Raw genomic sequence first — 56706 nt, 5'->3', positions numbered from 1 at the left:
GCCCGTTCGGCGGCCGGCCGCCGCGTGGCGCCCTGCCGCCGCCGGGGCCGGGGGTGCTGCTGCCGGACATGACCGTCCCGGGTGGCCGGGTGCGCGACCTCGCCCGGCAGGGGTTTCTGCTGCTCACGACCCCCGGGGTGACCGCCGAGGGAGCCCGGTCGGTTGAGGTCCCGGTGGGCGGGGCGCTCGGTGCGCGTCCGGGCGAAGCCTGGCTGGTCCGCCCGGACGCGTACGTCGCCGCGGTGTTACGGGTAGCTGACCAGCGGGCTCACCTGGTGCCCGGTGTTCGCGGCGTCACCCGAGTCGTTGATGACGTGCGCGATCGTGCCGACACCACCGAGTGACACGGAAACGAGGTTGTGGAACCGGACCCCGCCGTTGTTCGGCACCTCGAAGGAGTGACTGGCCACAATGGACGGGTTGGTGTTGAAGAAGCAGTAGCTGCCCAGGCCCCACCCTTCGTGGCTGGTCACCGAGTCGGCCACCTTGTACGCGGCCCAGCCCTGCCGGCCGCCGCCGCTGGACCAGGACCCCTGGTCCGGCGGGTCGTACGGCATTTCGTTCTGGAAGAAGTACGTCCGGCCGCCGTTGCCGTTCCAGAGCACCTCGTACTGCTGGTAGTGCTCGACGAACAGGCCGTACATCGTCACGTTCGCGCCGTTGACGACCAGGCCGTTCGCCGCGGTGTTGACGTTCCAGCCGACGCCGTTCGAGTGGTCGCCGCGCCAGAGCCACATGTGGTCGCCGATGACGTTGTTCGAGTTGACCACCAGCGTCTGCGTGGCCTTCCCGACGGCCGCGCCGCCGATCCGGAAGAACACGTCGTGCAGCGACGTCGGGTCGGCCGTGTGGTTGGCGTTCGACCCCGGCTGGCCGACCTGCACCAGCACCGGCGAGTTCACCGCGCCGGCGTCGATCAGCAGCCCGGCGATCTTCACCCCGTCCACATCGGACGTCGTAATCGCCGCGGTGCCGTTGGTCGGCTGCAGCGTCGCGAGACCGAGGCCGAGCACCACGGTGTCCGGGCGCGTGACGTTCAGCGCCTGGTCGAGGTGGTACACACCCGGCGTGACGAGCAGGTTCTTGCCCGCCGCCAGCGCCGCGTTGATCGTCGCCGCCGAGTCCGACGGGTGCGCGACGTAGAACTCGCTCAGCGAGATCGACTGACCCGCCGGGGCGCCGTGGCCCCAGCTCGTGCCGGACGAGTTCTGCCGCAGCGCCGGCACGAACACGTTGTAGCTGCCCGAGCCGTCGACGTAGAGGAACGGCTTCTCGCGGATCACCGGCGTCTGCCCGACGACGGTCTCCGGCGGGTTCGGGAACGACGCCGGCGGGGTGCCCGTCGAGCCGACGAACACCATGTTCCAGACGCCGCCCTGCCAGCCGCCGAGCTCGCTGTTGCGGGTCAGGAACTGCTGCTGCGAACCGGAAACGGCGACCCCGTCGATCTTGCTGTCGGCGATCAGGCCGCCACTGGCCCAGCCGTCCCCGCCGTTCCACAGCTGGATCTGGCTGCCCTTGAGGTGCATCCGGCGGTACGGCGCGGCCTGCGCGACGGCCCAGCGCTCGACCTGCCCGGCGGGCAGCGTCACCGAAAGGTTTTCCGCGGAGCGCCAGAAGTTCTGCGTCGCGTTGCCCTTGTTGGCCGGGTTGTCACCCTGCTGCAGCCAGTCCGCTTCGACACGGACGTGGCCGTTGAGGTTGACGTCGTCGGGGGAGAGGCCGAGGCCCGCCACCTGCTCGTAGAAGCCGAGGTTGACGTCGGCGTTGTAGTTCCCGGGCTTGAACAGCACGGCGTAACGCTCGTTGCCGAACTGGTTCGTGTGCTGCTGGTTCGCGATCTGCGTCAGCCGGTTCTGGATGGTCGACGCCGGCGTCGAGGGATCGAACACCGACACGTTCGGCCCGAGGTCCGGGTTGCGCGGGTCGGTCGGCGGGATGGTCGTCCCGCCGCCGGTGCCGTGCACCGCGACTTCCCACAGCGAGTAGCCGTAGCCGGTGGCCCGCTGGGTGCCGTTGACCCGGAGGTAGCGGGCGGTGCCGGAGAGGGCGACGGTCTGCGTGCCGCCGGTGCCGGTGGTGGTCGAGTACGCGGTCGTCCAGGTGGTCGCGTCCGAGGACAGCTGCACGGAGAACGCTTTCGCGTACGCGGCTTCCCAGGTGAGCGCCACGTCGCAGAGCTGCTGCGCGGAGCCGAGGTCGACCTGGAGCCACTGCGGGTCGCTGAACGCGCTGGACCAGCGGGTGCCGGTGTTGCCGTCGACCGCGGCGGACGCGGGTGTCCCGCCGTTCTCGGTCGAGGACGCGGTCGCGGTGCGGCCCTGCGCGAGGTTGGTGCTCCCGCACGCGGCGGCTTGCGCCGGCGCGGAGCCGACGACCACCGCCGTGGTGAGTGCGGTGACGAGGGTGGTGGTGAGGACGAGTAGACGGTGTGCCGGGGAGAACGTCGTTGATCTCATCTGCCTGCCTGCTGCTCGAGGGGAAGACGTGCGAACGGGACCGGGTGAGCCCCACAGCTCGTGCCGGTGTCGGGTGGTGCGGCGGGTTCGCCCCGGCGCCCACCGGCGCCGTGAGCCGGAAGAGCGGTGCCGGAGTGGGTGCGACGGCGCGAACCGGTCAGCCCGAGGGTGTGCGTGGCGCGGGGAACCGACCCGGGTGGCGGTCACGGAACCGGTTCCAGCGGGTCGAAGTTAACAGCGCGGGGTTCGACGGAGTCAAGGATCCGGCGCGGATTCGTTCTCCCGGACCAGTCCGCGGTGTGGTCCGCGACCGTCCGGCGCAGGGACATTGACATTTTACGGCTCTTTATTTATATCCTGAACTAAGAGCGTGCCGCCGACCGGTCCCCACACCGCGCCGACGACGACGTGAGCCGATCCGCGCCGGGGCAAGGCCGCCCCGGCGCCGGTTCGCCGTGGAGGTGCCCCATGCAACGCCGCATGCCGAGAACCCGGGTTCTCGCCGTCCTCGCCCTGACCCTGGCCGCCCTGTTCACCGCGCCGGTCGCCCAGGCCGCCCCCGTCCTGCTCTCCCAAGGCCGTCCGGTGACGGCGTCTTCGTCCGAATCCGCCGCGTTCCCGGCGTCCGCCGCCGTGGACGGTGACGGGGGCACCCGCTGGTCGAGTGCCTTCAGCGACCCGCAGTGGCTGCAGGTCGACCTCGGCTCCACCCAGCAGCTGTCGCAGGTCGTGCTGAACTGGGAAGCCGCCTACGCCAAGGCCTTCACGCTCCAGGCGTCTGCCGACGGCGCCACCTGGAGCACCCTGTACTCGACCACCACCGCGACCGGCGGCAACCAGACGCTGAACGTGACCGGCAGCGGCCGGTACGTCCGGCTCACCGGCACCCAGCGCGCCACGCAGTACGGCTACTCGCTGTGGGAGTTCCAGGTCTACGGTGGGGGCGGCACGACCCAGCCCGGTGACGTGCTGCTGTCCTACGGCAAGTCCGGCACGGCATCGTCCTACCAGGACGACGGCGCCTGCCCGGGCTGCCTCCCGGCGAAGGCGTTCGACCACGACCCGGCCACGCGCTGGGCGACCAGCGCCACCACCGGCTGGGTCGACCCCGGCTGGATCACCGTCGACCTCGGCGCGACCGCGGCCGTGCACCAGGTCGTCCTGCAGTGGGACCCGGCCTACGCGGTCGCGTACCAGATCCAGGTGTCGAACGACAACGCGAACTGGACGTCGCTCTACTCGACGACCACCGGCAAGGGCTTCAAGGAGACGCTGACCGTCAACGGTTCCGGCCGGTACGTCCGGATGTACGGCACGGCCCGCTCGAACGGCTACGGCTACTCGCTGTGGGGCTTCGACGTCTACGGCACCGGCGGCAACCCGACGACCCCGCCGCCCGCGCCGCCGGCCCCGCACTTCCCGGGCACCCTGGTCTGGAGCGACGAGTTCAACGGCGCGTCGGGCGCGGGCCCGGACGCGAGCAAGTGGACCGCCGAGACCGGCCCCGGCGTCAACAACGAGCTCGAGTACTACACGAACAACAACAACGCGAAGCAGGACGGCCGCGGCAACCTCGTCATCCAGCTCCGCCGCGAGGCGACGCCGGGGAGTGCCTGCCCGGTCGACCCGATCAGCGGCAGCGGCACCTGCCAGTACACCTCGGGCCGGATCAACACCGCGGGCAAGTTCAGCTTCACCTACGGCCACGTCGAGGCGAACATCAAGGTGTCCGGCACACAGGGCCTCTGGCCGGCGTTCTGGCTGCTGGGCGCCAACTTCTTCAGCGGCACGCCGTGGCCGAACTGCGGTGAGATCGACATCATGGAGCACGTCGGGAAGTCGCCGAACCTGGCCTACTCGACCATCCACGCGCCCGCGTACAACGGCGCCGGCGGCATCGGCGCGCCCTTGGACCTCGGCCAGGACGTCGCCGCGGGCTTCCACAAGTTCGGGCTCGACTGGGACGCGAACCACATGACGTTCTCCGTCGACGGCAACGCGTTCGAGACGATCAACCGCGCCACCGTCGAGAGCACACGCGGGCCGTGGGTCTACGACCACCCGTTCTTCCTGATCCTCAACAACGCCATCGGCGGCGATTTCCCCGGCCCGCCGGGAGCCGGGACCGTGCTGCCGCAGGACATGGTGATCGACTACGTGCGGGTCTACCAGTGAGGCGGCTCGCCCTGGGTGCGGCGGTGGTGGTGGGACTGCTCGCGGCCCCGCCGCTCACCGCCCAGGCGGCCCCGGCCCTGCTCTCCCAAGGGCACGCCGTGACCGCGTCCTCTACCGAGAACGCCGGTTTCCCGGCGAGCGCGGCCGTCGACGGCGACCCGGGCACGCGCTGGTCCAGCCTGGCGGCCGACCCGCAGACGCTGCAGGTCGACCTCGGTTCGTCGCACAGCCTCAGCCAGGTCGTCCTCCAGTGGGAGGCGGCGTACGCCACGGCGTTCACGATCCAGGCTTCGGCCGACGGCGGCCAGTGGTCCACCGTGTACTCGACCACGACCGGCACCGGCGGCACGCAGACGCTGCCGGTGTCCGGGAGCGGCCGGTACGTCCGGCTGACCACCACCCACCGCGCCACCCAGTGGGGGGTCTCGCTGTGGGAGTTCCAGGTCTTCGGCGACGGCTCGGCCCAGGCGTGCGGCAGCGCGAACGCGGGCCTGCGGCAACCCGTGACCGCGTCGAGCGTGCAGTCGGACGCGTTCCCGGCGAGCGCGGCGGTCGACGGCGACGGCGGCACCCGCTGGTCGAGCCTGGCCGCGGACCCGCAGTGGATCCAGGTCGACCTCGGCAGCTCGCGGCCGGTCTGCGGCGTCGACCTGACGTGGGAGGCGGCCTACGCGAGCGCGTACACGATCCAGCTGTCGACCAACGGGACTTCGTGGACCACCGCGGCCACTGTGGCCGGTACGGGCGGCACCGAACACCCCGCGGTGTCCGGCACGGCCCGCTACGTGCGGATGAACGCGACCGCGCGGGCCACGCAATGGGGTGTCTCGCTGTGGGAGTTCGCGGTGCACACGACCGACAGCACGACGCCACCCCCGACGGGCTGTCCGTGGGTCGGTTCGACGGCGCCGGTCGCCGACCGCGTAACCCAGCTGATGGCGGCGATGACCGCGCAGCAGAAGATCAAGGTGCTGCACGGCAACGGCGCGACCGGGCCGTACATCGGCAACACCGACGCGGTGCCGGAGCTGTGCATCCCGGCGCTCGGGCTGCAGGACGGGCCGGCCGGGGTCGGGGACGGCCTCGACGGTGTCACGCAGTTCCCGGCGCCCGTGACGGCCGCCGCGACCTGGGACACCGGGCTGATGAACCGCTACGGCAGCGCGATGGGCGCGGAGTTCGCCGGGAAGGGTGTCGACATCGCCCTCGGCCCGACGATCAACCTGGTCCGAGACCCGCGGTGGGGTCGCAACTTCGAGACCTACGCCGAGGACCCGTACCTCGCCGGGGCGGCCGGGACCGCGACGATCCAGGGCATCCAGAGCCAGGGCGTGATGGCGCAGGCCAAGCACGCGGCCGCCTACAACGTCGAGGCCGGGGCGTCACGCGGGACGCCGTCGGACAACGTCATCATCGACGACCGGACCCTGCACGAGCTGTACCTGCCGGCGTTCCAGCAGGTCGCGAGCCAGGGCCAGGTCGCGTCGATGATGTGCGCCTACAACCAGATCAACGGCGTCCCCGCCTGCCAGAACAGCGGGGTGCTCACGACCGCGATCAAGCAGGACGCCAACTGGGGCGGCTTTGTCGGCTCCGACTGGGGCTCGGCGACCGGCGGCCCGCGGCAGCTGGCCAACGGCGGCCTCGACATGGAGATGCCCGGCGGCGCGTTCTTCGGCCAGGGCCTGCTCGACGCCGTCTCGCGCGGCGAGGTCACGCAGGCGCGGGTCGACGACATGGTCCGGCGGGTGCTGACGCAGATGTTCCGGTTCGGCGTGTTCGACCGCGCCCGGCGGGGGACACCCCAGTCGGTCGTGACGAACGCGGCGAACGTGACGACCGCCCGCGACGTCGCGGCGGCCGGGTCGGTGCTGCTGAAGAACAACGGCGTCCTGCCGCTGACCGCTTCGACAAAATCGATCGCGCTCTCCGGCGGCGACGGGATCGACCCGCAGAACATCGGCGGCGGCAGCGCCAAGGTCAACCCGTCCCCGGCGTCGGTGAACCCGATCAACGGCATCAAGGCCCGGGCCGGTTCCGGCGTCACCGTGTCCTATGTGGACGGCGCCGGTGAGCACGTGCAGACGCCGAACATCCCGGGTGCGGTGGCGGCGGCCCGGGCGGCCGACGTCGCGGTCGTGTTCGCCAGCTACGGCGAGTCCGAAACGCAGGACCTCGACACGATCGACCTGCAGCACCAGCAGAACGACCTGATCGACGCGGTCGCCTCGGCCAACCCGCGAACGATCGTCGTGCTCAACACCGGTTCGGCGGTGACGATGCCGTGGCTGTCGAAGGCCGCCGCGGTCATCGAGGGCTGGTACCCGGGGCAGGAGAACGGCAACGCGATCGCGTCGCTGCTCTACGGCGACGTCAACCCGTCGGGCAAGCTGCCGGTCAGCTTCCCGAAGCAGCTCGCCGACCTGCCGACGGCGAACGTCCAGCAGTTCCCCGGTGCGAACGACCGGATCGAGTATTCCGAAGGCCTCAACGTCGGGTACCGCTGGTACGACAGCCGGAACATCGAGCCGCTGTTCCCGTTCGGCTTCGGCCTGTCGTACACGACGTTCGGGTTCTCGAACCTGACCGTCACGCCGCAGGGCACGAACGGCACGGCGACCGTGACGGCGACGGTCACCAACACCGGCACTCGCGCGGGCGCCGACGTCGTCCAGCTCTACCTCGGGCAGCCGTCCGGCAACGGTGAGCCACCGAAACAACTGAAGGGGTTCAAGAAGGTGCAGCTCAACCCCGGGCAGAGCCAGCAGGTGTCGTTCCCGGTCACCCCGCGGGACCTCGCGCACTGGACGGGGTCGTGGACGACCAACGCGGGCCAGTACCGCGTCTACGTCGGCGACTCCTCGCGCAACGTCCCCCTGTCGGCGGCATTGACCGTTTCGTGAGTCGACTCCCGCACGACGAGGGTCGTCGGGACGATCAGGGGCTCATCCGGAGGCGGCGCCCCGGCCAGCTGCTCGAGCAGCTGCCGGGCCGCCGTCTCGCCCATTTCGCGCAGCGGCTGGCGGATCGTGGTCAACGGCGGCTGGGTGTGCGCGGCGAGCGGGATGTCGTCGAAGCCGACCACGGCGACGTCGCCGGGCACCGCCCGCCCGGCCTTGCGCAGCCCGGACAGCACGCCCGCCGCGGTGAGGTCGTTGTGCGCGAAGACGGCGTCGAACTCCGGGCCGGTTTCGAGGAGCTGGAGGATCGCCGCTTCGCCGCTCTCGCTGGTGAAGTCGCCTTCGATGATCAGGCTCGGGTCGAGCCGCAGCCCGGCTGCGCGGACGGCGTTGTTGAACCCGTTGAGCCGGTCGGTGGTACAGCCGAAGTCACGCGGCCCGGTCACGGTGGCGAGCCGGGTGCGGCCGCCCTCGACGAGGTGGCGGGCCGCGGCCGCGCCGCCCTGCCGGTTGTCCGTTCCCACCGACGGGAACGCGGGACGGCGGCCGCGGTCGTCGATCACCACCACCGGCAGCCCCGAGTCGTGCAGGATCCGCAGGTGCCGCACCGCGTCCGGCGGTTCGACGAGCAGCAGCCCGTCGAACGCCTTGGCCGACACCTGCCGGGAGAACTCTTCGAGGGAGTCGGCGCCGCGGTTGGCGGTCGAGAGCAGCAGGCCGTACCCCTTCGACTCCACGACGTCGGCGACGCCCTGCAGCACTTCGCCCATCCACGGCCAGGTCAGCCCCGGCACCAGCATCCCGACCGTGCGGGTGACACCCCGGGCCAGCCCGACCGCGCCGGCGCTGGGGATGTACCCGGTCGCGGCGATCACCTCGCGCACCCGGATCGCGGTCGCCGCGTCCACGTCGGCCTTGTTGTTGAGCACCCTCGACACGGTCGTCTTGCTCACCCGCGCGCGGCGGGCGACCTCGGCGATCGTGACACGCATCCGACCTCCCGGGCAGGGGTGACCTGTGGTGCCAAGGTACTCGCCCCCGGGCCCGGCGCCAGGGGTGCGAGATCGATCAAGTTCGGACGGAAATCCGCACGAGGCTCGCGTCGCCGGACCGCCAGCCCGTCCGGACCGCCAGGTACCGGGCCGGGCCGCTGTCCGCCGCCCGGTAGGTGCGGCCGTCGGTGCTGGTTTCGACGCTCGCCGCGGGGCGGCGGCCGGGCGTCCAGGCCAGTTCGACCGCGGAAACCGCCGTCACCGTCCCGAGATCGACGACCATCCGGCCGCCGGGTCCGGGCCGCCACGCCGTCGCCGGGTCGTCGTCCACGGCCGCCGCCGGGCTCGACATGCCGGGTGGCAGCGGTTCGGCGGGGAACGTGGTCCGGCCGAGCGCGGCGTCGGCCAGTGGGTACGGCCGGATGTCGCCGAACACCACCGGCACGCTCCGGCGCGGCGGCAGCACCACCGGCCGCGGGCGGCCGCCGTCCGGCGTCACCGTGACGAGCACCGGGAGGAACCCGGACGGCAGCGTGAGGTCGACCCGGCTCGCGTCGCGCACGACCGCCTTCAGCCCGGCCGGGCCCCGCACGGTGAACCGCGGGGGTTCAATGCGGCCTTCCGCCGCGGCCAGCGTGTAGGAGACTTCGGTGCCGGTCCGGGTGACGGTCTGTTCGCCGCGGTAGAGCCGGTACGCGTCGCCGTCCTTCGGGAGGGTCGCCGTGCCGGTCGCCGGGGCGCCGGAAAGGTTGAGCAGCACGAGGAAGCCGTCGCTGGCGGTCACGCGGACCGCCGGTGTGCTGGAGGCAGCGCGGGCGGCCGGCTTGCGGGGCGCCGGGTACAGCTCGGCGAGCAGGGGCGCGGCGGGCCCGTCGGAGAGGGTGACGCGGTCACCGGTGACGGTGATCGGGTTCGGGCCGTCGACGAGGATCCCGGCCCGGCCGTCGATGTCCAGCCAGCCCTTCGTGCTGCTCAGCGCGGGCACGGGGTAGCTCGCCACCGGCGTCCAGGTGACGCCGTCCGGTGACGTCTCGACGCGGTACTTGCGCCCGGCGGCCGCTTCCCAGCTCAGCCGGACGCGGTCGATCGTCTGCTCGGTGCCCAGGTCGATCGCGAGCCAGCTGTCGGCGCGTGGCCGGTCCGATGTGGACACTGCCCAGCGGGTAGCCGCGTCGCCGTCGTTGGCGTACTCGGCTTCCTTGCCCGAGCTCACCGAAGAGGCCGACGCCGTTCCGGCTCGCGCGAGGTCCGGGCCGTCGCCGTCGCGGACCTCGAAGGCCCAGAGCGAATAGCCGTACGTCGGGTCCGGCTGGACGCCGAGCATCCGGACGTGGCGGGCGGTGACCGGGGCGAACGTCAGGTCGTCGGTCCGGGCGCCGGTGGGCGCGGCCGTGGCTTTGAGCGTGACCTTGCCTTCGGCGGCGGTGTAGGTGCGATCGCCGTCGAGGCCGGGGACGCCCGGCATGGTGAGGTTGTAGACGTTCAGGACGCCTTCGCTCGCGGCGACGCCGGTGCTGGCGTACACCGCCGCGCCGGTGGGGAGGGTGGCGAGCGCGGCGTACCCGGCGTCGAAGCGCAGGACGCCGACAGTGCCGTCGAAGCCGTCGCGGACCTTGGTGTAGGTGGTGGCATGGCGCTCCTTGACGGCGATGTTCGTGGCCGGCAGCAGCATCGGGTTGGCGCCGCCGAGCACGAAGAGCCAGTCGTCGTGGTGCGGCTGCCAGGCGAACTTCACGAAGCCGGGCTTGGTCACGGTCGCGGCCCAGGCGGCGAGGGAGCGGTGGGCGAGCAGGCCCGGCCCGGCGCCGAAGTCGGCGACGCCGGCGGCGTGCGTGTCGAAGTCGGCGGCGGTCGCGGGGGTCACCGGGCCGCCGTGCTTCGCGCGCCATTCGTGGAGCAGGTAGCTGATGGCGACTTCGGCGCGGGCCTCCGGCTCGTACTTCGGCTCACCGGAGAACTTGGTGATCCGGTCGACGGGCGCGTAGGCCTGGTACGGCTCGAGGCGCGCGGCGAGGTCGGCTTCGGCGCGGGCGGCGTACCGGTCGCCGAGCACCTGGGCGCGGAAGGCGAGCGGGATGACGTCGCGGCCGTAGAGGTGCTCGCGGTCGGCGACCATCGGCATCAGCGGCTCACCGGCGTCGCTGGTCATCACCAGCATGGTGCGCCAGAGCAGCTCGCCGTTCGGCTGCGCGGTGAGCACTTCGGGCAGCGGGGCGCCGGCGGCGAGGAAGTGCATCGAGTTGCGGCCGGACGTGCGCCAGAGCTCTTCCTGGTAGTGCGGGCCGAACGAGCCGTGGTTCTCGACGAGGAAGGTGTCGTAGAGGTTGGTGGCGGTGTTGGCGCTGACCGGAACGCCGTCGACGAGCCGCGGGTTGGCCAGGTCCGCGGCGGGCAGCCCGCCTTCGTTGCGGCTCCACGTGCCGAAGGCGTCACGCCAGGCTTTCGCGCGGGGATCGTTCGGCGCCCAGGCGAGGGCGGGGGCGAGCGACTGGGCGTAGACGCCCATCTCCTCGAGCTTCGTGTCCCCGACGTAGCCGCCTTTCAGGCCGTTCGGCGTCCAGTCGCCTGAGGTGGGGTCGTCCTGGGTGCCGAGGGCGGTCGTGTAGGCGGCTTGTTCGGTGGTGATGCGCTCGACGTTCGCTCGGGTCGCCGGGTCCAGCTCTGTCCACAAGAGACGGGCGGCGAGCAGGAAGTACGACTGGAAAGTGGTGTCGAAGAACAGCTTCCGGCCCCACTCGGCGCCGCCGGTCAGCAGGTTCGACGCGGCGAAGTGCCGGATGGTGGCGAGGGTGTGCTCCCGGAGCAGGTCTTTTTCGATCCCGGCCACGGCGGCGTCGTAGCCGTCGCGGGTGAGGAGGAGGGCGTTGCCGAGGACCACGGCGAAGGTGAAGTCCCGGGCCGGGTAGATCCCGGCGACCGGGTCGAACTGCTGCTCGGCCCAGCGGGTGTGGCGCAGGAGGACCCGCAGGTAGGTGGCGGCGACGGGATCGGGCGGGCCCGAGGGAGCACCGGCCGCTGCGCCGTTCGCTGCCGCCCCGGCCACCCCCGGAAGCAGCCCGGAGGCCAGTGCGGCGGCGATCCCGCCCGCGCCCAGCAGCGCCCGCCGCCGGTTCAGCTCACCCATGGTCCGGCCTCCACTCGCTGACAACCTTGTCATCCGCGGCGATTCTGGGACGCCGGAAGGCAGCGGGGCAACCCCGGCGGCGGATCCAGTCCGGTTTCGGACAAGTCCTGGGTAATTCGTATAACGCCCTATACCGCGGGGCGGTGGACTCGGGTTGCGGCCGGTCCGAGGACGCCATGAATGAGTCACTCACTGCGTCAGACGCGATGAATGGGTCATCCATGGCGTCGGGCCGGTGGGACCAAGCCCACCGTGGCCCGAACCCACCGCCATGCTGAGATGACAACGTGATCACGGACCCCGGCGTTTTCCTCCTGCTCGTCCTCGCCGGTGTCGGCGCCGGACTGACCGGCGCGGTCGCCGGGCTCGCCTCGCTCGTCTCCTATCCCGCCCTGCTCGCCGCCGGGCTGCCACCGGTCGTCGCGAACGTCACCAACACCGTCGCGATGCTCGGGACCACCGCCGGCGCGGCCGCCGGGGCGCGGCCCGAGCTCGCCGGGCAGCGGCGCAAGCTCGTCCCGCTCTGCCTGCTCACCACCGTCGGCGGCGCGTGCGGCGGCGCCGTGCTGCTGCTGACGCCGTCCGGCGCGTTCACCGTCGTCGTCCCGTGGCTGATCGGCGGCGCCTCGCTCGTGCTCATGGCGGGCCCGCGGCTGCGCCGGCTGGCCGAAGGCGCCGAACACCACGGCCTGAGCCCGGCCACCGCCGTCGCCGCGTTCTGCATCGGGATCTACGGCGGGTACTTCGGCGCCGCCGCCGGGGTGCTCATGCTCGCGCTGCTCGTGTCCGTCTGGAGCCAGCCGCTCGCCCGGACGAACGCGGCGAAGAACCTGGTCACCGGTTCGGCGAACCTCCTCGCCGCGATCGTCTTTTCGGTCACCGGCAAGGTCGTCTGGCCGGCCGCGCTCGCCGTCTGCCTCGGGTCGCTCGGCGGCTCCTGGCTGGGGGCGACCCTCGTGCGCCACCTGCCGGCGACGCCGTTGCGCATCGGGATCGGTGTTGCCGGGCTCGCACTCGCCGTCGTGCTGGGCCGGCAGGCGTTCGCCGGATGACGCCGGCCCGCCGGACAGGGCATGATCGGGCGGGTAACGGCGAGCAGGAGACCAGATGAGCATTGTCGGGACCAGGGTGGTCCGCCAAGAGGACGAGAACCTGATCACCGCGGGCGGCACCTATGTGGACGATCTGCGGGAGGAAGCGCTTTCCGGCGCCGCACACGCGGTGTTCGTCCGGAGTCCGGTCGCGCACGCGCGGATCGGCGGCATCAACGTGACCGAGGCGAAGGCGGCGCCCGGGGTGGTCGGCGTGTTCACCGCCGCCGACCTCGGGCTCGACCCGCACGCGGCGGGACCGGTCAAGGAACCGTGGCTGGCCGACGGAGTTGTCCGGTATGTCGGCGAACCCGTCGCGCTCGTCCTCACCGAAGAGCGTTACCAGCTGGCCGACGCGGCCGAGCTGGTCGACATCGACTACGACCCGCTCGACGCCGTCGCGAGCATCGACGCCGCGCTCGCGGGGGAAACGCTGCTGCACCCGGAGACGGGCAGCAACGTCATGCAGGTCAACGGCGCGGAGACCTTCGACGACGAGATCTTCGCCGACTGCGACGTGGTCGTGTCGCGGACCATCGTCAACCAGCGGGTCGCGCCCGCGCCGCTCGAAGTCCGCGGCGGGTCGTGCGTCTGGGGCGAAGACGGCAGGCTGACCGTCTGGCTTTCCACGCAGAACGCCCAGATCGCCCGCTCGCAGCTGGCCGGGAGCCTCGGTGTCGGCGAAGACCGCGTCCGCGTCATCGCCCCGGACGTCGGCGGCGGCTTCGGCGCGAAGATCGGCGCCGACCCCGAAGCGACCGTGCTGGCCTGGGCGGCGAAGGAAACCGGCCGCGCGGTCCGCTGGGTCGAGTCCCGCAGCGAGAACCTCACGGCGATGACCCACGGCCGCGCGCAGCGCAACACCGTGACCCTCGGCGGCAAGCGCGACGGCACCGTCCTCGCGTACCGCCTCGACGTCATCCAGGACGCGGGCGCCTACCCCCGGACGCTGTTCCTGCCGACGCTGACCGAGCTCATGGCCGTCGGCGTCTACCGGTTCCCGAAGGTGGAGACGCGCAGCCGCGCGGTCGTCACGAACACCACGCCGATCGCGGCCTACCGCGGCGCGGGCCGGCCGGAGGCGACCGCCGTGCTCGAGCGGGCGATGGACGTCTTCGCCGCCACGCTGGAGCTCGACCCCGCCGAGGTCCGCCGGGTCAACTTCATCCGGCCCGAGGAGTTCCCGTACACCACGCCGACCGGCGCGTCCTACGACACGGGCGAGTACGCGGCGGCGCTGGACAAGGCGCTCGAAGCCGCCGGGTACGCCGAACTGCGCGCCGAGCAGCAGCGGCGGCGGGACGAGGGCGACCCGGTCGAGCTGGGTCTCGGCATCGCCGCGTACGTCGAGATCACCGGCGGCGACGCCGGCGGCGAGAGCGGCCGCGTCGACATCCACCCGGACGGCTCGGTCGTCGCCTGGACCGGCAGCTCGCCGCACGGGCAGGGGCTCGGCACGTCGCTGGCGATGCTGCTGTCCGACCAGCTCGGGGTGCCGCTCGGCAAGATCACCGTCCGGCACGGTGACACCGACGAGGTGCCGAAGGCCGTCGGCACCTTCGGGTCGCGGTCGCTGCAGCTGGGCGGATCGGCGATCCGGCAGGCGGCCGACGAGGTGATCGCGCAGGCGCGCGAACTGGCGGCCGAGCTCCTGGAAGCGTCCGCGGACGACCTCGAGCTGGACGCCGAACGCGGTGTCTGGCAGGTCAAGGGTGCGCCGTCGAGCACGGTGCTCAGCTGGGCGCAGGTCGCCGAAACCGCCGGTGAGGGCAAGCTTTCCGCCGACGTCTGGTTCGGCGGCGGCAAGCCGACGTTCCCGTTCGGCGCGCACCTCGCCGTCGTCGAGGTCGACACCGAGACCGGCAAGGTCGAGCTGCGGCGGATCGTCGCCGTCGACGACGCCGGCCCGATCGTCAACCCGCTGACCTTCCGCGGCCAGCGCCACGGCGGTCTCGGGCAGGGCGCGGCGCAGGCGCTGCTGGAGGTCGTCACCTACGACGACGACGGCAACCCGACCACCGCGAGCCTGGCGGAGTACTCGTTCGTCACCGCGGTCGAGCTGCCGGACTTCGAGCTGGTCGACATGGCCACGCCGACCGACCGGAACCTGCTCGGGGTCAAGGGGATCGGCGAGGCGGCGACGATCGGCTCGACGCCGGCGGTGCACAACGCCGTGGTCGACGCGCTGCGTGCCCGCGGTGTCGACCACCTGGACATGCCCACGACTCCCATCCGGGTCTGGGCCGCACTGGAAGAAGCTCGGAAGGGAAGCGCGCGGTGAAGGTTTCGATCGAGGTCAACGGGCGGCCGGTGGCCGAGGAGGTGCCGGACCGGACGCTGCTGGTGCACTTCCTGCGCGACACCGCCGGCTTCACCGGCACGAACATCGGCTGCGACACGACGTCGTGCGGCGCCTGCACGGTCCTGCTCGACGGCGAGTCCGTCAAGTCGTGCACGGTGCTGGCCGCGCAGGCCGACGGCCACGCCGTCACCACCGTCGAGGGACTGTCCTCTTCGGACGGTTCGCTGCACCCCGTGCAGCGGGCGTTCCGCGAGCAGCACGGCCTGCAGTGCGGGTTCTGCACACCCGGCATGATCATGGCGTCGGTGTCGCTGCTGGCCGACAACCCGAAGCCCTCGCGCGACGAGGTGCGCGCCGGGCTCGAGGGGAACCTGTGCCGCTGCACGGGGTACCACAACATCGTGAGCGCCGTGATCGACGCGTCCGGGCAGGAGGTGGACCGGTGATCCCCGCCGAGTTCCGCTACGAGCGGGTGTCCACTGTGGACGAGGCGGTGGCCCGGCTGGCCGCCCTCGGCGACGAGGCGAAGGTGCTGGCTGGCGGGCATTCCCTGCTGCCGCTGATGAAGCTGCGGCTCGCGGCGCCGGAGTACCTGGTCGACATCGGGCCGCTCGACGAGCTCCGCCACGTCCGCCTCGACGGCGACGACGTCGTGATCGGGGCGCTGTCGCGCTACAGCGACCTCGAGCGCGACCCGGTGCTGCTGGAGCACGCCCCGCTGCTGGCCCACGCGTCCGGCGTGGTCGGCGACCGGCAGGTCCGCCACCGCGGCACGATCGGCGGGTCGCTGGTGCACGCGGACTCCGCGGCCGACCTGCCGGCGGCGGTGCTGGCCTCGGACGCGGTGCTGGTCGTGCGCGGCCCGGCGGGGGAGCGGCGGATCCCGGCGTCGGAGTTCTTCCTCGGCCCGTTCACGACGCCGCTGGAGCCGGACGAGCTGCTGACGGAGATCCGCCTGCCGTCGCAGGCCGGTCAGGGCTGGGGCTTCGAGAAGTTCACCCGCCGCGCGACCGACTGGGCGATGGTCGGGGTGGCCGTCGTCGGCGGCCGGGTCGGCCTGGTGAACATGAGCGGGGTGCCGCTGCGGGCGCCGGCCACGGAGGCCGCGCTGGCTTCGGGGGCGTCCGTCGCGGAGGCGGCCGAGCTGGCGGCGGAGGGAACGAACCCGCCGGACGAGCCCCACGCGACGGCGGAGTACCGCCGCCACCTGGCCCGGGTGCTGACCCGCCGGGCGCTCACCACGGCTCGCTGAACCACGTCGCGATCACCGGTGCTCCCGCCGGTGATCGCGACGGCCGATTCCCGCCAGCAAGGGTGTCCGGGGGACGGCACACTCGATGTCGTGAAGACGGAATCCCTTGCGCACACGGCCATCGAGCCCGGAATCCTCTATTTCGGCACCCCGGTGGTGCTCATTTCCAGCACCAACGAAGACGGCTCGCCCAACCTGGCGCCGATGTCGTCGGCGTTCTGGCTCGGCTGGCGGGCGATGCTCGGGCTCGGGGCGCGGTCCAAGACCGCCCAGAACCTCCTGCGCACCCGGGAGTGCGTGCTCAACCTGCCTTCGGACGCTCTCGCCGGGGCGGTCGACCGGCTCGCGCTGACCACCGGGTCCGATCCGGTGCCCGCCGGCAAGCAGGAGCGGGGATACTTCCACGTCGCCGACAAGTTCTCGCGGGCCGGGCTGACCCCGGTGCCTTCCGAGACCGTTGCCCCGCCTCGGGTCGCCGAGTGTCCGGTTGTGATGGAGGCCGTGGTCGAGGCCGTGCATCCCGTGGCCGACGACGATCCTCGGCAGAAGGGCGGCATCGTCGCCATCGAAGTCCGGGTCCAGCGGGTGGTCGTGCACGACTCGGTCAGGCTGGACGGGCACGCCGACCGCATCGACCCGGACGCCTGGCGGCCGCTCATCATGAGCTTCCAGAAGCTTTACGGGCTGGGGCCCCAGGTGCACCCGTCGACGCTGGCCCGGATTCCCGAGCGGATGTACCGGGGGCCGGACATCGAGCGGGCCCGGGCCGTTTAGTCACGCCGCGGTCAGCTGGGAAAGCACCGGCCCCAGCGTCTTGATCCCCGCCGTCACCGCGGCTCGCCCCTTGGCCGAGCTCACCAACGGCTGCTGGGTCAGCAACACCACGACGAACCGCCCGCCCACCACACCGGTCGTGTTCAGCACCAGTGCGTTGCGCAGGATCATCCACCCCTGCTTGATCTGCCACGACGTCCCCGGCAGGCCGTCCGGAATCCCGAAGTACTGGTCCCAGCCGTCGTCCGCGGGGTTCCGGGCGTCGGCCAACGCCGCCAGCAGCGGGGAAGCCACCTCGTCGGGCACCACGTCCTCGAGGTACGAGTACACCGCCACCACGTCCGACGCGGTCGTCTTCGCCATTCCCCACTGCGTCGGATCCGTGGGCGGTGTGGTGTCCGACAGGCCGATCAGCGCCGCCGTGCGGGTGACGATCTCGGTGCCGCCGTTCTGCTCCCAGAACGCGGAGGCGATCGCGTCGTCGCTGCCCGCGAGCATGTCCGTCAGGTCCTCGACGTCGTCGGCGTCCGGGAGGGCCCACGCGCCCGTCTCGTCGTCGTGGACCTCGTCGATCGCGATCAGGAGCTTGACCACCGACGCCGTGTAGTACGGCTCGTCGGCGTCCTGGGACGCCAGCACCTTGCCGGACCGGCGGTCGTACAGCACGAACCCCATGGTCGTGCCGCGTGACGCCGCCGTCACCGCGTCCGAGACGTCGGACGCCACCGAGGAAAGGTCCGGGTAGGGAGCGGCGGACGAGGTCGGCGGGGGAGAGGTGACCAGCGTGGGCGAAGGAGTGGGCGACGCCGTGGCGGCCGCCGGGGTGACCTCACGCCCGCCGGCCGCCACCAGGAGCCCCGCCGTCAGTGCCGCCACCGTGAGGCCGGTGCCCGCGAGCACCCAGCCGATCCGTCTTCCCATGCCTGGTCAACGCCCCGCCGGTGCCCGGCGGCAGCCGGAACCACCTGTCCGTTTGCTGTGTCTTGCTGTGGGGACGCTGTGGTCGCGTACCTTCGCGTCGTGAGCGACTTGCGGATCCTGGTGGTGGGCGCCGGTGCGACCGGCGGGTACTTCGGCGGACGGCTGCTGCGGGCGGGCCGGGACGTCACGTTCCTGGTGCGACCGGCGCGGGCGAAACTGCTGCGGGAACGCGGCCTGCGGATCACCGGCCTCGGGGAAGACACCGTGCTGGAACCGGCCCTCGTCGAAACCGGCTCGCTGGACGAGACCTACGACCTCGTTCTCCTTACTGTCAAAGCAACCGGCCTGACCTCTGCCATCGACGATTTCGCCCCCGCGGTCGGCCCGGAGACGCTGATCCTGCCGTTCCTCAACGGACTCGCGCACCTCGACGTCCTCGACGCGCGGTTCGGGAAGGCCGCCGTGCTCGGCGGGGTCGCCAAGGTGCAGACCACGCTCGACGACGACGGCGCCATCCGGCGGCTCGGGCCGCTGCAGAACCTGGCCTACGGCGCCCGGACCGAACCCGCGCCGGCCCGGCTCGCCGACGTCGACGCCGCGCTGCGCGACGCCGGCTTCCCGGCTTCGCTCGACGAGCGGATCACCGGGTCGATGTGGGCGAAATGGGTGTTCATCGCGGCGATCGGCGCCGTGAACAGCCTGCTGCGGGGCACCACCGGGGACGTCGTCGCCGTGCCCGGCGGCCGGGAGTTCGCCGAGGCCGTCGTGGCCGAAGCGGCCGCGGTCGCCGAAGCCGCCGGGTACCCCGTGCCCGCCGCGGAGCTCGAGGCCACGCGCCGGATCGTCACCGATCCCGGGACGGGTGGTTCTTCGTTGTACCGCGACCTGCTGGGCGGTCACCCGGTCGAGGGAGAGCAGATCTTCGGCGACCTCACCGCGCGTGCCCGTGAGCGGGACGTCGCGGTGCCCTTGGTGGACCTGGTCACCCTGCAGCTGCGGGTGTACCAGCACCGCATCGGGTGAGCTGGTCACCGAGGGCGCTTTGCCCGCACAGTCCCGGGGATCGTGGTCTTTCGGGCACCCGGGTGGCGGTGCCGACGCGCGGACATGCGGCACTGCTAATCTTCGTCAAGAGAGTTGCTTGAGGGTTTGACCGCTTGGGTTCGCACAAGAAGCAGCGAGGGGAAATGGCGGACAGGTTCGAGTTCGTCCTCGGGGTCGTCGAAGCCCTCGTCGTCGGTCGGGCGACCGGCGGCGACGTCCGGCGGTACCCGTTGCGCGCCGGGAACCTCCCGGCCGACCCGGTGCGGTTCGTCGGGGTCGCGCGTCAGGTCTACGACGCGCTCGAGGAGCGCCGGCTTTCGGTTTCGGGCGAGCTGCACCCGGGGGTGCGGACGGCGTTCGAGCTGCTCGCCGAGCCCCGTGTTTCGGTTGCCGTGAGCGGGATCGACGGCCTCGGCGCCGACGTCGCCGTCCTCGTGGTCACCGACGGCGCCCAGGCGCTCGGCGTCACCCAGGCCCCGGACACCGACGACCTGCTGTTCTCGCTCTTCGCGGACGAGGAGCTGGTCGAGGTGGTCACCGGCGTCCTGCCGCCGGCCCCGGCCGCGACCACCGGCAAGCACGTCGTGCACCGCGCCGCCGGGCGCGAGGTCTCGGCGATGACGGCCAAGCGGATCGCGGACGCGGAGTTCGACGAAGAAGAGACCGACGCCTTCGGCATGATCGAGGTCAAGGCCGTCGTCCGGCCGGGCCGACGTCCGCCGGCGCCCAAGCAGTCCGACGTCGCGGTGCTGGAGCGGGTGCTCGCCGAGCCGCGGCTGGGCGGCGGCCACATCGCCGTCACCGCGCAGGGCCGGCACGGGGAGCGGGTCGCGGGTGAGCCGCTGAGCTGGCTCGACACCGCCGACGGCCGCTACCTCGTGCACACCACCACCGGCGAAGCCGGGGAACTGACGGCGGAGTACACGCCGGCGGGGCGGGCCGACCTCGCCCGCGCCATCCGCCGCGCGATCGCCGCGGTCTACTGACCGGGAAGGAACAGCCCTGATGACGGAAGAGACCGAGGCGACCGCCCAGGCTCTCCAAGCGACGATGCAGCTGCAGTCCGCGACGACGCCCGAGACGAAGGCGCTGGCCGCGGTCCGGATCGGTCTCGCCGGTGCGCAGCTGAAGCGGCTCGCCCAGAGCGGCGGCTTCGCCATCGACGACACCACGGGCAACAAGCTGATCGAGGCCCTCGAGGGCGTGCTGGAGTCGCTCGAGCAGCGCTGGGCCAACCTGCAGCGCCTGCACGACGCGCCGGCGATGAGCCGCACCGCGACCGGGCAGTGGGTCTCCGCGCACATGGTCAGCACCGCCGCCGACGAGAACGGCCTGGTCACGCAGCTGCAGGCCGCCCGGCAGGAGTTCCCGACCTACATCGAAGCCATCAAGCTGGCCAAGCAGAACTACAAGTCGCGGGAAGAGGACACGCAGGCGAAGATCGTCGCGCTCCCGACCGCCGACCAGAGCTGAGGGAGACCGTGGCAGCCACCGCCGAGTCCGTGTCGGACCCCTCGTCCCCGGACTACAACCCGCGCAGCCCGCTCTACGACGTGACGGCAGATTCGTCGTCGAAGTACTACGTCGGGCCGCTGACCACGGACAAGTCGCCCTCGGGTGACGAGATCCGCGAGATGGCGACCAAGCAGATCGACGACGAGATCCGGGCCGGCTGGCTCGGCCCGGCCGTCGACCCGGTGCTGCGCGACAAGAAGATCCAGGAGCTGTACCAGCAGCACCTGGACGACGCGAAGCACGGCCTCGACGAGGGCCTCACCATGCGCGAGAACGGTGGCGCGCCGAAGACCCTGTGGGCCAACGCCAGCCACGAGCAGATGAACGAGGCCATCACGCGGGACGCCAACCCGGCGACCGTCGCGGAGACCTCGGAGGAGTGGGTGCGCGTCGGCAACGACCTGGGCACGCACCAGAAGAACCTCGGTGACGCGATCAACGCGAGCACCAGCAACTGGCAGGGTGACGCCGGCGACGCCGTCCGCGAGCACCTCGCCGGGGTCGGCAAGTGGCTGGGCGCGACCGCGCAGGGCGCGACGCTGGCCGGGCGCCAGCAGGAGATCCACTCGCAGACGCTCAACGAGACCCAGCGGCAGATGGCGGCCAACCCGCCGGTGCAGTTCGACCTGCAGAGCACCAACCAGCGCCTGATGTCGATGACCGACCCGGTGCAGTACGCGGCGGCGGCCGGCGAGGCCATGCAGACCTACCGGGCGCAGACAGCCGCGCGTGACCACGCGGCGCAGATCATGACGCAGTACGACGAGACCATCGGCGGCGCGGTCGCGACCCCGCGGTTCCCGGCCCCGCCGAAGCTGCCCTCCGCCACCGCGACCAACCGCGACAGCATGGCCCGGGGCTCGGGCGGGGCGGGCTCCGGCGGCGCCGAGCCGCTGACCGCGCGCACCGCCATGGACCGGGCTTCGGGCGCGACCGACGGGTCCGTGGCCGGGTTCGACGGGGTCAACGGCCCCGGCGGCGCGGGCTCGGGTGCGGGCGGCCCCGGTTCGGGCATTCCCGGCGGCGGGCCGGGAGCCGGCGGCTCCGGCTTCTCCGGCAGCGGCATCCCCGGCGACGGCTCGGGCGGTCCCGGTGCAGGCGGCTCCGGCCCGGGCGGTTCCGGGTTCTCGGGCGCGGGCATCCCCGCCGCCTCGGGCGGGGGTGGCGCGGGTGGCTCGGGCGCCGGTGGTGGGGGCTTCAACCCGCCGAACTTCGACATGCCGAACACGCCCGGCGGCGGCAGCTTCTCCGGCGCCGGCATCCCCGGCTCGTCGATCCCGCACCCCAGCGACACGACGACGACGTCCGGCTTCTCGCCCTCGGGCATCCCGAGCGGCGGCGGGCCCGGCGGCAGCGGGTACACCCCGCCGAACATCCCCATCCCGGACATCCCGGGCGGCGGCCCCGGCGGCATCCGCGGCGGCAGCCCGATCCCGGGCTTCACGCCGCCGGGCATCGACCCGATCACCGGGCTGCCCACCGGTCCCGGCGGGATCGGCGGCACGGGCGGGATCGGCGGCGGCAAGCTGCCGACCATCGGCCGCGGCGGCGGGATCAACGGCGAGAGCATCGCGAGCCGGCTCGGCGGGATCGGCGGTGGCGGCGCGGGCGGCGGCGGTTCCCTCGGGGGGATCGGCGGTGGCGGCGCGGGCGGCGGCGGTTCCCTCGGGGGGATCGGCGGCGGCACCGGAGGCGCCGGGGCCGGCGGGGCGAGCGGGCGCGGCGTCGGCAACCTCAGCGGTGGTGCCGCGTCCGGCGCGGCCGCGGAGGCCGAAGCGGCGGCGGCGCGCAACGCGGTGTCCGGCCGCGGCGCGGCCGGCGCGGCGGGCCAGCCCGGCATGGGCGGCATGGGCGCCGGCGCCAAGGGCGGTAAGAAGGAAGACGACAAGGAACACAAGGCAGCCGCCTACCTCGAGAGCGACGACCCGAACTTCTTCGCGGGCGAAGAGGCGGTGGCGCCCCCGGTGATCGGCGACTGGAAGAACCAGGATTGGAAGTGAGCGCATGACGGCGGGCGGCTTCGAAGTCGAGCCGGACGACCTGGTTGCGCACGCGAGTCACGTGGACAGCCTGATCGACCGGCTGAACACGGCGGTTTCGGCGGCGGACACGGCGATGTCGGACCACGCGTACGGGCTGCTGTGCGCGTTCCTCCCGCCGATCATCCGGCCGACGGGGGAGCAGGCGAAGGACACCCTGAACGCGTCGATCGAAGGTGTGCAGGGGCTGTCGGACAACGTCCGCACGGCCGCGCAGTCCTATCGCGACGGTGAAGAAGGCAACGCGCAGCCGTTCGAGCGTCAGCTCTCGGCTTCGCCGCGCACGGCGGAAGAAAAGGTGAAGGCATGACAGGCCCGGGTACCAACGGCCTGGGGGATCTGATGCGGGATCCGGACGAGACGATTCGCCGGATGGACGACTGGGCGGCCGGGTTCGCGGCGAAGGCCGAGCGCTATCAGGCCGCGCAGGAGCAGACCGAACGGCTGCGGCTCACCGCGTCCAGCTCCGACGGCGCGGTCAGTGTCACCGTCGGCGCCGACGGCACCGTCACCGACCTCACCTTCAGCAACAAGGTCAAGTCGTTCCCGCTCGAGGAGCTGTCCCGGCAGATCCTGACCACGATGCGGCGGGCGCAGTCCGGCATCGCCGAGCGGGTCGCCGGCGTGATGAGCGAACAGCTCGGCGACGAGGACCGCGAGACGCGCTCGGCGCTGCTGGACTCGCTGCGCGGCCGGTTCCCCGACCCGGACGAGCCGGACGAGCCGCAGCCGCCCGCCGAGCCGGGGCCCGTTCCGCCCGCCCCGGCCGGGGGCGCGGCGGTTCCGCCGGCGCCGTCGGCCCCGCAGGCTTCGCCGCCGCCGCGGCGCCCCGCCGCGGCGGACGACGAAGACAACAACCCGTGGTGATTCGGTTCGCCCCGTACGTCAGGAAGGCCGTTTAGTGGCGAACCCGCTGGTCGCGGAGACGAAAGATTCGACGAAGGCGTACTCGGGCGTTTCGCTGCTGGAGACGGCGTTCGACCTGAAGTCCGCGATCGAAAGCGGTGACTGGGCCGCCGTCGCGATGGGGGCCGTCGGGACCGCACTCGACGCCCTCTCCATGGCGATGGACCCGTTCGGCGCGGTCCTCGCGGCCGGTGTCGGCTGGCTGATGGAGCACGTCGGGCCGCTCAAGGAGGCCCTGAACGGGCTGACCGGCAACGCCGACGAGATCGCCGCGCAGGCCGAGACCTGGAAGAACGTCGCGGCCGAGCTGGGCAGCATCGGCGAGGACCTGACCGGCATGGTCAAGGCCGACACCGCGTCCTGGACGGGCAACGCCGGCGACACCTACCGCCAGCGCGCCCAGGACACCGTCACGCTGCTGGAAACGGCGCAAAAGGGCTGCGAAGGCGCTTCCAGCGGGGTGAAGACGGCCGGTGAGGTCGTCGCCGCGGTCCGCGCGCTGGTCCGCGACATCATCGCGGAGCTGATCGGGCACCTGATCAGCTGGGCGCTGCAGGTGGTGTTCACCCTCGGCATCGGGCTCACCTGGGTGGTGCCGCAGGTGATCGGCGCGGTCGCGAAGACCGCGTCGAAGATCGCCGATCTGGTGAAGCGGCTGGTCACGGCGCTGAAGGCGCTGATCCCGCTGCTCAAGCGCGCCGGCGACCTGTTCACCGACGCCGCCAAGGCGCTGCGGAAGATCAAGCCCGGCAAGGGCGCGCCGCCGCCGAAGCACGCCGACATCAACGGCAACCCGAAGGGCCTGGACGGGCCCAAGGGCAAGGGCGGCCCGGACGCCCCGCCGGCCAAGACGGACCCGCCGCCGGCCTCGAAGGGCCCGGACGACAGCACCCACTCCTCGGGCGCCAAGGGCGACCCGCCGCCGAAGACCGACCCGCCGCCCGCGTCGAAGGGCCCGGACGACACCCCCAAGAGCCCGGACCCGACGCCGGACGGCGGGGGCACCGGCCCCTCGGGCGCCGGCAAGGGCGGGGGCGGCAAGAGCCCCGACAGCACCAGCCCGTCGTCGAACAAGCCGGACAACCCGCGTGACCGCGGGGTCGGCGGCGACGACCGCGTCTGCAAGTCCGACCCGATCGACGTCGCGACCGGCGAGATGGTGCTCGCCCAGGCCGACGTCGACTTCCCGGGCCCGCTCGCGCTCGTGCTGGAGCGCACCCACGTCTCCTCCTACCGCGCGGGCCGGCTGTTCGGCGCGTCCTGGGCGTCCACAGTGGACCAGCGGCTGGAGCTCGACGACGAGCACGCCTGCTACTTCTCGCCGGACGGCATGATCCTCGTCTACCCGCTGCCGGTGCGCGGCGGTGATCCGGTGTTCGCGCTCGAAGGACCGCGCTGGACGCTGGCGATCGACGACGAGACCGGCGAGTACGTGCTCGACGACCCGGCGCAGCGGCGGTCGCTGGCCTTCGCCGCGCCGTCCGGCCCCGCCCCGGCGCGCGGCGTGCGCGTCCTCCCGGTGACCCGGGTCGAAGGCGGCGACGGGCGCACGATCGAGGTCACCCACGACGAGGCCGGGCAGCCGCTGTCCTGGCTGCACTCCGACGGCTACCGCGTCGACCTGCGCATCGAGGGCGGCCGGCTGCGCGAGCTGACCGTCGTCGACGTCGAAGGCACGCTGGCCGTGCCGGTCACCTCCTACGGCTACGACGACCGCGGCCGGCTCGCCACCGTGGTGAACTCCTCCGGCCGGCCGATGAAGTACGACTACGACGTCGAGGGCCGGATCACCGGCTGGCAGGACCGCAACGGCGCCTGGTACCGGTACGTCTACGACCAGGCGGGCCGGTGCGTCCGCACCGTCGGCGACCAGGGGTTCCTCGACGGCGGCTTCAGCTACGAGCCGGGTGTCACCCGGCACACCGACTCGCTGGGCCACACCTGGACGTTCGAGCTGAACGCGCTGAACCAGGTGGTGCGCGAGACCGACCCGCTCGGCGCGGTCACCGAGCTCGTCCACGACCGCCACGACCGCCTGCTCGCGCGCACCGACGCGCTGGGCCGCACGACGTCGTTCACCTACGACGCGCTGGGCCGCCCGACCGCGGCGATCCGGCCCGACGGGTCGGTCGTCGAGCTGAACGTGGACCCGGCGCAGCCGTTGTTCGCGACCGTGACCGACGGCCCGCGGACGTGGGTGCGCGAGTACTCCGGCGAGCTCGGCGAGGAAGTGCCGGACCTGGCGACCCAGCAGGTCGGCGTGGCCTACGAGTTCGACTACCAGCGGCTCGAGCCGCTCGAAAGCGGCGGCGAGGAGCACCGAGACTTGTTCGGCCGCCCGCGGGTGCGCCGCGACGTCTTCGGCGGCCAGGTCCGGTTCGAATGGACCGTGGAGGGCCTGCGCGCGGCGCGGACCGGGCGGACCGGCGAACGCGAGCAGTGGCGCTACGACGCCGAGGGCAACGAGATCGAGCACGTCGACGCCGTGGGGGCGGTGGACCGCGCCGAGTACGGCCCGTTCGGCCTGCGCACCGCGAGCGTCGACGCCGCCGGCGCAAGGACGGTGTACGGCTACGACACCGAGCTGAGGCTCACGTCGGTGACCAACCCGCTCGGCCTGACCTGGCACTACCGGTACGACCCGGTCGGCAGGCTGGTCGAGGAACGCGACTTCGACAGCCGCGTGCTGCGCTACCACTATGACGCGGCCGGCCAGCTGACGCGCTCGGTCAACGGCCTGGGCGAGGCGGTCGACTACACCCACGACCCGCTCGGCAACGTGGTCCGGCGCCAGACCCCGACCGGCATCACCGGGTTCGCCTACGACCCGCTGGGCCGGCTGGTGCGGGCCGTCGAGGGTGACGTCGTCCTCGAGTTCGAGCGCGACGAGCAGGGCCGGGTGCTGCGCGAGACGGTCGACGGCCGCAGCGTCCAGCTGACCTACGCCGACAACGGGTCCGTCGTCGCGCGCCGGACGCCCTCGGGCGCGGACAGCCGGTGGACGCTCGACGCGGCGGGGAACCCGGCCGCGCTGGCCTTCGCCGGCCACGACGTCCGGTTCGAGCACGACCCGGCCGGGCGCGAGGTGCGGCGGACGGTCGACGGCGCGTTCGAGCTGGCCCAGACCTTCGACGCGGGCGACCGGCTGACCGGGCAGCTCGTCTCCACCCCGAACGGCACCTTGCAGCGGCGCCGGTTCGACTACCGCCCCGACGGCTCGCTGACCGCGGTCACCGACGCGGCCGGCGTCACCCAGTACCGCTACGACGCGGCGGGCCGCGTGGTCGAGGTCGCCGCCGTCGACCACCGCGAGAACTACCGCTACGACGCCGCCGGTTCGGTCGTCGAGACCACCGTCGACGGCGCGTGGCCGGTCGACGCGGAGACGGGTCCCCGCCACTTCGCGGCCAACGCGCTGACGGCCGCGGGCGCGGTCGGGTACGTCCAGGACGCGCAGGGCCGGCTCGTCGCCCGGCACGTCCAGAGCCCCGGCGGGGTCCTGACCTGGACCTACCAGTGGGACGCGGTCGACCGGCTGATCGGCGTCCGCACGCCGGACGGCACGCAGTGGCGCTACCGCTACGACCCGATCGGCCGCCGCATCGCCAAGCTGCGGCTCGCGGCCGACGGCAGCGTCGCCGAGCGGGTCGACTTCGCCTGGGCCGACACCCAGCTCGTCGAGCAGGCCCACAGCGACGCCACCGGCCGTTCCCAGGTGCTGACCTGGGAACGGCACCCCGGCGACGACCGCCCGGTCGCGCAGGCCGAGCGCACGGCGGACGGCTGGCGGCTGCAGGCCGTCGTCACCGACCAGATCGGCTCGCCGGCGGAGCTGGCGGAGCCGGGTGGCGGCCTGTCCTGGCGGGCCCGGTCAGGCCTGTGGGGCAAGGTCGTCACGGCCGGCGGCACGCCGCTGCGCTTCCCCGGCCAGTACGCCGACCCGGAGAGCGGCCTGCACTACAACGTCTTCCGCTACTACGACCCGGGCACCGGCCGGTACCTCAGCCAGGACCCGCTCGGGCTGCGCCCGGCGCCGAACCCGGCCGCCTACGTCCCGAATCCGCTGGCCGCGGTCGACCCGCTGGGCCTGATGCTGACGTCGCCGTGCGGGAAGCCGATCACCGGCACGCCCGGCGCCGGCGGCTCGCGGCCGCCGAAGCGGCCGGGCAGCGACCTCGGTCCCGGGTCGACCGGGCGGCCGGCGAAGAAGCAGAACGTGCCCACGTCCGCGACCGGCCGCACCGAGAAGCAGGGCGGCGGCACCGAGGGCGGCCGCTGGGACGACTCGCCGGGCAAGAAGAAGTACGGCAAGGGCGACTCCAACAACGACCGGAACCCCCCGGGCGACGGCGAGCTCACCGACGTCGAGGACCTCAACAAGGCCAAGGACACCAGCGGGCTGTCGCCGGAGCTGCAGAAGCACCTGGACGACAACAACATCAACCCGAAGGCGAAGTGGGTCAAGGGGCACCTCGAGAACGACAACATCGGCGGCCCCGGCGAGTCGCACAACATGACGCCGCTGACCACCAAGGCCAACAGCGCGCACAAGAACGGCATCGAGAGCAGCGTCAAGGAGCTGATCGGGCGCACCAACAGCGAGGCGTGGCAGAAGGCGGGCATCGACAACGTCGGGATCAAGTACCACGTCAAGGTCTCCGACGAGTTCAAGTTCCCGAACTCCTCCAACCCGTTCGAGCGCTCGATCCGCGACCACCTGGTGATCAAGGCCGAGTACACGGGCATCGACCAGAACGTGCTGGACACGATGCGCCGGAACGGGATGAACAAGCTGCCGGAGCTGCCGCCCGTGGGCACCAAGATGGACACCATCACCGGCGTGTACACCACGCCGTCGGGGGAGATCTGGAAGAAGGGCACCAAGGGGCACGACTTCAGCTCGCTGGGCCTGAGCGGCAACGGGCACTAGCGGGGTCGACGTCTCGACAGACGGCTTCCGGGGGTCGACACTGGGCCGATGACCGGCCTGATCACCGGAAGCCGTGTCCGGCTGCGGCCCGCCGCAGCCTCGGACGCCGCCCGGTTCGAGGAGATCCTGTCGCATCCCGAAGTCGCCCGCTGGTGGGCCGACGCCGAGGAGCCCGTGGCCGCCCAGGTGTCCTACCTGCTGGACCCCGACGACGGCACCACGACCTACGCCATCGAACACGACGACGTCGTCGTGGGCATCGAACTCGCCTTCGAGGAGGCCGACCCGCAGTACCGGCACGCCGGGATCGACATCGCCGTGCACCCGGACTTCCAGCACCGGGGCCTCGGCTCGGACGCGATCCGGACGCTGGCCGAGCACCTGTTCACCGTGCGCGGGCACCACCGGGTGGTGATCGACCCGGCGGCGGACAACAAGTCCGCGATCCAGCTCTACCAGTCGCTCGGCTTCCGGCCGGTCGGCACGATGCGCTCCTACGAGCGTGGTCCGGACGGCAACTGGCACGACGGGCTGCTGATGGACCTGCTGGCCGAAGACCTCGTCCCGGCGTTCGCCGGCTCGTGAGCACCCCGGCTCCGGCCGACGCGGACCGGCAGCTGCGGCGGGTCGCCGTGGCGAGCGCGATCGGGACCACGATCGAGTGGTACGACTACTTCATCTACAGCACGGCGACGGCGCTCGTGTTCGGCAAGCTCTTCTTCACGACCCTCTCGCCCGCGTCCGGCACCCTGGCGGCGTTCGCGACGCTCGGCGTCGGGTTCCTGGCGCGGCCGGTCGGCGGAATCCTCTGGGGCCACTTCGGCGACCGCGTGGGCCGCAAGGCGATGCTGGTGCTGTCGCTGCTCCTGATGGGGGTGGCGACCGTCGGGGTCGGCCTGCTGCCGACGTACTCCGCGATCGGGGTCTGGGCGCCGATCCTGCTGCTGGTGCTGCGGCTGCTGCAGGGCCTGAGCGCGGGCGGCGAGTGGGGCGGCGCGGCGCTGATGGCCGTCGAGCACGCGCCGGAGGGGCACCGCGGGCGGTACGGCGCGTTCTCGCAGATCGGCGTGCCCGCGGGGTTGATCCTGGCGCAGCTGTTCTTCTTCGTCCTCGGCCGCACCATCACCGACGCCCAGTTCGCGGCGTGGGGCTGGCGGGTGCCGTTCCTGGCGAGCATCGTGCTCGTCGGGGTCGGCCTGGTGATCCGGCTGCGGATCGAGGAGACGCCGGTGTTCGCGCGGCTGCGGGAGTCCGAGGCGCGCAGCAGCCGGCCGATGGTCGACGTCTTCCGCGAGCGCCCGCGCGCGCTGCTGGTGGCGTCGGGCAGCTTCATCGCGAACACCGCGATCGGGTACATCTTCCTGGCGTACCTGCTGTCCTACGGCACTTCGGTGCTGAAGATCGACCGCACCACGTTGCTGGTCGTGGTGATCGTGGGCAGCGTGACGTGGCTGGTGAGCATCCTGGTCACGGCCGCGTGGTCGGACCGGGCCGGCCGCAAGCCGGTGTACCTGGCCGGGTCGGTGCTGCTGGTCGTCTGGCCGATCCCGTTCTTCCTGCTGGTGGACACGAAGGCCGCGGTCTGGCTGATCGTGGCCGTGGTGGTGCTGAACGTCGGCCTCGGCGCGACGTACGGGCCGCAGTCGGCGTTGTTCGCGGAGCTGTTCGAGCCGCGGTACCGCTACAGCGGCGCGTCGTTCTCCTACGCGGTCGGCGCGGTCCTCGGCGGCGGGTTCGCGCCGTTGATCGCGACGGCGTTGCAGACCTCCACGGGGACCTCGTTTTCGGTGTCGCTCTACCTCGTCGCCGTGGCGGTGCTCAGCTTGGTGGCGGTGCTGTTCATCCCGCGCTCACAGCCGGTCTAGCCGGACCGCGGCGGCCATCCGCTCGTACCCGGCGTCGCCGGGGTGGAGGTGGTCGCCGGAGTCGTAGGCCGGCAGCATCCGCAGCGGGTCGGCCGGGTCGCGGACGGCGGCGTCGAAGTCGACGACGCCGTCGAACACCCCGCTGGTGCGGATGAACGTGTTCACCGCGGTCCGGGTCGCTTCGAGGGTTTCGTCGTAGACGCCCCAGCCCTTGAACGGCGTGAGTGTGCCGCCGAGGACGCGGATGCCGCGCGCGTGCGCCTGCGCCACCAGCTGGCGGTAGGCCGAGGTGATCGCGGCCGGGTCGGTCTGGTGCGGGTCCTGCTGGATGTCGTTGATGCCTTCGAGCACGATCAGCGTCCGCACTCCGCCGACGCTCAGCACGTCGCGGTCGAAGCGGGACAAGGCGTTCTGGCCGGCGCCGGAGCCGGGCACGTCGAGCAGCAGCCGGTTGGCGCTGATGCCCGCGTTGAGGACGCCGAAGCGGCCGTGCAGGCGGTCGGCGAGGTAGTCCGGCCAGCGGTGGTTCGCGCCGGAAGCCGAGCCGACGCCGTCGGTGATCGAATCGCCGAGCGTCACGATCGAGGCCTCCGCGCCGCCTTGGACGTCGACGCCGGAAACGTAGTGCCAGACCGACGTCTGCTCGGTGTAGGGCGCGCCGGACTCGCTACCGGCGAAGTCCCCCGCGCGGGTGAAGTACGACGTCTGCGCCGCGGCCGGGTGGTAGGTCACCGGCCCGGACTTGGTGGGCACGTAGGTGGTGACGAGCAGGTTCGTGTCGGCGGGCACCCGCAGGCCGACCGCGTCGCTCAGCGCTTCGCCGCCGGCCGGCACGACAACGCTCGCCGCGCCGCCGAACGTCAGCGACCGCAGGGTGCCCGGCACCGCGTGAGCGCCGGCGCCCTGCACCGCGATGGTGACGTGCCCGAAAGTCAGCGGGGAAGCGCCGAAGGCGTTGGAGAGGTGGACGCGGGTCCGGCTGCCGCCGGCGCTCGTGTGCACGACGTTGCGGATCGAGAAACCCGGGTAGCCGTCCGGGGTGTTGGCGACGGCGGACGCGGGCGCCGCGGCCCACGTGCCGACCCAGCCGCCCACGGCGTGCTCGGCGACGACCGGGAAGGCGCTTTCCGGATTCGCGCTGCCGGACGTCGTCAGGATGCCGAACCCCGTCAGGACAGCCGCGCTCACGGCGAGGAAGCGTCGCATGTACTCACGGTGGCGTGGTTGCGACGACCGAGGGACCGCTGATCAGGTGAGCGAGGTGGACAAGATCCCGGACAGCGAGGGGCGGGCCCGTCCGGGATTCTGGGGATGCCGGACGGGCCCGCGCGAGGTGGCCGTTGCCGCGACGGCCGCTCGCCGGAGCCGCCCGGTCCCGATCAGGCGGAGGCTGGCCGGATCGTTGCGTCGTGGTGACTCCGGAGGGCGTGTGCGAGACGCCCTCACCCAGAGCACGGTCGCCGGAGCGGGGTGGTTCAGCGCGGCGCGGAGTTTCTGGCCGGCGCGGTTTCCGGTTCACGCCGCGGCGGGGAACCCGCCGCCGACCGCGAGGTGGCCGGCTTCGGTCAGTTCGGCGGGCGCCCACTGACCGGGGGCGACGATCGTCGTGGGCCGCACGAGCCCGGCGCGGGTGAGGTCGTGGGCGGTGTTCTGGTCGCAGCACGAAAGCCCGTCGACGCGGAGGTCGGGTTCGCAGCTGCAGCGGAGCTCGGCGCGGCCTTCGGCGACCGCCTTGAGCATGGCGATCGCACGGCGGCTGAGCGCGCTCGGAAGGGTGGACATGGGTCTGGCCTCTCGGTCCGGCTGGTGGTGGCGCGAGTGCTGCAGCTCGTTACTCAGTAGTACGGCGTGCTTAACCGCCCGGTTCACTTCGATCGCGCCGGATGGCCTCTTGACAGCGGAAACCTCAACGAGCAGGGTCAGTCATCGGATGAATAAGCCCCACTGAGCCTCTGGTGGGACCAGTCTGCCGTCTTTCCGCCGTACTCATCCGATCCCTGGAGGTTCAGTGACGACCTTCCCCCGCCGTCAAGCCCTCGGCATGGCCGTCGGTGGCGCCGTGGCGCTCACCGCGGCCGGCCGCACCCCGGCCGGCGCGTCCGTGCCCGCCGTCGACGCCGCCGCGGACAGCCCGGACACCCCGATCGTCCCGCCCCCGCCGCCGGTCCCGGTCGCGCTCGACGCCTGGTTCTCCAACGACGGCATCGACAGCGCGTCCGCCACGGGCGGCGACTTCGACGGGTCCGGGTACACGTTCCCGGCCGAGCACCTCCCGGCGACCGCGTCCGTCGGCGGCGTCCCGTTCAAGCTCGGCTCCGCGGCCGCCGGCGCGAAGAACAACATCGCCGCCACCGGCCAGAAGATCGACCTGCCGAAGGGAAAGTACTTCGTCGCGTACTTCCTGGTCGCCGCCAGCTACGGCACGACCGGCGGCACCGCGACCGTGCACTACGCCGACGGCAGCACGAGCACCGGGTCGCTGTCCGGCCCGGACTGGTACACCGGCACCGGGGCCCTGGTCGCGCCGTTCCGCTACGCGCCGGGGGGAGTCGTCGACAACAACCCGGTTTCCCTGGCCACCGGGCAGGTCTGGGTCGACCCGGCCCGCGAAGCCGTCGGCCTGACCCTGCCCACGACCGCGGCGCCCGCGCCGAACGTCTCCAGCCTGCACGTCTTCGCGCTCACCCTGCAGCCGGTGGCCGTCGGCCGCTCCGCGCTGGTGCTGGACGGCCGCTCGAGCGCGAACCTGCTCACCGACGGCGGCCCGCAGGCGGCCGAGGCGACCGTGGTCAACGCGGGCACCGTCTGGCTCGGCGCGCGCGACCGCGTCACGGTCACCCTCGACGTTCCCGGCGGCCGGACCACCGTGCCGGCGACCATCCGCGCGCTGGCACCGGGGGAGCAGGCGACCGTGCGGCTCGGCCTGGCGCCGAACGCGTCGGTCCCGCCCGGCACCACGACGAACGGCCAGATCCGCGTGACCGCCGGCCGCGGCACCCTGGCCACCCAGCAGGTGCCTGTCACCCTCGGCGTCCCGGACTTCCGGCCGACCGACGCTTCGCTGTCGACGCACCGCGCGCCGTATTGGTTCACCGACAGCAAGTTCGGCATCTTCATCCACTGGGGGGTGTACGCGGTGCCGGCGTGGGCGCCGGTCGGGCAGCAGTACGCGGAGTGGTACTGGCAGAACCAGCAGGACCCGAACGGCGCGACCTACGCCTACCACCGGGAGAAGTACGGCGAGGACTTCGCCTACGACGACTTCATCCCGCTGTTCACCGCGAAGAAGTTCGACCCGCGCAGCTGGCTGAAGCTCATCGCCGACGCGGGCGCCGAGTACTACGTGCTCACCTCGAAGCACCACGACGGGTTCGCGTTGTGGGACACCGCGGTCAGCGACCGCAACTCCGTCAAGCTCGGTCCGAAGCGCAACATCATCAACGAGCTGTTCACGGCGTCACGCAAGTACACCCCGCAGCTGCGCAACGGCCTGTACTTCTCGCTGCCGGAATGGTTCAACCCCGACAACCCGTGGATGGGCCACGCGCCGCGCAACCCCTACACCGGGGCGCCGCTGCCCTACACCGGCTACACGGCCGGGAAGGACTTCGTCCGCGACTACCAGGCGCCGCAGGTGCTCGAGCTGATCTCGAAGTTCGACCCGGACGTGCTGTGGTTCGACATCGGCGGTGTCAACGACTCGCGCGCGGTGGTCTCGGAGTACTTCAACCACGCGAAGAACCGCAAGCGCCCCAAGGACGTCACCTACAACGACCGCGGCGGCATCCCGGACCACGACTTCACGACCCCGGAGTACACGACGTATCCGAACACCGTGGTGGCGAAGTGGGAGGCGAGCCGCGGCCTCGACCCGTTCTCCTACGGCTACAACCGCGCGACCCCCGACGACCGGTACATGACGGCGGAGGAGGTCGTCCGGACGCTGGTCGACATCGTGTCGAAGAACGGCAACTTCCTGCTGGACATCGGCCCGGACTTCGACGGCACGATCCCGGACGTCATGCAGCAGCACCTGCGCGACGCGGGCGCGTGGCTGAAGGTCAACGGCGAAGCCGTCTACGGCACGACGTACTGGTCCCGGATGGCCCAGCTCGGCGACCTGCGGTTCACGGTCAAGCAGAACGAGGCGTTCTACGTGCACTCACTGGCGGCGCCGGGCAGCAGGCTGGTGGTCGACGCGCCGGTCCCGATCCGCGGCGGTGACCGGGTCACGATGCTGGGCTACCGCGGGAACCTGCACTGGACCGTGGAGAACGGCTCGCTGGTGATCGACGTCCCGGCCGCGGCGCGGCAGGCGGGGCGCTTCGCCTGGGTGTTCAAGATCGCCTGGAGCTAGAGGTCGGCGTTCTTGCCGATGTACAGCTCCGCGAACGCCGCCGCGGCCGCGGGCGAACCCAGCAACCGGCGCATCCGGGCTTCCGCGACGCGGGCCAGGAACGGGTTGCCGCCCGCGGTCGCGGTGTGGTGGAAGATGTCCGACAGCCACAGGGAAAACTCCTGGTACTGCCAGATCAGCGGCAGGCAGGCGGCGGAGTAGCCGTCGAGTTTCGCGGTGTCTCCGGCGTAGTGCGCCTCGATCGCCTCGGTGAGCAGGAACGCGTCGTGCAGAGCGAGGTTCATGCCCTTCGCCGCGATCGGCGCGACCAGGTGGGCCGACTCGCCGGCCAGGTGCAGGCGGCCGTGCGACATCGGCTCGACGACGTAGTTGTGCATGTCGAGGATCCGCTTCTCGATCAGCTTGCCTTCGATGATTTCGCCGCCGGGCACGGTGAGCCGCGCGTGCAGCTCTTCCCAGACGCGCTCGCCGGGCCAGTCCGCCTCGGTCTCGCCCGGCGCGGTCTGCAGGTAGAAGCGGGTCACCGCCGGTGTGCGGGCCATGTGCGCGGCGAACCCGCGCGGGTGGATGCCGAACAGCACCCCGTCGGCGGACGGCGGCGCCTCGGCGAGCAGGGCCAGCCAGCCGATTCCGTAGTCACGGTGGTTTCCGGTGGCAGGTAACCCTGGGAGATGCCGCGGGCGCCGTCGCAGCCGGCGACGAAGTCGCAGTCGATCCGGTGCTCGCCCCCAGCGGTCCGGAACGTGACGGCGGGCGAGCCCGACGTGAGGTCGTGCAGTTCGACGTCGGAGACGTCGAAGACCGCCTCACCGCCGGCTTCGGCGTACTGCGCGAGCAGGTCGGTCACCAGAAGTTGTTGCGGGTAGACAAAATGCCGCTGCCCGGTGACATCGCCGTAGCGGAACTCCCGCCGCTGTCCGGCGAACCGGAACTCGAACTTCTCGTGCCGCGGGGCCGTCGCCACGAGCTGCTCACCGAGGCCACGCTGTTCGAGGCCGCGGACGGCCCACTCCTCGATGAACCCGGCTCGCGGCCGCTGCTCGATGAACGCCCGGCTTTCCCTCTCCAGCAGCACACAGCCGATTCCCGCGCGCCGCAGGAGGTTCGCCACCGTGAGCCCGGCCGGACCGGCCCCCACCACGGTCACCGCCGCGCGTGTCGCCACCATGCGCCCGAGGGTAGCGCGAACCCGCTCAGTAGAACTGCCGCAGGTTCGGCCAGGCGGTGGACCACGGCTCGGTCAGCGTGCACAGCGAGAGCGGGGTGCCGTTCTCGTCGTTGTCGACACCGCCGGCCGTCCGGTGCTCGGCCACCACGCGGCAGCCGGTGATCAAGTGGGCCGCGGGTGAGCCGCGTTCGAAGCCGCCGACGAGCAGCACCGGGCCGGCCAGCCGGTCCGGCGGTGGTCCCCAGTCGGCGTAGGACATGTGCGGCGAGTACGGCCGGGGCAACCCGAGCGCGGGCCTGTAGTGCTCCAGCGCGCCCGCCTCGCCGTAGTTTCCGGCGAGGATCACCGCGGTGTCCCGCTCGGTCGCCGGGATCCGCGCCCAGGCGTCCGCGACACTGCCGGCGAACTCCGGCCAGCCGATCTGCTCACCCGGCTCCTTGTTCACCGCCAGCACCGGCCCCAGCGCCGAAGCCGGCAGCACCGGGAGTCCGATGAGGACGGACACCACGACGCACACCGCGGCCGCCGCGCCGGTCAGCGCCCGCCGGGTCGCCCCGCCCCGGCGCAGCCACCGCAGCGCCGGGTCCGCGCCGAGCGCGACCAGCGGGAGCAGCAACGGCACCGAGTAGTACGGCTTCCCGCCCAGGACGAGGAGCTCGACGCAGACCACCGGATAGGCGATCGCGAGGGCACGGGCCCAGCGCAGGCCGGCGTCGCGCCACGGCCGCACCAGCCCGGCGATCCACACCGGCACCAGCACGGGGGAGAGGTAGACCACCTGCATCGGCACGAACAGGATGCGGTTCTCCGCGCCGTCGTCCTCGCTGATCCCGCCGGCGACGGTGAGCATCGGCCAGCCGTGGGACGCCTGCCAGAGCACCACCGGCGCCGTCAGGACGGCGGCGACCGCCACCCCGCCCGCCAGCCACCAGCTGCGCAGCACCCGGCGCGGCCCGGCGACGGCCACGCCGATCCCGAGCCCGGACAGCAGCATCAGGACCAGCCACTTGTTCGCCATGCCGAGCCCGGCGGCGGCGCCGACGGCGAGCCACCAGCGGCCGTCGCCGGTCCGCAGCAGCCGCAGGCCGAAGAACGTGATCAGCGACCACAGCAGCAGGTCCGCGGTGTTGGTGGCCGGCATGTGCGTGACGACGAGCACAGAGGACGACAGCACCGTGGCGATCGCGGTGAACAGCTGCGCCGCGCGGCCGCCGCCGAACTCGCGGGTGATCAGCACGACGACCACGACCGTCGCCATGCCGAGCAGCGTCGCCGCCACGCGCAGGCCGGTCGGTGTCTCGCCGAACAACGCCGTCGACGCACGGGCCAGCCACGGCGTGATCGGCGGCTGGTCGACGTACCCCCAGTCGGGCCGGTGGCCCGCGGCGACGAAGTACAGCTCGTCGCGGTGAAAGCCGTACCGGCCGGACAGGACGGTCAGGACCACCGCCTGCGCGGCGGCCACGATCCCGACTCCGACCGCGGCAAAACGTGGCGGCAACCCGGATTCGCGACCGGCCCCCATGGCAGTCTCCCCTCGGCGTGCCCGGATCGTACGCCGGGGATCAAGCCTCCGGGAGCGCTCCGAGGAATTCGCCGCCCGCGTCCGCGACCAGCTCGGCGATCGACTGGGCGCGGCGGATCGGCGTGAACTCGACGTCACCGCTTCCGCCCACCGTGAAGCCGTGCACCGCCGGGCGCGGCAGCGTGTTGTACGCGTAGTGCGCGCCGAAGTAATAGGCGCCGGTGTCGTGCGCGACGACGAGGTCACCCGGCTCCAGCAGCGGCAGTGGCCGCTCGCGGGCGAGGAGGTCGCCGGCGAAGCACAACGGCCCGGCGATGTCCTGCGGCACTTCGGGTCCGCTCTTCGGCGTCCCGGTGGGATCGAGCGCGGTGAGCCGCAGGGGCCAGTGCTCCGGCTGCAGCACCGTGCGGGCCGCCACCTGGGCGCCCGCGTGCGTCACGGCGATGGGCCGTCCACCCGCGACCTTCGTGTACTCGACCCTGCTGACGAGGAACCCGTTCTTCGCCAGCAGGGAGCGGCCGAACTCGGTGACGAAGGAGTACCGCCCGTCGGCCAGGGCCGGGACCCGCGCGAGCAGTGTCGCGACGTAACCGGCGTAGGTCGGGCCCGGCTCGTCGGAGGCGAAGTTCACCGGCAGCCCGCCGCCGAGGTCGAGGCTGGTGACCTGCCGGTACCCGGCCTCGACGTTGATCTCCTCGGCGAGCGCGTGCACCGCGGCGACCCCGGCGGCCATCAGCTCCGGCGGGCAGCCCTGCGAGCCGACGTGGACGTGCAGCCGGGTCAGCCACGGGCGGCGCGCGAAGGCTTCGCGGAGTCGTTCCCGGTTCCCGTTGTCGCGCAAGGGGATGCCGAACTTCGACGCGGCGGTCGCGGTGCTCGTGTCGCCGATCCGGCCGGCCCCGACCTGGGGGTTGATCCGCAGGCCCAGGACCGACCGCGGTGGTGTCGCGCCGATCAGCGCGTCGAGCCGGGCGAGCTCCTGGAAGTTGTCGGCGTTGACCGCGGTGCCTTCGGCGAGGGCGTGCGCGAGTTCGGCGGTGGTCTTGGCGGGGGAGTCGAGCACCAGCCGCGGGCCGCGGAGCCCGGCGGCTTCGGCGACCGCGGTTTCGCCCGGGCTCGCGACCTCGGCGTCGACCCCGAGGTCGCCGAGGAACCGCAGGAGCGGCGCGAGGCCGCACGCCTTGGCGGCGACCGTGTGCTGGACGCGCCCGAGCGGGCCGAACGCGTCGGTGAGCTCTTCGACGGCGGTGCGCAGGCCGGCGAGGTCGACGAAGCCGGCCATCGGGTCGACGAGCCCGCGGTCCGCCGCGGCGGCGAGGGCGAGCTGCCGGCGGTCGGCTCGGGTCAGGGGTGCGCTGGTCGTGGTCACCCCTCCAGGACAGCAGCGGCCGGCGCGGGCGGTCCAAGACCTGATCCTGATGGACACATAGGATCGGCCTATAATCGCTGGGTGGACCTTCGCCGATGGCACTACTTCGCCGTGCTCGCCGAAGAGATGCACTTCACCCGGGCGGCCGCGCGGCTGTTCGTGTCGCAGCCGTCGCTGAGCCAGCAGATCCGCGCGTTCGAGACGGAGCTGGGGGTCGCGCTGCTCGACCGCTCGGGCCCGCGGTTCGCGCTCACCGAGGCGGGCCGCGTCGCGGCGGCGGAGGCGCGGGACCTGCTCGACCGCCTGGACCGGGCGCGCGGGGTGGTCACCGCGGCCGGGCGGGCCGACACCGGGCGGCTGCGGATCGCCTACACCCGGTCGGCGCCCGGCCCGCTCGCCGGTGACCTGGTCGCGGTCTACCGAGCGCGGCACCCGGAGGTCGAGCTGGCGCTGGAGACGGGCTGGACGAGCCTCAACCTGGCCCGGCTGGCCACCGGTGAGATCGACGCCGGCTTCGTGCGGCCGCCGGTGTCCGAGCCGGGGGTCGAGGTGGCGGTGGTCGGCTCGGAGGAGGTGCTGATCGCCCTGCCGTCGGGGCACCCGCTGGCCCGCCGCCGTGGCCGGCTGCGGCGGGCGTGGATCGCGGCGGAACCGGTGGTGTTCTGGCCGCGGGAGAACGGCCCGGGCCAGTACGACACGATCAGCGGCCAGGTCTGGCCGGACGGCGTCCCGCCGATCGTCCGCGAAGAACCGGAGGACGAGCAGCTGGTGCGCGCGGTCGCCGAGGGCGCGGGCATCGCGGCGGTGCCGGAACACCGCGCCCGCGGCCTGCGCCGCCGAGGCGTCGTCCTGCGGCGGCTGGCCGACCCCGTGCCGCGGATCGACCTGGGGCTGGCCTGGCGGACGGGGCCTGCGCCGCCGGTGGTGCAGGCCTTCGTGGAGCTCGCCCGTGAGACGGCGGCCGGTGGGCGATCGGCGCAGTAAGCTCACAGGCAGCCGGCGTCGAAAGGGCATTTCCCATGGCAGCGCACGAAATCACCGACCGGATCGCCGACCTGATCGACGAGGAGCACCGGCTGCGCGCCGCGGCTCTGCACCACGGCGGGCTGACCCCGGCGGAGCGAGCCCGGCTGAAGGAGCTCGAACGGCAGCTGGACGAAGCCGTCGACCTGCTGCACCGCCGGCAGGCGCTGGCCGTCTTCGACGAAGACTGACCCGCGGGCGCAAAGTGTCCACAGTGGACTCCTGCGCGGGCGGTCACCGCCGGGGGAGCTCCGGGGAGTCGGTGTCGAGCGGCACCGAGCCCGACCGGACCAGCCCGAGCTGGACCGTCTGGCGGCCGGTCAGCTTCTCCAGGAGCCAGTCGACCGCCGTGCGCACGCGGTTCCCGGGCATCGCCATCAGGTGGTAGGCCCGCGTCACCGCCTTCGCCGGCAGCCCGGACAGCGGGATGTGCAGCGGGTTCGCCGCGGCGGCGCCGGCGCCGAGGTCGACGACAAAACCCAGGTCGTGGTGCCGGTAGCGGCGGGGACGGCCGTAGCCCATCGACGCGGCGACGTTGCGGCCGGCGAGCTTCCCCTGCCGCTCGGCGTGCTGCGCGGTCATCGCGGTGTACTCGCCGGGGCGGGTGAGGTCGGGCACCGCGGCCGCGTCACCGCAGGCGAACACGTCGTCGTGGCCCGGCACGCGCAGCTCGTCGGTGACCACGAGCCTGCCCTTCGCCGTCTCGAGCCCGAGGCCGTCCACCAGCGGGTCCGGCCGTACGCCGACGCACCAGACGAGGGTGCGGGTCGGCACGGGCTCGCCGCTGGTCAGCGTGACGCCCTTGACGTCGGCGTGGTCGACGGAGGTCTTCATCAGCACCTCGACCCCGCGAGCGCGCAGAACCTCGTCGGCGGTCCGGCCGAGCCGGGCGTCGAGCTCGGGCAGCACACGCTCGGCGACGTCGAGCAGCAGCCAGCGGATCTGCTGCCCGGCGAGCTCGGGGTGGCGCGCGGCCAGCGCCTCGGTGAAGGCCGGGCCCTGCGCGGCGACCTCGGTGCCGGTGTACCCGGCGCCGACCACGACGAACGTGCACCGCGCGTCCCGTTCGGCCGGGTCGTCGGCCGCTGCGGCCAGCTCGATCTGCCGGGTGATGTGGTCACGCAGGTAGAGCGCCTCGGGCACGCCGCGGAAGCCGTGCGCGCACTCCGGGACACCCGGGATCGGCAACAGCTTGTTGACGCTGCCCGCCGCGAGCACGAGCCGGTCGTACCCGATCCGGTGGTCCTCGTCCTCCGGATCGGTGTAGCTCACCTCGCGGGTGCCGAAGTCCACGCCGGTCGCCTTGCCGAGCACCAGCCGGACACCCGGCAGCGTCTCGGGGAGGGAGACGGTCACCCGCCGCGGGTCGAGGATCCCGGCCGCCACCTCCGGCAGCAACGGCAGGTAGAGGAAGTAATCCGTCGGGTTGAGCACGACGATCTCGACGTCTTCGCCGGCTTCCTCGCGCAAGCTCTTGGCCGCGTGGAACCCGGCGAAACCGCCTCCGACGATCACGGCACGCATGGGTCTCCTTCCGGGACGGATCTTCGGCCCCGCGGATTACCCCAGGTCGGGACGGGGAACCCGCGGGGTTGACCTGCGAGCACAGGGGCGTACGGTCAGGGGTGTTGGCTGTTGTTCAGAAACGTGCTCCGGTCAGCGCCCCTGCCAGCCGCACTAGGGAGCGCCATGTACGACCTCTTTCGCACGATCGATGATCCGTCCGGCTTGACCGCCACCACCACCGACCGACCGGGTGGAATCCGCGTCGTCACGCTGGTGGGAGATATCGACGCCGCCACCGTCGGCACCCTCGACGAAGCCCTCGCCACCGGTGAGCGGCTCGTCGTCGACCTGACCCGGGTCGCCTTCCTCAGCTGCGCCGGGGTCCGGTCGCTGCTGCAGGCGAACGGCCGGGCCGACCTCGCCGTCGTCGTCGCCGGGCACGCCGTCTCGCGGTCGCTGGAGGCGACCGGCGCGGACCTCCTGCTGGAGATCCACCCGCGCACCGCCGCCGCGCTCGCGCGGTTCGCCCCCGGCCCCGTGCCGGAGGCGTGAGCGCCCCGTCGCCGGCCGTCCACTGTGGTCAGTCGTCCGGCCAGTCGCCGGTCGCCTTCCGGTAACCGACGGCGCCCGCGCGTTCGGTGGCGGCCTTGACCGCGCCGAAGATCGCCCCCTGCACCGCCGCCGCGATGACCACCTGCTGCCAGGTGTAGTCGCGGTCGGTGGCGTCGGGGGCGTCGTCCTCCCCGGCCACGCGCATCCAGACCTGCTTGAAGACCTGGCCGGCGAGGAGGCCGCCCAGGGCGCCCACCACCCAGCTCATCGGTTTGTACAAGGCCTTGTTCACGAGTTCCTCCGGCGCAGGATCAGGCGGATCAGGATCACCAGGCCCAGCACGCCGGCGAAGATCGGGACCGGGTTGCTCCGGACCACGTCGGCGCCCTGGCGGAACTTCACCGCGGTCGGCTCGTTCGTGACGTCGGCGACCTTCGCGGTCGCGAGGTCGAGCTTCTCGTCGACGTTCTCCTTGACCCGGGTCTTCACGTCGAGCTTCTGCCCGAGCGCCTCCAGGGTCTCGGTGAGCTCTTCCCGGGTCGTGTCCCGGTCGAGCCGCGCCTCCTCGGCGTTCTTCGGGAAGTCCCCGCTCATGTGCGCACTCCCTGCTTCATCGTCTCCACGTCTTCGCGGACGCCGGTGATGGCCTCTTCGGGCACCGGCGGCACCGCCTGCGTGACTTCCTTCTTACCGACCAGCGCCGCGATCCCGGCGATCGCGAACAGCGCGACCGCGACGACGACCGCCGCCAGCCAGCCGGGCACGACCAGCGCCAGCGCCAGCACGGCGGCCGCGACCAGCGTGCCCGCGCCGAACAGCGCGAACAGCCCGGCCGCGCCGAACAGCCCGGCGCCGAGGCCCATCTTCTTGCCCTTGGTCCGCAGCTCGAACACGGCGAGCCGCATCTCGTCCCGCACGAGCCGTTTCACCTCGTCGGTGAGGTCGGTCACCAGCTCGCCCACCGACCGGTCGGCGGCCGGCTTCTTGTTGACTTCTTCGATCATGGAACACCTCCTCGCCTGGCCGCCGTGTACCCGGCCCGGCGCGGCGTCAACCACGGCGATCCGCCGGGTTTGCCCGGTCCGGCGCCGGGTGGCCAGGGCAGCTGCCACCCCGGATTCACTCGAACGAGCGACACCGCGGGCCACGGCCGTCCCGGCGTGTTTCGCGCCTGGAGCAGTCGGGTAGGCCGCAAGCATGACCACCACCAGTGCCGACGTCCCCACCGTGGAGCTGAACAACGGCGTCCGGATCCCGCAGTTCGGGTTCGGCGTCTTCCAGATCCCGCCCGAGGAGACCGCGCAGGCCGTGCGGGCGGCCCTGGACGCGGGTTACCGACACATCGACACGGCGCAGATGTACCGCAACGAAGACGGGGTCGGCGCCGGTGTCGCCGAGTCCGGCCTGGCGCGCGAAGACGTGTTCGTCACGACCAAGCTGGCGAACGACGCGCACGGGCACGACAACGCGATCACTGCGCTCGAAGGCAGCCTGCGCCGGCTGGGCTTCGACTACGTCGACCTCTACCTCGTCCACTGGCCGTTGCCGCAGAAGGACAACTACGTCCGGACGTGGCAGGGCTTCGAGGACATCCTGCGGGCGGGCAAGGCCCGTGCGATCGGGGTGTCGAACTTCCAGCCCGCCCACCTCGACCGGCTCGCCGAAGAGACCGGGACGGTGCCGGCGGTGAACCAGATCGAGCTGCACCCCGCGTTGCAGCAGACGGAACTGCGGGCCTACCACCAGTCCCACGGCATCGCGACCGAGGCGTGGAGCCCGCTGGCGCAGGCCGAGGTGCTCGACGACCCCGTGCTCGCCGACCTGGCCGAGAAGCACGGGCGGACGGCCGCCCAGATCGTGCTCCGCTGGCACCTCCAGCTCGGGAACATCGTGTTCCCGAAGTCGTCGTCGGCCGAGCGGATGCGGGAGAACATCGACGTCTTCGGCTTCGAGCTCGACGACGAGGACATGACCGCGGTCGGCAAGCTCGACGACGGCCGCCGCACCGGACCCGACCCGGACACCTTCACGGGGTGACCGCGGGGTTTCCCTGCGCAACCCGCCGGGTATCTCACCCGGAGAGGTCCCCCCCCCAGGAAGGAGCGTCCCGCATGACCACGAACGCGTATCTGTCGTTCCTCGCGATCGGCGTCGCGCTGGTCCTGATCGACGGGCAGGTGATCTACCGCAGCGGCCGCCGCTACCTGGAGAACTCCTACGGCAACCCGGCCGCCGGCGCTTCGATGACCCGGCTGGTCACGGTGCTGTTCCACCTGGTGACGCTGGGGGTGCTGGCCCTTGTCTCGACCATCAACCTGGGCGGCAGCGACCTGCCGGGCGTCGTCGGGCGCGTCGGCGTCCTGCTGCTGATCCTGGCGCTGGCCCACGCGATCACGCTCGGCGTGCTCGCCCGTATCCGCGGTGAGCAGGAGGTCGAGGCTGTCGTCCAGCGCGGCAGCCGGCCGCAGCAGCCCGAGCCGGGGCCGACCGTGAACCCGGTGCCGAGCCAGGAAGCGCGGTACCCGGACGTCAGCCCGCCGCTGGAGAACCGTTCCCCGTACTCCGCGCAGTAGGAGCTTCCGCTTCGAAGGCCGTCACCGGAACCCGGTGGCGGCCTTCGGTGTGTCATTCGGGGACGTCGATCTCGGTGTGCCGGGTGGCCAGCGTCCGGGCCAGGTCGGCCAGCTTGACGTTCAGCTGCTGGGAAGCGTCGCGCAACACGTCGAACGCCTCCTCGGCGGTGATCCCGCGGCGCTGCATCAGGATGCCCTTCGCCTGGCCGATGACGTCCCGGCTTTCCAGCGCGCGGCGCAGGTGGGCCGCTTCCAGCTCGGCCGTCGTCAGGGCTTCGGAGTGCGCCAGGGCGAGGGAGGCGTGGGTCGCCAGCAGGAGCGCCGTGTCGACCGACCGGCCGTCGAACGCGTCCCGGCTGGTCGAGTAGATGTTGAGCGCACCGGACAGCCGCGGCGGCCGCGCGTCCGGGAGCAGGGCCGTCGCCAGCACCGAGTGGTAGCCGTGCCGGGCAGTGCCCGGGCCGAACGACGGCCATCGCGGGTCGGTGCCGACGTCCTGGGACCAGCCGATGGCCGGGCCGTCCGGGCGCGCCGACTCCACGCACGGGCCTTCGCCGTGGTCGTACTGCAGCTGGTCGAGCTGGAGGGCGACCGGATCGGTCTCGACGGGGGTGTGGAACGTGCCGTCGGGCGCACGCAGGGTGACGCTGACCAGGTCGGCGCCCGGCACGATCGCGACCGCGGCGCCGACGACCAGCTTGAGCACGCCGCCGACGGTCGGCGTCGCGTCGAGCAGCGTCCGGGTGAGGTCGGCGAACTGGGCCGCCAGCGCGCCCGCCGCGGCGGGGCCGTCCTGCCCGAAGGCGGCCCGTTCCCGGGCCCACTCGTCTCTGCCGACGCTCATTCGTCCTCGCTGTCCGTCACGGCCGGGGTGGTGCTCCCCATTCAACCCGATCCCGGACGGCGAGCGGGTCAACCGGGTGCGCCGGCCGCCCGGCTCAGGGCGGCGCGGGCGCGGTCGACAAACCCCGGACCCGGCCACAGCTGGTCGGCCTGCGGCATCCGGTCGGCCAGGCCGGGGTGCGGCAGCCTCGGCGCGGCGGCCCGGGTTTCGAGGACCTCCTGGCCGAGCTCGTGCCGCCGGTCGGGCGAGCAGCTGAGCCGGATCCGCTTCAGCGCGGCGGGTCCTTCGTCGCGGACGTGCCGGCGCACCGCGCGGATCAGCCCGCCGAGCAGCCGCTCGAAGCGGGTCTCCTGCGGCCCCGCGCCCTCCAGCTGCCGCATCAGGCCGTCGGCTTCGGTGAGATCGCCGTCGCCGTCGAGATAGGGCTCTTCGGCGACGGCGTGGCGGACCAGCTCCGCGATCAGGTGGTCGGCGAGGTCCTTGCGGTTCTCCGGGCTGCCCTGGCCGAGCTCGAGCTCGGTGCACAGCCGGTCGAGCTCGCGGTGGTCACCGGCGAGCACCGTGGTCAGATCGGTTGCGGGCTGGCTGCCGTTCATGCACGCTCCTGGTCGCCGGGGGACTTCCGCCACGGATACCCGCTGCTCGCGCGGCGAATCCCGTGTCGGCCCGGCACCCGCCGGGTACCCGGGGAGGACACCCGGACCCCAAGGAGGTTGACCATGGCAGCGCCGTCGACGGTGACCGAGCGCGAACGCAAGTACGAGATCGTCGCGGGCAGCGGTGTGCCCCGGCTGGTCGGCGTCGCGGGTGTCGAGGCGCAGGACGCGCCGGTCGAACACGTCCTCGACGCCTCCTACTACGACACCGAGACGTTCCGGCTCGCCCGCGGCGGCATCACGCTGCGGCGCCGCGTGGGCGGGCACGACGCGGGCTGGCACCTCAAGCTGCCGGTCTCGGCCGACGAGCGCCAGGAGATCCAGCTGCCGCTCGGCGGCGACGTCCACAAGGTCCCCGGCCGGCTCCGGCGCCTGGTCCGGGCCTACACGCTGGGGGAGAAGCTGGTGCCGATCGCGCACCTGCGCACCGACCGCTTCTCCCACCGCCTCGCCGACGCCGACGGCCGCACGATCGCGACCCTCACCGACGACCACGTGACCGGTGAGGCCGGCGGCGAGAGCGCCCGGCTCGACGAGTGGCGCGAGCTGGAGCTCGAGCTGGACCCCGGCACCGAGCCCGGCCGCCTCGACGACTTCGACCGCGCGCTGTCCGAAGCGGGCGCGTCGGCGTCGCCGTGGCCGTCGAAGCTGCGGCGCCTGATCGGCGACCGCGTGCCGGCGGCGCCGCGCCGGCGCAAGAAGCCCACGGCCGGGGCGGTCGTGCTGGCGTCGCTGCGGGAGCACCACGCCCAGCTGCGCCGGGCCGACGTCGGGGTGCGCCTCGACGTCGAGGACTCCGTGCACCAGATGCGCGTGGCCACCCGGAAGCTGCGCAGCACCCTGCGCACCTTCGGGTCCATTGTGGACGAGAAAGCGACCGGGTCGCTCACGGCCGAGCTGAAGTGGCTCGGGCAGCAGCTGGCCTCGGCCCGGGACACCGAGGTCACCGAGGAACGGCTCGCCGAGCGGCTCGACGGCGTGCCGCCGGAGCTGGTCTTCGGGCCGCTGCGGCAGTTCCTCACCCGCTACTTCGCCCGCGAGGCCGAGGAAGGCCGGACCAAGGCGATGGCGGCGCTGACCGGCAAGCGGTACCTGGCGCTGCTGCGGGCGCTGGACCTGATGCTGGAGGAGCCGCCGCTGACGGCGAAGGCGCGCAAGCCCGCGAAGTCCGGGCTGCGCAAGCCGGTCCGCAAGGCGGCCAAGAAGCTGCGCCGGGCCGAAGCGGCGACGCGCGGCCTCGACGGCGAAGAGCTGGAGATGGCCTTGCACGACGTCCGCAAGAAGGCGAAGCGGGCCCGGTACGCCGCGGACACCGTCAAGCCGGTCTACGGCGAGAAGCTGCGCCAGTGGCGCAAGAACGTCAAGACCGCCCAGAGCACCCTCGGCGAGCACCAGGACACCGTGGTGGGCCGGGACGTCCTGCACCACCTCGCCATCGCCGGGCACGGCGAGGGGCAGAACACCTTCACCTTCGGGTTGCTGCACGCCCAGGACGCCGCGACGGCGGAGAAGCTGCGCGAGCGGTTCGCGGGCGAGTGGCGGCGGCTGCGCAAGGGTGACCGCCCCGGCTGGCTGCGCTGACCCACGACAAGAGCCGGTGCCGGCCGTGCCCACGGCCGGCACCGATTCGTTTGTCGAACGAGGAAGAACGGGTGAAGCGGGTCCGGGGCCTCAGGCGTCGCCGGTGAGCTTCCCGCGCAGCTGCTCCAGGGTCTGCGAGAGCAGCCGGGAGACGTGCATCTGGGAGATGCCGATGCGGTCGGCGATCTGGGTCTGCGTCAGCCCGCCGAAGAACCGCATCACCAGGATCGCGCGCTCCCGCGCCGGCAGTTCCTGGAGCAGCGGCTGGAGGGCCTCGTGGTTCTCGACCATGGCCATCTCGTGGTCGGGCTCGCCCATCGTGTCGGCCAGCGACAGCGCCTCGGCGTCGTCGTGGACCGGCTTGTCGACGGAGAGGGCCTGGTAGGCGTTGCCGGCGATGAGGCCCTCGCGCACCTCGTCGACGTCGAGGTTCAGGTGCTCGGCCAGCTCGGTCGGCGTGGGCGCGCGACCCAGCCGCTGCGAAAGCGCGGCCGAGCCCTGGCTCAGGGACAGGTGCAGCTCCTTGAGCCGCCGCGGGACCCGCACCGACCAGCCGGTGTCGCGGAAGTGCCGCCGGACCTCACCCATGATCGTCGGCACGGCGAAGGACAGGAAGTCGTGCCCGCGTGCGGGGTCGAACCGGTCGACGGCGTTGATCAGACCGATCCGCGCCACCTGGACGAGGTCCTCGCGGGGCTCGCCGCGACCGGAGAACCGGGTCGCGATGTGCTCGGCGAGCGGCAGCAGCTCGGTCACGAGTCTCGCCCGGACGACGTCCCGCCGCGGGTCGTCGGCGTCGAGCGTCCCCAGCTCGTCGAACAGCGGTTCGCAGTGGGCGTATTCGTCCGGTCGGTGCAGGAGGGTTTTGCGCTCGCCGCTCACGCGCTCGTTCCCGGGTTGAGCACCAGCTCGATCGTGACGATGCCCGCGCCTCCACCGGGGAGAACGTCGCAGTGCGCCGTCACCGAACGGCTCAGCGTGGTCAGGACGTGCCAGCCGAACGTGCGGTCGCTCGGCGGCCGCGGGTCGGTGGACCGGGTCGAAACGACGACGTGCAGCCCCTCGGGGGACTGCCGGAACCGGCAGTGCAGCTGCGAGCCGAGCTCGGCCAGCTGGACGAGCTGCGCGCACGCCTCGTCGACGGCCATCTTGGCGTCCGCGATGGCGTCCAGGCCGAAGTCGGCGCGCGAGACCATGCCGTGGGTGAGCATGCGGACCAGGGGGATCTGCTCCGCCATCGCGGGCAGCCGCAGCTCGACCACCTCGTCCAGCAGCCCGTCGGCCGCCGGCTGGCCGCCCTGCTGGCCGCCACTTCGTGTTTCTTCCATGCCGAAGCTACTACCCATCCGGGGGAACGCTGACACTTGCCGATCAGGGCTTTCCGGTTTGGTCACCGGCCCAGCGCCTTTTCGAGTTCCTTCTTGGACATCTTGGAACGGCCGTCGATGTTCCGCTTCCTGGCCTCGTTGTAGAGCTGGTCCTTCGTCGGCCCGCCCGGCCCCTTGCCGTTCCCCGACCGCTCGCCGCCGCGCTGCTGGGGCGACTTGTCCTTCAGCGACGTCCTGCTCGCCTGCTTCGACTCGCCGGCCTGGGCGCGGTTCTTGTTCACCGTCCGCGACGCGATCTCCTTGGCCCGCTTGGTGCTCGCGCCGCGGTCTTCGGCGGATTCCTTGACGTGCTCGTACTGGCGTTCGCGCTTGGCGCTCCACGACTGGGGCATGACCACTCCTTCCGACGCCCGCGGGGTACCCGGCCGGTCGCCGGGCAAACGTCACCCATGACGGTCGGTTACGGCGGACTTCCCCGGGGTACGCGGGGAGCCGACGGAGAGGAGGCGCCGATGAAGATCGGCTACACCCTGATGACCGAGCAGACCGGCCCGAACGAGCTGGTCCGGTTCGCCGCCGGCGCGGAGCAGGCCGGCTTCGACTTCGAAGTGATGAGCGACCACTACTCGCCCTGGCTCGCCGAGCAGGGGCACTCGCCCTATGCCTGGAGTGTGCTGGGCGCGGTCAAGCAGAGCACCGAGCGCGTCGAGCTGATGACGTTCGTGACGTGCCCGACCATGCGTTACCACCCGGCGGTCGTGGCGCAGAAGGCGGCGACCGTGCAGGCGCTCTCCGGCGGCCGGTTCACGCTGGGCCTCGGCGCGGGGGAGAACCTCAACGAGCATGTCGTCGGCCGCGGCTGGCCGCCGGCCAACGTCCGCCACGACATGCTCGCCGAAGCCGTGCAGATCATCGGCGGGCTCTTCGACGGCGGCTCCTTCGACTACGAGGGCAAGCACTTCCGGGTCGACTCGGCCAAGCTGTGGGACCTGCCGGAGAAGCGGACGCCGGTCGGCATCGCGGTGTCCGGCTCGCAGTCGGTCAAGCGGTTCGCCCCGGTCGCCGACGCGATGATCGCCGTCGAGCCGAAGGCGGAGCTCTCGCAGGAGTGGGACGCGACGAAGCCCGGCCCGCCGAGCCGCAAGATCGCGCAGCTGCCGGTGTCCTGGGGCCCCGACCGCGACGCGGCGGTGAAACGCGCGCACGAGCAGTTCCGCTGGTTCGCCGGCGGCTGGAAGGTCAACGCCGAGCTGCCGGGCCCGGCCGGGTTCGCCGGGGCGACGCAGTTCGTCCGCGAGGACGACGTTGCCGGGTCGATCCCGTGCGGCCCCGACGTCGAGCCGATCGTGGCCGGCGTGCGCGAGTTCGAGCAGGCCGGCTTCACCGACGTCGCGCTGATCCAGATCGGCGGAGACCAGCAGGAGGACTTCCTCGACTTCGCCGAAAAGGAGCTGCTTCCGGCACTGCGTGGCTAGCCGCGAAGGCCGTTGCTCCGAACGGACGCGTGCCCTGCGACGGCGGTGACCGCTTGCGCCCGGCGTGATCGGGATGCAGTAATCTCGCGCTGGACCCGTTAAAGCGCTAGCGGCCCACTAGTGGCGCGCGCCCGGGTCCTCCCTGGTCTTGAGCGCCCTGAGAACCAGAAGAGGGGCGTTACCAGGATGACGGGCGGCCATGAGCAGCTCACCGCGAGACTGGACGAGGTCACGCTCGCGATGGAGTCGCTGACCGCGATGCTCGACACCGAGCTCGACCTCGGCCAGATGCTGCAGGCGGTGTGCGACCACGTGGTGCAGGTGGTGCCGGGGGCGGACATGGCGAGCATCACGCTGGTGCGGGAGGGCGTGCCGGAGACGGTCGCGAGCACCGACCAGCGGGCGGTCAACTTCGACCGCGAGCAGTACCGGATCGGAGACGGCCCGTGCCTGCGCGCGGCCGAGACGGGCCAGCCGGTGCGCGTCGGCGTCGGCGCGGTCGGGGACCTGTGGCCGCAGTTCGTGTCGTCGGCCGAGCAGCTGGGCGTGGCCAGCTTCCTGGCGGCGCCGCTGACGGTGGACGGCGACATGTCCGGCGCGGTCAACCTGTTCGGCTTCGGCGAGCACGGCTTCAGCGAGCTGGGCACGAAGATCCTCGAGCTGTACACGGCGACGGTGGTGTTCGGCCTCCGCAGCGCCCGCCGCTACTTCGCGGCGCGCGAGCTGATCGACCAGCTCAACCGAGCGCTCGAGACCCGCGCGGTGATCGACCAGGCCAAGGGCATCCTGATGGCGGCCCACCGCATCACGGCCGAGGAGGCGTTCCAGCGGTTGGTCAAGCGCTCGCAGGACGGGAACCGGAAGCTGCACGAGGTGGCGGCGGAGTTCGTGGCCGCGGTGGCGACGACCACCGGCTGACCGCCCGGCCGGGCCGGAGCGCGTTCGCTAACCGGTCAGGCGGTCGGGACCTCGTCGGGTGGGGCTTCGGTCTCCAGCGCCGCCTCCGGGCGGTGCCGGCTGCGCTGGCACGTCGTGCAGACGAGGGTCCGGCCGAGCACCGTCCCGTCGTCGGCGACGACCTGCGCCACGTGCATCGTCGGGAAGCCGCAGACCTCGCAGGGCAGCGAGCCGTCCTCGCGGCTGATGCGGAGCTGGGTGCCCATCCGGCCTCCTGCTGTGACGTGGGTCTCACCTACCTTGCCGGTTTCGGCGCCAAAGCCCACTGAATTCACTCTTTCGGCCTAATGGAAGCTGTCTCCGGTGACCCTTTCGGTGCCTCTTGTGTCGCGTGAGGTCCTCCCGGGTAGTCCGCGGGAGAAGGCCTTGACCGGAGGGGAGAACAACATGCGAGACAAGCGGAACGACCTGCGGCCGGTGGCGGACCTCCTCCTGGAGGGCGGGGACACCCCGGAGCAGGCGGAGACACGCCGCAAGGCCGCGCTGACCGTCGCGGCCAGTGCGAAGGATCCCGACGACTGTGCGTTGCTGCTCGAAATGCTGGGCCTGCACCGCGGTGACGGCCGCAGCAGCGAAGTGGCCTGAGCCGGTTTCGCCGGAACTCGCCGCGGGTATCGGATGGCGGTGAGGAGGTCGACATGGCGAGACCGGTGTGGAGCGGGGCGCTGAGCCTGGGACTGGTCACCGTCCCGGTGGAGCTGTACCCGGCGGTGGCGGACCACACGATCCACTTCCACCAGTTCGAACGCGGGACGTCCGACCGGATCCGCAACCGCAAGGTCAACGAGCGGACCGGCGACGAGGTCACCCAGGACGAGATCGTCAAGGGGTACAACCTCGGCGGGGGCGACCACGTCCTCGTCGAACCCGACGAGCTGGACGACATCGCGCCCGAGCGGTCCCGGCGGATCGACATCGAGCAGTTCGTCGGCCTGGACGAGATCGACCCCTGGTTCTTCGACCGGACGTACTGGCTCAAGCCCGCGAAAGAGGACTTCGCCAAGGCGTACGGCCTCCTGCTGCGGGCGATGGACCGCAGCGAGAAGGCCGGGATCGCCAAGTTCGTGCTGCGCGGCAAGGAGTACCTGTCGGCGATCCGCGCCGGCGACGGTGTCATGGTGCTCAACACCCTCCACTTCGTCGCCGACCTGCGGAAGCCGAAGGACGTCATGGGCGGGCTGCCCAAGCTGCCGAAGCCGCGGCCGAAGGAGCTCGACATGGCGCTGTCGCTGGTGGATGAGATGACCTCGCCGTGGCGGCCCGAGGACTACCGCGACGAGTACTCCGGCCGCGTCGAGAAGCTCCTCAAGGCCAAGAAGGCCGGCAAGGAGATCACGCACGAGGAGGAGCCGGAGCCCTCGGCCGACGTCGTCGACCTCTTCGAAGCCCTGTCCCGCAGCGTGAAGAGCCGCAAGGGCGGTGGCAAGGCACCCGAGAAGAAGACGACGAAGAAGCAAACCGACCTCGGCGAGCTGTCCAAGACCGACCTCGACAAGCTCGCCCGCGAGCAGGGGGTGAAGGGGCGGTCGAAGATGACCCGCGCCCAGCTGGAGAAGGCGCTCAAGGCGTCCTGAGGGAGCGGGCGTGAAGATCTCTCATCCGGACAAGGTGTTCTTCCCCGGTGACCGCCTGACGAAGGGGGACGTCGCCGGGTACTACCGGGCCGTGGCCGACGTCATGCTGCCGCACCTGCGCGGCCGCCCGCTCACGCTGCGGCGCTACCCCGACGGCATCGAAGGCCAGAGCTGGTTCCAGAAGCACCCGGGGGAGCACTTCCCGGACTCGATCCGCGTCGAGCGGGTGCCCCGCAGCGGCGGCGGCACCGACGAGTACGTCGTCTGCGAAGACGCCGGAACGCTGGACTACCTGGTGAACCAGGGCAGCATCGAGTTCCACGTCTGGCTGTCCACTGTGGACGCGCCGGAGCGCCCGGACCGGCTCGTGCTGGACCTCGACCCGCCGGAGGGCACCCCGGTCACCGAGCTGCGCGCGCTCGCGCGGCGGATCCGCGACCACTACGAGCGGGCCGGGCTCACCGCGTTCGTCCAGGCGACCGGCGGCCGCGGCTTCCACGTGCTGGCGCCCCTCGACGCGAAGGCGAACACGGACGTCGTGCTGGAACTCTCCCGGGCCCTGGCCGACGCCGTGGCCGCGGACGACCCCGACCGGCTGACGACGGCCCAGCGCAAGGAGAAGCGCGGCGACCGGATCTTCCTGGACGCCAACCGCAACGGGTACGCGCAGACGTTCGTCGCGCCCTACTCGCTGCGCGCCCTCCCGGGCGCGGCCGCCGCGACCCCGTTGGACTGGCGGGAACTGGGCAAGGCCGAACCGGCCGGCTGGGGCCCGGCGCGGGAAAAGCAGCGGCTGGCGCGCAAGGCCGACCCGTGGCGGGACCTGGACGAGCACGCCGGATCGGCGGAGGCGGCGTTGAAGCAGCTCACTTGAGCGTTTCGGCCCCCGGCAACGACTGCGCCGCCGGGCTTCCGGTGGATGCGACCGTCCCACGGCCGGGTGCACCCGCGATTCCGGCCCGTGGGAGCGGGTACCCAGCCGACATGACACACAGCCGAGGAAAGGTCGAGGTCGCGACCCGCGTCCCGCTGGACACCCCCGACGACCTCGCCGAGCACTACACACCCGGTGTCGCCGAGCAGGCCCGGCGGATCGCCGAGGACCCGTCCGCGCTCGCCCGCGAGACGGTCAAGGCGAATTCCGTCGCGATCGTCTCCGACGGCTCCGCCCTGCTCGGGCTGGGCGACCGGGGCCCCGCCGCGGCCCTGCCGGTCATGGAGGGCAAGGCGGCGCTGCTCAAGCGGTTCGCCGACGTCGACGCCTGGCCGATCTGTCCGGTCAGCCGCGAGCCCGACGACCTCGTCCGCACCGTGAAGGACCTCGCGACGTCGTTCGGCGCGATCAACCTGGAGGACATCGCCGCCCCGCGATGCTTCACCGTGGAACGGCGGCTGCACGACGAGCTCGACATCCCCGTCTTCCACGACGACCAGCACGGCACCGCGGTGGTGGTGCTCGGCGCGCTGCACAACGCGCTGAAGCTGACCGACCGTGAACCCGCGGGGACGTCGGTCGTCATCGCCGGGGCCGGCGCCGCCGGCAGCGCGATCGCCCGGCTGCTGCTGCGCGCCGGCTACTCCGCCGACGGCATCGTCGTCTGCGACAGCGAAGGCGTGCTGCACGGCGAGCGCGACCTGGTCGGGGAGAAGCACTGGCTGGCGGAGAACACCAACAGCGGCGGCGCCACCGGGAGTGTGCAGGACGCCCTGCGCGGCGCGGACGTCTTCGTCGGGGTGAGTGCGGGTGGCCTCCTCGAACCGGACGACGTCGCCGCGATGGCGGACCGCGCGATCGTGTTCGCGCTGGCCAACCCGGACCCGGAGGTCGACCCCGAGGCGGCGCGGGGACACGCGGAGATCGTCGCGACCGGCCGCAGCGACCAGCCCAACCAGATCAACAACGTGCTGGCGTTCCCCGGGATGTTCCGCGGGCTGCTCGATTCGGGCGCGCCGCGCGTCACCGGGACCATGCTGCTGGCCGCGGCGCGGGCGCTGGCCGACGTCGTGGGGGAGGACCTGGAGCCGGGGCACATCGTGCCGAGCGTGTTCGACGAGGCTCTGGTGCCCGCGATGGCCGAGGCGGTCGCGGGCGCGGCGAAGGCGGCCAAATAGTCCACTGTGGACCCGTCGGCCGCCGGCTCAGTGCGAGTCGGCGGTCGGGGTCGTGTCGCCTTCGGTGGACTTGTGCGTCTTCTCGCTGCGGGCGATGTGCCAGGCGACCAGCGCACCCGCGCTGACCGTGCCCCACAGCACAAGAGCGGCGTCGCGGGCGAAGAGGCCGACGACGAGCATCACGACCGCCGTCACGTCGCAGAGGATGAGCAGGAAGTTCGCCCGGGTGACCCGGCGTGGCCGCCGGCCGCTGAAGGCGGCGGCGAACGCGGGGTCGCTCGCCTGCAGCCCGGCTTCGATCTCGCGAAGGGCGTGGCGTTCTCGCTCCGGCAGCATGGGTGGGCCTCCTCGCCTCGGCTATCGAAGTGGTACCCGCTCCGCGCCCGACCGAAGCGGTGTTTCGACGGGAAAATCAATGGTTGTCGCGGGGGATGCCCTTCGTGGCCGCGATCCGCTGGTACGCCACGGCCGGGCGCAGCACCATGCCGTCGCACAGCTGGTCGACCATCGAGCGCTGGATCTCCTGCCACGGTGTCTGCGCTTCGGGCACCGGGTACCCACCCGACTCTGCCAGCTCCTTGTGCCGCAGTGCGAGCTCATCGCCGGGAATGAGCACGTTCGCGGTACCGGCCGAGAGGTCGATCCGCACGCGGTCGCCGGTCCGCAGCACCGCGAGCCCGCCGCCGGCCGCGGCCTCGGGGGAGGCGTTGAGGATCGACGGCGACCCGGATGTGCCCGACTGGCGGCCGTCGCCGAGGCAGGGCAGCTCGTGCACCCCGCGCTTGATCAGCTCCGCGGGCGGGCGCATGTTGACCACCTCGGCCGAGCCCGGGTAGCCGAGCGGGCCGGTGCCGCGCATCACGAGCAGCGAGTGCTCGTCGACACCGAGGTCCGGGTCGTCGATGCGGGCGTGGTAGTCCTCCGGGCCGTCGAACACGACGGCGGTGCCCTCGTAGACGCCGCCGTCGAGGTAACGCCGCCGGAACTCGGGGGAGATGACGCTGGACTTCATGATCGCGGCGTCGAAGAGGTTGCCCTTGAGGACGAGGAACCCGGCGTCACCGGTGAGCGCGGTGTCGAAGGTGCGGATGACGTCGCGGTCGCCGGCCTCGGCGTCGCGGCAGTTGTCGCCGAGCGTGCGGCCGTTGACGGTGCCGGCGTCCTCGTGGACCAGCCGGTGCCGCATCAGCTCGTGCACCACGGCCGGGACGCCGCCCGCGCGGTGGAACTCCTCGCCGAGGTACTTGCCGGCCGGCTGCAGGTCGACCAGCAGCGGGACGGCGTGGCCGAGCCGCTGCCAGTCCTCGAGGGGCAGGTCGACGCCGATGTGCCGGGCGATCGCGCCGATGTGGATGGGCGCGTTGGTCGAGCCGCCGATCGCGGAGCTCACCACGATGGCGTTCTCGAACGCCTCGCGCGTCAGGATGTCCGACGGCTTGAGGTCCTCACGCACCATCTCGACGATCCGCAGCCCGGTGCGGTAGGCCATCCGCGCGCGGTCGCGGTGCGGCGCCGGGATGGCCGCGCAGCCGGGCAGGCTCATCCCGAGCGCTTCGGCGAGCGCGTTCATCGTCGACGCGGTGCCCATGGTGTTGCAGTGCCCCGGCGACGGCGCGGACGACGCGACGAGCTCCATGAACCCGGCGTCGTCGATCTCGCCGGCGGCCAGCAGCTCCCGGGCCTTCCAGACGATGGTCCCGGAGCCGGTGCGCTCGCCGTTGTGCCAGCCGTTGAGCATCGGCCCGCCGGAGAGCACGATGGCCGGGAGGTCGACGGTCGCGGCGGCCATCAGGCAGGCCGGGGTCGTCTTGTCACAG

At 72.3% G+C, this 56706-nt stretch carries 50 protein-coding genes and 1 pseudogene (2 of these 51 running past the window's edge); 30 read left to right on the top strand and 21 right to left on the bottom strand.

Translation table 11 applies throughout. From position 1 onward, the window contains the following. Positions 1–344, top strand: the 3' portion of a protein-coding gene (locus tag ACZ61C_RS36425; RefSeq protein ID WP_465312453.1) for an FAD-dependent monooxygenase. The gene continues 1177 nt to the left of window position 1, outside the view; 344 of the gene's 1521 nt are visible here — the last part of the coding sequence; its start codon lies off the left edge, out of view; it ends in the stop codon at positions 342–344. On the opposite strand, the gene ACZ61C_RS36420 is transcribed toward ACZ61C_RS36425, so the two are convergent. Beyond that, positions 246–2459, bottom strand: coding sequence for a discoidin domain-containing protein (locus tag ACZ61C_RS36420; RefSeq protein ID WP_465312452.1), 2214 nt, complete (start codon positions 2457–2459; stop codon positions 246–248). The two genes, ACZ61C_RS36425 and ACZ61C_RS36420, sit on opposite strands and share 99 nt — an antisense overlap. 480 nt (positions 2460–2939) lie before the next feature. On the opposite strand from ACZ61C_RS36420, the gene ACZ61C_RS36415 reads away from it, so the two are divergent. Further along, positions 2940–4634: a discoidin domain-containing protein gene (locus tag ACZ61C_RS36415; RefSeq protein WP_465312451.1), complete on the top strand. Its 1695-nt coding sequence runs from the start codon at positions 2940–2942 to the stop codon at positions 4632–4634. Next, the gene (locus tag ACZ61C_RS36410; protein WP_465312450.1) at positions 4631–7537 is read left to right on the top strand and encodes a glycoside hydrolase family 3 C-terminal domain-containing protein; all 2907 of its coding nucleotides are present in this window, start codon (positions 4631–4633) and stop codon (positions 7535–7537) included. The genes ACZ61C_RS36415 and ACZ61C_RS36410 overlap by 4 nt, the downstream gene beginning before the upstream one ends. On the opposite strand, the gene ACZ61C_RS36405 is transcribed toward ACZ61C_RS36410, so the two are convergent. Together ACZ61C_RS36405 and ACZ61C_RS36400 are read right to left on the bottom strand one after the other, a co-directional pair. Beyond that, entirely contained in the window at positions 7480–8526 is a 1047-nt protein-coding gene (locus ACZ61C_RS36405; RefSeq protein WP_465312449.1) for a LacI family DNA-binding transcriptional regulator, read from the bottom strand. The genes ACZ61C_RS36410 and ACZ61C_RS36405 overlap by 58 nt on opposite strands. Before the next feature lie 76 nt (positions 8527–8602). Further along, entirely contained in the window at positions 8603–11650 is a 3048-nt protein-coding gene (locus ACZ61C_RS36400; protein WP_465312448.1) for a discoidin domain-containing protein, read from the bottom strand. Between the two features lie 287 nt (positions 11651–11937). Between ACZ61C_RS36400 and ACZ61C_RS36395 the strand changes: the two genes are divergently transcribed. The 5 genes from ACZ61C_RS36395 to ACZ61C_RS36375 all read left to right on the top strand — a co-directional run bounded on the left by ACZ61C_RS36395 (position 11938) and on the right by ACZ61C_RS36375 (position 17069). Beyond that, positions 11938–12702 (top strand): sulfite exporter TauE/SafE family protein, encoded by a 765-nt coding sequence (locus tag ACZ61C_RS36395; protein ID WP_465312447.1) that lies wholly within the window; start codon positions 11938–11940, stop codon positions 12700–12702. A gap of 55 nt (positions 12703–12757) precedes the next feature. After that, entirely contained in the window at positions 12758–15022 is a 2265-nt protein-coding gene (locus ACZ61C_RS36390; RefSeq protein ID WP_465312446.1) for a xanthine dehydrogenase family protein molybdopterin-binding subunit, read from the top strand. Beyond that, complete coding sequence (locus ACZ61C_RS36385; protein ID WP_465312445.1) at positions 15019–15489, top strand: (2Fe-2S)-binding protein; 471 nt, start codon at positions 15019–15021, stop codon at positions 15487–15489. The genes ACZ61C_RS36390 and ACZ61C_RS36385 overlap by 4 nt, the downstream gene beginning before the upstream one ends. Next, positions 15486–16295, top strand: coding sequence for an FAD binding domain-containing protein (locus ACZ61C_RS36380; RefSeq protein ID WP_465312444.1), 810 nt, complete (start codon positions 15486–15488; stop codon positions 16293–16295). The genes ACZ61C_RS36385 and ACZ61C_RS36380 overlap by 4 nt, the downstream gene beginning before the upstream one ends. Positions 16296–16385: 90 nt before the next feature. After that, positions 16386–17069, top strand: a complete 684-nt coding sequence (locus ACZ61C_RS36375; protein ID WP_465312443.1) for a flavin reductase family protein — start codon at positions 16386–16388, stop codon at positions 17067–17069. On the opposite strand, the gene ACZ61C_RS36370 is transcribed toward ACZ61C_RS36375, so the two are convergent. After that, on the bottom strand, positions 17070–17990 hold the full coding sequence (locus ACZ61C_RS36370) for a hypothetical protein (protein ID WP_465312442.1): 921 nt from the start codon (positions 17988–17990) through the stop codon (positions 17070–17072). A 99-nt stretch (positions 17991–18089) separates the two neighbouring features. On the opposite strand from ACZ61C_RS36370, the gene ACZ61C_RS36365 reads away from it, so the two are divergent. From ACZ61C_RS36365 to ACZ61C_RS36325, 9 genes are all read left to right on the top strand, one after another. Continuing rightward, entirely contained in the window at positions 18090–19013 is a 924-nt protein-coding gene (locus tag ACZ61C_RS36365; protein ID WP_465312441.1) for a 2-dehydropantoate 2-reductase, read from the top strand. Between the two features lie 164 nt (positions 19014–19177). Continuing rightward, positions 19178–20020, top strand: coding sequence for an ESX secretion-associated protein EspG (locus tag ACZ61C_RS36360; RefSeq protein ID WP_465312440.1), 843 nt, complete (start codon positions 19178–19180; stop codon positions 20018–20020). Positions 20021–20039: 19 nt separating this feature from the next. Continuing rightward, positions 20040–20507: a hypothetical protein gene (locus ACZ61C_RS36355; RefSeq protein WP_465312439.1), complete on the top strand. Its 468-nt coding sequence runs from the start codon at positions 20040–20042 to the stop codon at positions 20505–20507. Between the two features lie 8 nt (positions 20508–20515). Further along, complete coding sequence (locus ACZ61C_RS36350) at positions 20516–22549, top strand: hypothetical protein (protein WP_465312438.1); 2034 nt, start codon at positions 20516–20518, stop codon at positions 22547–22549. A 4-nt stretch (positions 22550–22553) separates the two neighbouring features. Then, the gene (locus ACZ61C_RS36345) at positions 22554–22898 is read left to right on the top strand and encodes a type VII secretion target (protein WP_465312437.1); all 345 of its coding nucleotides are present in this window, start codon (positions 22554–22556) and stop codon (positions 22896–22898) included. Beyond that, positions 22895–23455: a YbaB/EbfC family nucleoid-associated protein gene (locus ACZ61C_RS36340; protein ID WP_465312436.1), complete on the top strand. Its 561-nt coding sequence runs from the start codon at positions 22895–22897 to the stop codon at positions 23453–23455. The genes ACZ61C_RS36345 and ACZ61C_RS36340 overlap by 4 nt, the downstream gene beginning before the upstream one ends. Positions 23456–23489: 34 nt before the next feature. Next, entirely contained in the window at positions 23490–28424 is a 4935-nt protein-coding gene (locus ACZ61C_RS36335; protein ID WP_465312435.1) for a DUF6531 domain-containing protein, read from the top strand. A gap of 48 nt (positions 28425–28472) precedes the next feature. After that, the gene (locus ACZ61C_RS36330) at positions 28473–29009 is read left to right on the top strand and encodes a GNAT family N-acetyltransferase (RefSeq protein ID WP_465312434.1); all 537 of its coding nucleotides are present in this window, start codon (positions 28473–28475) and stop codon (positions 29007–29009) included. Next, complete coding sequence (locus ACZ61C_RS36325) at positions 29006–30289, top strand: MFS transporter (RefSeq protein WP_465312433.1); 1284 nt, start codon at positions 29006–29008, stop codon at positions 30287–30289. The genes ACZ61C_RS36330 and ACZ61C_RS36325 overlap by 4 nt, the downstream gene beginning before the upstream one ends. On the opposite strand, the gene ACZ61C_RS36320 is transcribed toward ACZ61C_RS36325, so the two are convergent. After that, positions 30275–31495 (bottom strand): SGNH/GDSL hydrolase family protein, encoded by a 1221-nt coding sequence (locus ACZ61C_RS36320; protein WP_465312432.1) that lies wholly within the window; start codon positions 31493–31495, stop codon positions 30275–30277. The genes ACZ61C_RS36325 and ACZ61C_RS36320 overlap by 15 nt on opposite strands. Before the next feature lie 309 nt (positions 31496–31804). After that, positions 31805–32071 (bottom strand): hypothetical protein, encoded by a 267-nt coding sequence (locus ACZ61C_RS36315; RefSeq protein WP_465312431.1) that lies wholly within the window; start codon positions 32069–32071, stop codon positions 31805–31807. Between the two features lie 226 nt (positions 32072–32297). On the opposite strand from ACZ61C_RS36315, the gene ACZ61C_RS36310 reads away from it, so the two are divergent. After that, a complete protein-coding gene (locus tag ACZ61C_RS36310) occupies positions 32298–34646 on the top strand; it encodes an alpha-L-fucosidase (protein WP_465312430.1) in 2349 nt (782 codons plus the stop codon). On the opposite strand, the pseudogene ACZ61C_RS36305 reads toward ACZ61C_RS36310, so the two are convergent. The 3 genes and pseudogenes from ACZ61C_RS36305 to ACZ61C_RS36295 form a co-directional block, all read right to left on the bottom strand. After that, a pseudogene (locus ACZ61C_RS36305) lies at positions 34643–35814 on the bottom strand (4-hydroxybenzoate 3-monooxygenase). The gene ACZ61C_RS36310 and the pseudogene ACZ61C_RS36305 sit on opposite strands and share 4 nt — an antisense overlap. Before the next feature lie 25 nt (positions 35815–35839). After that, positions 35840–37339, bottom strand: coding sequence for a glycosyltransferase family 39 protein (locus ACZ61C_RS36300; protein WP_465312429.1), 1500 nt, complete (start codon positions 37337–37339; stop codon positions 35840–35842). Between the two features lie 40 nt (positions 37340–37379). Then, a complete protein-coding gene (locus ACZ61C_RS36295) occupies positions 37380–38708 on the bottom strand; it encodes a type III PLP-dependent enzyme domain-containing protein (protein WP_465312428.1) in 1329 nt (442 codons plus the stop codon). Between the two features lie 81 nt (positions 38709–38789). Here ACZ61C_RS36295 and ACZ61C_RS36290 point away from each other — a divergent pair, with 81 nt between their 5' ends. Further along, complete coding sequence (locus tag ACZ61C_RS36290) at positions 38790–39692, top strand: LysR family transcriptional regulator (RefSeq protein WP_465312427.1); 903 nt, start codon at positions 38790–38792, stop codon at positions 39690–39692. Between the two features lie 35 nt (positions 39693–39727). Beyond that, positions 39728–39922: a DUF2630 family protein gene (locus ACZ61C_RS36285; RefSeq protein ID WP_465312426.1), complete on the top strand. Its 195-nt coding sequence runs from the start codon at positions 39728–39730 to the stop codon at positions 39920–39922. A gap of 43 nt (positions 39923–39965) precedes the next feature. On the opposite strand, the gene ACZ61C_RS36280 is transcribed toward ACZ61C_RS36285, so the two are convergent. Beyond that, positions 39966–41255 carry an NAD(P)/FAD-dependent oxidoreductase gene (locus ACZ61C_RS36280; protein ID WP_465312425.1) on the bottom strand — a complete coding sequence of 430 codons (1290 nt, stop codon included), beginning with the start codon at positions 41253–41255 and terminating at the stop codon, positions 39966–39968. Between the two features lie 165 nt (positions 41256–41420). On the opposite strand from ACZ61C_RS36280, the gene ACZ61C_RS36275 reads away from it, so the two are divergent. Further along, positions 41421–41789, top strand: a complete 369-nt coding sequence (locus ACZ61C_RS36275) for an STAS domain-containing protein (RefSeq protein ID WP_465312424.1) — start codon at positions 41421–41423, stop codon at positions 41787–41789. A 28-nt stretch (positions 41790–41817) separates the two neighbouring features. Here the strand turns inward: ACZ61C_RS36275 and ACZ61C_RS36270 are convergent, their stop codons facing one another. The 3 genes from ACZ61C_RS36270 to ACZ61C_RS36260 are packed head-to-tail and all read right to left on the bottom strand — an operon-like array spanning position 41818 to position 42793. After that, on the bottom strand, positions 41818–42081 hold the full coding sequence (locus ACZ61C_RS36270) for a DUF4235 domain-containing protein (RefSeq protein ID WP_465312423.1): 264 nt from the start codon (positions 42079–42081) through the stop codon (positions 41818–41820). Then, positions 42078–42383 carry a DUF3618 domain-containing protein gene (locus ACZ61C_RS36265; protein WP_465312422.1) on the bottom strand — a complete coding sequence of 102 codons (306 nt, stop codon included), beginning with the start codon at positions 42381–42383 and terminating at the stop codon, positions 42078–42080. The genes ACZ61C_RS36270 and ACZ61C_RS36265 overlap by 4 nt, the downstream gene beginning before the upstream one ends. Further along, entirely contained in the window at positions 42380–42793 is a 414-nt protein-coding gene (locus tag ACZ61C_RS36260; RefSeq protein WP_465312421.1) for a phage holin family protein, read from the bottom strand. The genes ACZ61C_RS36265 and ACZ61C_RS36260 overlap by 4 nt, the downstream gene beginning before the upstream one ends. Before the next feature lie 193 nt (positions 42794–42986). Here ACZ61C_RS36260 and ACZ61C_RS36255 point away from each other — a divergent pair, with 193 nt between their 5' ends. Together ACZ61C_RS36255 and ACZ61C_RS36250 are read left to right on the top strand one after the other, a co-directional pair. After that, positions 42987–43826, top strand: a complete 840-nt coding sequence (locus ACZ61C_RS36255) for an aldo/keto reductase (protein WP_465312420.1) — start codon at positions 42987–42989, stop codon at positions 43824–43826. 74 nt (positions 43827–43900) lie between these two features. Beyond that, positions 43901–44362, top strand: a complete 462-nt coding sequence (locus ACZ61C_RS36250) for a hypothetical protein (protein WP_465312419.1) — start codon at positions 43901–43903, stop codon at positions 44360–44362. Between the two features lie 52 nt (positions 44363–44414). Here the strand turns inward: ACZ61C_RS36250 and ACZ61C_RS36245 are convergent, their stop codons facing one another. Both ACZ61C_RS36245 and ACZ61C_RS36240 read right to left on the bottom strand, forming a co-directional pair. After that, positions 44415–45206: an ANTAR domain-containing protein gene (locus tag ACZ61C_RS36245; protein WP_465312418.1), complete on the bottom strand. Its 792-nt coding sequence runs from the start codon at positions 45204–45206 to the stop codon at positions 44415–44417. A 68-nt stretch (positions 45207–45274) separates the two neighbouring features. Continuing rightward, positions 45275–45802 (bottom strand): hemerythrin domain-containing protein, encoded by a 528-nt coding sequence (locus tag ACZ61C_RS36240; RefSeq protein WP_465312417.1) that lies wholly within the window; start codon positions 45800–45802, stop codon positions 45275–45277. 123 nt (positions 45803–45925) lie between these two features. On the opposite strand from ACZ61C_RS36240, the gene ACZ61C_RS36235 reads away from it, so the two are divergent. Further along, complete coding sequence (locus ACZ61C_RS36235; protein ID WP_465312416.1) at positions 45926–47443, top strand: CYTH and CHAD domain-containing protein; 1518 nt, start codon at positions 45926–45928, stop codon at positions 47441–47443. Positions 47444–47533: 90 nt separating this feature from the next. Here the strand turns inward: ACZ61C_RS36235 and ACZ61C_RS36230 are convergent, their stop codons facing one another. The 3 genes from ACZ61C_RS36230 to ACZ61C_RS36220 all read right to left on the bottom strand — a co-directional run bounded on the left by ACZ61C_RS36230 (position 47534) and on the right by ACZ61C_RS36220 (position 49163). Next, entirely contained in the window at positions 47534–48325 is a 792-nt protein-coding gene (locus ACZ61C_RS36230; RefSeq protein ID WP_465312415.1) for a SigB/SigF/SigG family RNA polymerase sigma factor, read from the bottom strand. Further along, a complete protein-coding gene (locus ACZ61C_RS36225) occupies positions 48322–48771 on the bottom strand; it encodes an ATP-binding protein (RefSeq protein WP_465312414.1) in 450 nt (149 codons plus the stop codon). The genes ACZ61C_RS36230 and ACZ61C_RS36225 overlap by 4 nt, the downstream gene beginning before the upstream one ends. 62 nt (positions 48772–48833) lie before the next feature. After that, positions 48834–49163, bottom strand: a complete 330-nt coding sequence (locus tag ACZ61C_RS36220) for a plasmid stabilization protein (RefSeq protein ID WP_465312413.1) — start codon at positions 49161–49163, stop codon at positions 48834–48836. A gap of 120 nt (positions 49164–49283) precedes the next feature. Here ACZ61C_RS36220 and ACZ61C_RS36215 point away from each other — a divergent pair, with 120 nt between their 5' ends. Further along, the gene (locus ACZ61C_RS36215; protein WP_465312412.1) at positions 49284–50246 is read left to right on the top strand and encodes a TIGR03557 family F420-dependent LLM class oxidoreductase; all 963 of its coding nucleotides are present in this window, start codon (positions 49284–49286) and stop codon (positions 50244–50246) included. A 186-nt stretch (positions 50247–50432) separates the two neighbouring features. Then, positions 50433–51164 carry an ANTAR domain-containing response regulator gene (locus ACZ61C_RS36210; protein WP_465312411.1) on the top strand — a complete coding sequence of 244 codons (732 nt, stop codon included), beginning with the start codon at positions 50433–50435 and terminating at the stop codon, positions 51162–51164. Between the two features lie 35 nt (positions 51165–51199). Here ACZ61C_RS36210 and ACZ61C_RS36205 read toward each other — a convergent pair whose 3' ends face one another. After that, positions 51200–51409, bottom strand: coding sequence for a hypothetical protein (locus tag ACZ61C_RS36205; protein WP_465312410.1), 210 nt, complete (start codon positions 51407–51409; stop codon positions 51200–51202). Positions 51410–51590: 181 nt separating this feature from the next. On the opposite strand from ACZ61C_RS36205, the gene ACZ61C_RS36200 reads away from it, so the two are divergent. From ACZ61C_RS36200 to ACZ61C_RS36185, 4 genes are all read left to right on the top strand, one after another. Further along, complete coding sequence (locus ACZ61C_RS36200; protein WP_465312409.1) at positions 51591–51788, top strand: hypothetical protein; 198 nt, start codon at positions 51591–51593, stop codon at positions 51786–51788. A gap of 53 nt (positions 51789–51841) precedes the next feature. Beyond that, positions 51842–52777, top strand: a complete 936-nt coding sequence (gene ku / locus ACZ61C_RS36195; protein ID WP_465312408.1) for a non-homologous end joining protein Ku — start codon at positions 51842–51844, stop codon at positions 52775–52777. Positions 52778–52787: 10 nt separating this feature from the next. Then, a complete protein-coding gene (ligD, locus tag ACZ61C_RS36190) occupies positions 52788–53651 on the top strand; it encodes a non-homologous end-joining DNA ligase (RefSeq protein WP_465312407.1) in 864 nt (287 codons plus the stop codon). A gap of 110 nt (positions 53652–53761) precedes the next feature. Further along, the gene (locus ACZ61C_RS36185; RefSeq protein ID WP_465312406.1) at positions 53762–54889 is read left to right on the top strand and encodes an NAD(P)-dependent malic enzyme; all 1128 of its coding nucleotides are present in this window, start codon (positions 53762–53764) and stop codon (positions 54887–54889) included. Positions 54890–54916: 27 nt separating this feature from the next. On the opposite strand, the gene ACZ61C_RS36180 is transcribed toward ACZ61C_RS36185, so the two are convergent. Further along, complete coding sequence (locus tag ACZ61C_RS36180) at positions 54917–55225, bottom strand: DUF3040 domain-containing protein (protein ID WP_465312405.1); 309 nt, start codon at positions 55223–55225, stop codon at positions 54917–54919. Positions 55226–55301: 76 nt separating this feature from the next. Further along, on the bottom strand, positions 55302–56706 hold the 3' portion of the coding sequence (locus ACZ61C_RS36175) for an IlvD/Edd family dehydratase (protein WP_465312404.1). The gene runs 362 nt beyond the window's last position; 1405 of the gene's 1767 nt are visible here — the last part of the coding sequence; its start codon lies off the right edge, out of view; the stop codon is at positions 55302–55304.

Source organism: Amycolatopsis sp. NPDC104587, from assembly GCF_055583645.1.
Note: the sequence above shows the minus strand (reverse complement) of the source record. Positions and strands in the feature narration are given on the sequence as shown.

What these genes read in the sequence shown, in the direction of transcription:
- ACZ61C_RS36420 (WP_465312452.1), bottom strand. Translation starts at nt 2,459, where the DNA reads ATGAGATCAACGACGTTCTCCCCGGCACACCGTCTACTCGTCCTCACC.
- ACZ61C_RS36415 (WP_465312451.1), top strand. Translation starts at nt 2,940, where the DNA reads ATGCCGAGAACCCGGGTTCTCGCCGTCCTCGCCCTGACCCTGGCCGCC.
- ACZ61C_RS36405 (WP_465312449.1), bottom strand. Translation starts at nt 8,526, where the DNA reads ATGCGTGTCACGATCGCCGAGGTCGCCCGCCGCGCGCGGGTGAGCAAG.
- ACZ61C_RS36400 (WP_465312448.1), bottom strand. Translation starts at nt 11,650, where the DNA reads ATGGGTGAGCTGAACCGGCGGCGGGCGCTGCTGGGCGCGGGCGGGATC.
- ACZ61C_RS36390 (WP_465312446.1), top strand. Translation starts at nt 12,758, where the DNA reads ATGAGCATTGTCGGGACCAGGGTGGTCCGCCAAGAGGACGAGAACCTG.
- ACZ61C_RS36370 (WP_465312442.1), bottom strand. Translation starts at nt 17,990, where the DNA reads ATGGGAAGACGGATCGGCTGGGTGCTCGCGGGCACCGGCCTCACGGTG.
- ACZ61C_RS36360 (WP_465312440.1), top strand. Translation starts at nt 19,178, where the DNA reads ATGGCGGACAGGTTCGAGTTCGTCCTCGGGGTCGTCGAAGCCCTCGTC.
- ACZ61C_RS36355 (WP_465312439.1), top strand. Translation starts at nt 20,040, where the DNA reads ATGACGGAAGAGACCGAGGCGACCGCCCAGGCTCTCCAAGCGACGATG.
- ACZ61C_RS36345 (WP_465312437.1), top strand. Translation starts at nt 22,554, where the DNA reads ATGACGGCGGGCGGCTTCGAAGTCGAGCCGGACGACCTGGTTGCGCAC.
- ACZ61C_RS36340 (WP_465312436.1), top strand. Translation starts at nt 22,895, where the DNA reads ATGACAGGCCCGGGTACCAACGGCCTGGGGGATCTGATGCGGGATCCG.
- ACZ61C_RS36330 (WP_465312434.1), top strand. Translation starts at nt 28,473, where the DNA reads ATGACCGGCCTGATCACCGGAAGCCGTGTCCGGCTGCGGCCCGCCGCA.
- ACZ61C_RS36320 (WP_465312432.1), bottom strand. Translation starts at nt 31,495, where the DNA reads ATGCGACGCTTCCTCGCCGTGAGCGCGGCTGTCCTGACGGGGTTCGGC.
- ACZ61C_RS36315 (WP_465312431.1), bottom strand. Translation starts at nt 32,071, where the DNA reads ATGTCCACCCTTCCGAGCGCGCTCAGCCGCCGTGCGATCGCCATGCTC.
- ACZ61C_RS36300 (WP_465312429.1), bottom strand. Translation starts at nt 37,339, where the DNA reads ATGGGGGCCGGTCGCGAATCCGGGTTGCCGCCACGTTTTGCCGCGGTC.
- ACZ61C_RS36285 (WP_465312426.1), top strand. Translation starts at nt 39,728, where the DNA reads ATGGCAGCGCACGAAATCACCGACCGGATCGCCGACCTGATCGACGAG.
- ACZ61C_RS36280 (WP_465312425.1), bottom strand. Translation starts at nt 41,255, where the DNA reads ATGCGTGCCGTGATCGTCGGAGGCGGTTTCGCCGGGTTCCACGCGGCC.
- ACZ61C_RS36275 (WP_465312424.1), top strand. Translation starts at nt 41,421, where the DNA reads ATGTACGACCTCTTTCGCACGATCGATGATCCGTCCGGCTTGACCGCC.
- ACZ61C_RS36265 (WP_465312422.1), bottom strand. Translation starts at nt 42,383, where the DNA reads ATGAGCGGGGACTTCCCGAAGAACGCCGAGGAGGCGCGGCTCGACCGG.
- ACZ61C_RS36260 (WP_465312421.1), bottom strand. Translation starts at nt 42,793, where the DNA reads ATGATCGAAGAAGTCAACAAGAAGCCGGCCGCCGACCGGTCGGTGGGC.
- ACZ61C_RS36255 (WP_465312420.1), top strand. Translation starts at nt 42,987, where the DNA reads ATGACCACCACCAGTGCCGACGTCCCCACCGTGGAGCTGAACAACGGC.
- ACZ61C_RS36250 (WP_465312419.1), top strand. Translation starts at nt 43,901, where the DNA reads ATGACCACGAACGCGTATCTGTCGTTCCTCGCGATCGGCGTCGCGCTG.
- ACZ61C_RS36245 (WP_465312418.1), bottom strand. Translation starts at nt 45,206, where the DNA reads ATGAGCGTCGGCAGAGACGAGTGGGCCCGGGAACGGGCCGCCTTCGGG.
- ACZ61C_RS36240 (WP_465312417.1), bottom strand. Translation starts at nt 45,802, where the DNA reads ATGAACGGCAGCCAGCCCGCAACCGATCTGACCACGGTGCTCGCCGGT.
- ACZ61C_RS36235 (WP_465312416.1), top strand. Translation starts at nt 45,926, where the DNA reads ATGGCAGCGCCGTCGACGGTGACCGAGCGCGAACGCAAGTACGAGATC.
- ACZ61C_RS36225 (WP_465312414.1), bottom strand. Translation starts at nt 48,771, where the DNA reads ATGGAAGAAACACGAAGTGGCGGCCAGCAGGGCGGCCAGCCGGCGGCC.
- ACZ61C_RS36220 (WP_465312413.1), bottom strand. Translation starts at nt 49,163, where the DNA reads ATGCCCCAGTCGTGGAGCGCCAAGCGCGAACGCCAGTACGAGCACGTC.
- ACZ61C_RS36215 (WP_465312412.1), top strand. Translation starts at nt 49,284, where the DNA reads ATGAAGATCGGCTACACCCTGATGACCGAGCAGACCGGCCCGAACGAG.
- ACZ61C_RS36210 (WP_465312411.1), top strand. Translation starts at nt 50,433, where the DNA reads ATGACGGGCGGCCATGAGCAGCTCACCGCGAGACTGGACGAGGTCACG.
- ACZ61C_RS36205 (WP_465312410.1), bottom strand. Translation starts at nt 51,409, where the DNA reads ATGGGCACCCAGCTCCGCATCAGCCGCGAGGACGGCTCGCTGCCCTGC.
- ACZ61C_RS36200 (WP_465312409.1), top strand. Translation starts at nt 51,591, where the DNA reads ATGCGAGACAAGCGGAACGACCTGCGGCCGGTGGCGGACCTCCTCCTG.
- ku (WP_465312408.1), top strand. Translation starts at nt 51,842, where the DNA reads ATGGCGAGACCGGTGTGGAGCGGGGCGCTGAGCCTGGGACTGGTCACC.
- ACZ61C_RS36185 (WP_465312406.1), top strand. Translation starts at nt 53,762, where the DNA reads ATGACACACAGCCGAGGAAAGGTCGAGGTCGCGACCCGCGTCCCGCTG.
- ACZ61C_RS36180 (WP_465312405.1), bottom strand. Translation starts at nt 55,225, where the DNA reads ATGCTGCCGGAGCGAGAACGCCACGCCCTTCGCGAGATCGAAGCCGGG.